The 57671-nt window shown below is 36.9% G+C and carries 62 protein-coding genes (2 of these 62 only partly in view); 45 read left to right on the top strand and 17 right to left on the bottom strand.

From position 1 onward, the window contains the following. Together ACJZU6_RS19315 and viaA are read left to right on the top strand one after the other, a co-directional pair. Positions 1 to 824, top strand: the final stretch of a protein-coding gene (locus ACJZU6_RS19315) for an ATPase RavA domain-containing protein (protein WP_327779643.1). The gene continues 832 nt to the left of window position 1, outside the view; the window shows 824 of its 1656 coding nt (coding positions 833-1656); its start codon lies off the left edge, out of view; its stop codon occupies positions 822 to 824. Between the two features lie 60 nt (positions 825 to 884). Next, positions 885 to 2342 carry an ATPase RavA stimulator ViaA gene (gene viaA, locus ACJZU6_RS19310; RefSeq protein ID WP_080155993.1) on the top strand — a complete coding sequence of 486 codons (1458 nt, stop codon included), beginning with the start codon at positions 885 to 887 and terminating at the stop codon, positions 2340 to 2342. A gap of 85 nt (positions 2343 to 2427) precedes the next feature. Here the strand turns inward: viaA and ACJZU6_RS19305 are convergent, their stop codons facing one another. After that, on the bottom strand, positions 2428 to 3561 hold the full coding sequence (locus tag ACJZU6_RS19305; RefSeq protein WP_408901128.1) for a transporter substrate-binding domain-containing protein: 1134 nt from the start codon (positions 3559 to 3561) through the stop codon (positions 2428 to 2430). Between the two features lie 260 nt (positions 3562 to 3821). On the opposite strand from ACJZU6_RS19305, the gene rlmF reads away from it, so the two are divergent. The 15 genes from rlmF to ACJZU6_RS19230 all read left to right on the top strand — a co-directional run bounded on the left by rlmF (position 3822) and on the right by ACJZU6_RS19230 (position 17232). Continuing rightward, positions 3822 to 4844 (top strand): 23S rRNA (adenine(1618)-N(6))-methyltransferase RlmF, encoded by a 1023-nt coding sequence (gene rlmF / locus ACJZU6_RS19300; protein WP_327779642.1) that lies wholly within the window; start codon positions 3822 to 3824, stop codon positions 4842 to 4844. A 258-nt stretch (positions 4845 to 5102) separates the two neighbouring features. Continuing rightward, the gene (locus ACJZU6_RS19295) at positions 5103 to 6197 is read left to right on the top strand and encodes a YdcF family protein (protein WP_107275566.1); all 1095 of its coding nucleotides are present in this window, start codon (positions 5103 to 5105) and stop codon (positions 6195 to 6197) included. 166 nt (positions 6198 to 6363) lie between these two features. Continuing rightward, entirely contained in the window at positions 6364 to 6909 is a 546-nt protein-coding gene (locus ACJZU6_RS19290; RefSeq protein ID WP_408901127.1) for a cytochrome b, read from the top strand. 51 nt (positions 6910 to 6960) lie between these two features. Beyond that, positions 6961 to 7548 carry a YceI family protein gene (locus tag ACJZU6_RS19285; protein ID WP_080155989.1) on the top strand — a complete coding sequence of 196 codons (588 nt, stop codon included), beginning with the start codon at positions 6961 to 6963 and terminating at the stop codon, positions 7546 to 7548. Positions 7549 to 7745: 197 nt separating this feature from the next. Continuing rightward, positions 7746 to 8693 carry a 2-thiouracil desulfurase family protein gene (locus ACJZU6_RS19280; protein WP_080155988.1) on the top strand — a complete coding sequence of 316 codons (948 nt, stop codon included), beginning with the start codon at positions 7746 to 7748 and terminating at the stop codon, positions 8691 to 8693. Between the two features lie 46 nt (positions 8694 to 8739). Further along, positions 8740 to 9540 carry a MerR family transcriptional regulator gene (locus tag ACJZU6_RS19275; RefSeq protein WP_408901126.1) on the top strand — a complete coding sequence of 267 codons (801 nt, stop codon included), beginning with the start codon at positions 8740 to 8742 and terminating at the stop codon, positions 9538 to 9540. A 25-nt stretch (positions 9541 to 9565) separates the two neighbouring features. After that, on the top strand, positions 9566 to 11062 hold the full coding sequence (phrB, locus tag ACJZU6_RS19270; RefSeq protein ID WP_408901125.1) for a deoxyribodipyrimidine photo-lyase: 1497 nt from the start codon (positions 9566 to 9568) through the stop codon (positions 11060 to 11062). A 25-nt stretch (positions 11063 to 11087) separates the two neighbouring features. Next, positions 11088 to 11525, top strand: coding sequence for a nuclear transport factor 2 family protein (locus ACJZU6_RS19265; RefSeq protein WP_080155985.1), 438 nt, complete (start codon positions 11088 to 11090; stop codon positions 11523 to 11525). Then, on the top strand, positions 11522 to 12268 hold the full coding sequence (locus tag ACJZU6_RS19260) for an SDR family NAD(P)-dependent oxidoreductase (RefSeq protein ID WP_080155984.1): 747 nt from the start codon (positions 11522 to 11524) through the stop codon (positions 12266 to 12268). Before ACJZU6_RS19265 ends, ACJZU6_RS19260 begins: the two co-directional genes overlap by 4 nt. Continuing rightward, a complete protein-coding gene (locus tag ACJZU6_RS19255) occupies positions 12265 to 13539 on the top strand; it encodes an NAD(P)/FAD-dependent oxidoreductase (protein WP_107275561.1) in 1275 nt (424 codons plus the stop codon). Before ACJZU6_RS19260 ends, ACJZU6_RS19255 begins: the two co-directional genes overlap by 4 nt. Beyond that, positions 13532 to 14362 (top strand): DUF1365 domain-containing protein, encoded by an 831-nt coding sequence (locus tag ACJZU6_RS19250; RefSeq protein ID WP_408901124.1) that lies wholly within the window; start codon positions 13532 to 13534, stop codon positions 14360 to 14362. Before ACJZU6_RS19255 ends, ACJZU6_RS19250 begins: the two co-directional genes overlap by 8 nt. Before the next feature lie 14 nt (positions 14363 to 14376). After that, positions 14377 to 15615 (top strand): class I SAM-dependent methyltransferase, encoded by a 1239-nt coding sequence (locus tag ACJZU6_RS19245; RefSeq protein WP_408901123.1) that lies wholly within the window; start codon positions 14377 to 14379, stop codon positions 15613 to 15615. After that, positions 15615 to 16130 carry a DUF2878 family protein gene (locus ACJZU6_RS19240; RefSeq protein WP_107275558.1) on the top strand — a complete coding sequence of 172 codons (516 nt, stop codon included), beginning with the start codon at positions 15615 to 15617 and terminating at the stop codon, positions 16128 to 16130. Before ACJZU6_RS19245 ends, ACJZU6_RS19240 begins: the two co-directional genes overlap by 1 nt. Further along, the gene (locus ACJZU6_RS19235; protein ID WP_408901122.1) at positions 16127 to 16624 is read left to right on the top strand and encodes a hypothetical protein; all 498 of its coding nucleotides are present in this window, start codon (positions 16127 to 16129) and stop codon (positions 16622 to 16624) included. The genes ACJZU6_RS19240 and ACJZU6_RS19235 overlap by 4 nt, the downstream gene beginning before the upstream one ends. Positions 16625 to 16677: 53 nt before the next feature. Beyond that, a complete protein-coding gene (locus tag ACJZU6_RS19230; protein ID WP_080155979.1) occupies positions 16678 to 17232 on the top strand; it encodes a DUF3833 domain-containing protein in 555 nt (184 codons plus the stop codon). Positions 17233 to 17309: 77 nt separating this feature from the next. Here the strand turns inward: ACJZU6_RS19230 and ACJZU6_RS19225 are convergent, their stop codons facing one another. Both ACJZU6_RS19225 and ACJZU6_RS19220 read right to left on the bottom strand, forming a co-directional pair. Further along, positions 17310 to 18308, bottom strand: a complete 999-nt coding sequence (locus ACJZU6_RS19225) for a diguanylate cyclase domain-containing protein (RefSeq protein ID WP_408901121.1) — start codon at positions 18306 to 18308, stop codon at positions 17310 to 17312. A 171-nt stretch (positions 18309 to 18479) separates the two neighbouring features. Further along, on the bottom strand, positions 18480 to 20153 hold the full coding sequence (locus tag ACJZU6_RS19220; RefSeq protein ID WP_408901120.1) for a DUF2813 domain-containing protein: 1674 nt from the start codon (positions 20151 to 20153) through the stop codon (positions 18480 to 18482). Between the two features lie 148 nt (positions 20154 to 20301). Between ACJZU6_RS19220 and ACJZU6_RS19215 the strand changes: the two genes are divergently transcribed. The 12 genes from ACJZU6_RS19215 (at position 20302) to ACJZU6_RS19160 (ending at position 32451) form a co-directional block, all read left to right on the top strand. Then, positions 20302 to 20697 (top strand): VOC family protein, encoded by a 396-nt coding sequence (locus tag ACJZU6_RS19215; RefSeq protein ID WP_408901119.1) that lies wholly within the window; start codon positions 20302 to 20304, stop codon positions 20695 to 20697. Positions 20698 to 20931: 234 nt separating this feature from the next. Next, on the top strand, positions 20932 to 22683 hold the full coding sequence (locus tag ACJZU6_RS19210; protein WP_408901118.1) for a bifunctional metallophosphatase/5'-nucleotidase: 1752 nt from the start codon (positions 20932 to 20934) through the stop codon (positions 22681 to 22683). Between the two features lie 230 nt (positions 22684 to 22913). Then, complete coding sequence (locus tag ACJZU6_RS19205) at positions 22914 to 23108, top strand: hypothetical protein (protein WP_080155974.1); 195 nt, start codon at positions 22914 to 22916, stop codon at positions 23106 to 23108. Positions 23109 to 23413: 305 nt separating this feature from the next. Continuing rightward, positions 23414 to 23689, top strand: coding sequence for an HlyU family transcriptional regulator (locus ACJZU6_RS19200; protein ID WP_408901117.1), 276 nt, complete (start codon positions 23414 to 23416; stop codon positions 23687 to 23689). A 374-nt stretch (positions 23690 to 24063) separates the two neighbouring features. Continuing rightward, positions 24064 to 25617, top strand: a complete 1554-nt coding sequence (locus ACJZU6_RS19195) for a Re/Si-specific NAD(P)(+) transhydrogenase subunit alpha (RefSeq protein ID WP_080155972.1) — start codon at positions 24064 to 24066, stop codon at positions 25615 to 25617. Positions 25618 to 25627: 10 nt separating this feature from the next. Continuing rightward, the gene (gene pntB, locus ACJZU6_RS19190; protein ID WP_408901116.1) at positions 25628 to 27004 is read left to right on the top strand and encodes a Re/Si-specific NAD(P)(+) transhydrogenase subunit beta; all 1377 of its coding nucleotides are present in this window, start codon (positions 25628 to 25630) and stop codon (positions 27002 to 27004) included. A 171-nt stretch (positions 27005 to 27175) separates the two neighbouring features. After that, positions 27176 to 28615 (top strand): sensor histidine kinase VxrA, encoded by a 1440-nt coding sequence (gene vxrA, locus ACJZU6_RS19185; protein ID WP_408901115.1) that lies wholly within the window; start codon positions 27176 to 27178, stop codon positions 28613 to 28615. Continuing rightward, the gene (locus ACJZU6_RS19180; RefSeq protein ID WP_080155969.1) at positions 28590 to 29249 is read left to right on the top strand and encodes a response regulator transcription factor; all 660 of its coding nucleotides are present in this window, start codon (positions 28590 to 28592) and stop codon (positions 29247 to 29249) included. Before vxrA ends, ACJZU6_RS19180 begins: the two co-directional genes overlap by 26 nt. 19 nt (positions 29250 to 29268) lie before the next feature. After that, on the top strand, positions 29269 to 30165 hold the full coding sequence (locus ACJZU6_RS19175; RefSeq protein WP_235865766.1) for a DUF2861 family protein: 897 nt from the start codon (positions 29269 to 29271) through the stop codon (positions 30163 to 30165). Positions 30166 to 30296: 131 nt separating this feature from the next. After that, entirely contained in the window at positions 30297 to 31496 is a 1200-nt protein-coding gene (locus ACJZU6_RS19170) for an NnrS family protein (RefSeq protein WP_327769275.1), read from the top strand. A gap of 84 nt (positions 31497 to 31580) precedes the next feature. Then, positions 31581 to 31766, top strand: coding sequence for a YoaH family protein (locus ACJZU6_RS19165; RefSeq protein WP_080155968.1), 186 nt, complete (start codon positions 31581 to 31583; stop codon positions 31764 to 31766). A gap of 157 nt (positions 31767 to 31923) precedes the next feature. Then, positions 31924 to 32451, top strand: a complete 528-nt coding sequence (locus ACJZU6_RS19160) for an HD domain-containing protein (RefSeq protein WP_107275551.1) — start codon at positions 31924 to 31926, stop codon at positions 32449 to 32451. A gap of 87 nt (positions 32452 to 32538) precedes the next feature. Here ACJZU6_RS19160 and nadE read toward each other — a convergent pair whose 3' ends face one another. After that, on the bottom strand, positions 32539 to 33375 hold the full coding sequence (nadE, locus tag ACJZU6_RS19155) for an ammonia-dependent NAD(+) synthetase (protein ID WP_408901114.1): 837 nt from the start codon (positions 33373 to 33375) through the stop codon (positions 32539 to 32541). A 249-nt stretch (positions 33376 to 33624) separates the two neighbouring features. Here nadE and ACJZU6_RS19150 point away from each other — a divergent pair, with 249 nt between their 5' ends. Next, complete coding sequence (locus ACJZU6_RS19150; RefSeq protein ID WP_080155965.1) at positions 33625 to 34152, top strand: nicotinate-nicotinamide nucleotide adenylyltransferase; 528 nt, start codon at positions 33625 to 33627, stop codon at positions 34150 to 34152. Between the two features lie 56 nt (positions 34153 to 34208). Continuing rightward, positions 34209 to 34721 carry a hypothetical protein gene (locus ACJZU6_RS19145; protein ID WP_408901113.1) on the top strand — a complete coding sequence of 171 codons (513 nt, stop codon included), beginning with the start codon at positions 34209 to 34211 and terminating at the stop codon, positions 34719 to 34721. Positions 34722 to 34817: 96 nt separating this feature from the next. On the opposite strand, the gene ACJZU6_RS19140 is transcribed toward ACJZU6_RS19145, so the two are convergent. Next, on the bottom strand, positions 34818 to 35501 hold the full coding sequence (locus ACJZU6_RS19140; RefSeq protein WP_080155963.1) for an AraC family ligand binding domain-containing protein: 684 nt from the start codon (positions 35499 to 35501) through the stop codon (positions 34818 to 34820). A gap of 260 nt (positions 35502 to 35761) precedes the next feature. Between ACJZU6_RS19140 and ACJZU6_RS19135 the strand changes: the two genes are divergently transcribed. After that, the gene (locus ACJZU6_RS19135; RefSeq protein ID WP_080155962.1) at positions 35762 to 36880 is read left to right on the top strand and encodes a 1-acyl-sn-glycerol-3-phosphate acyltransferase; all 1119 of its coding nucleotides are present in this window, start codon (positions 35762 to 35764) and stop codon (positions 36878 to 36880) included. An 88-nt stretch (positions 36881 to 36968) separates the two neighbouring features. On the opposite strand, the gene ACJZU6_RS19130 is transcribed toward ACJZU6_RS19135, so the two are convergent. Further along, entirely contained in the window at positions 36969 to 37889 is a 921-nt protein-coding gene (locus ACJZU6_RS19130; RefSeq protein ID WP_080155961.1) for a LysR family transcriptional regulator, read from the bottom strand. A 234-nt stretch (positions 37890 to 38123) separates the two neighbouring features. Between ACJZU6_RS19130 and chrA the strand changes: the two genes are divergently transcribed. After that, complete coding sequence (gene chrA / locus ACJZU6_RS19125; protein ID WP_408901112.1) at positions 38124 to 39272, top strand: chromate efflux transporter; 1149 nt, start codon at positions 38124 to 38126, stop codon at positions 39270 to 39272. Positions 39273 to 39438: 166 nt separating this feature from the next. Continuing rightward, complete coding sequence (locus tag ACJZU6_RS19120) at positions 39439 to 39735, top strand: hypothetical protein (RefSeq protein ID WP_080155959.1); 297 nt, start codon at positions 39439 to 39441, stop codon at positions 39733 to 39735. Positions 39736 to 39778: 43 nt separating this feature from the next. Here ACJZU6_RS19120 and ACJZU6_RS19115 read toward each other — a convergent pair whose 3' ends face one another. After that, the gene (locus tag ACJZU6_RS19115; RefSeq protein ID WP_080155958.1) at positions 39779 to 40324 is read right to left on the bottom strand and encodes a DUF1439 domain-containing protein; all 546 of its coding nucleotides are present in this window, start codon (positions 40322 to 40324) and stop codon (positions 39779 to 39781) included. A 67-nt stretch (positions 40325 to 40391) separates the two neighbouring features. Continuing rightward, complete coding sequence (gene rpoS / locus ACJZU6_RS19110) at positions 40392 to 41270, bottom strand: RNA polymerase sigma factor RpoS (protein ID WP_080155957.1); 879 nt, start codon at positions 41268 to 41270, stop codon at positions 40392 to 40394. 452 nt (positions 41271 to 41722) lie between these two features. On the opposite strand from rpoS, the gene ACJZU6_RS19105 reads away from it, so the two are divergent. Then, positions 41723 to 42967 carry an Nramp family divalent metal transporter gene (locus ACJZU6_RS19105; protein ID WP_408901111.1) on the top strand — a complete coding sequence of 415 codons (1245 nt, stop codon included), beginning with the start codon at positions 41723 to 41725 and terminating at the stop codon, positions 42965 to 42967. A gap of 439 nt (positions 42968 to 43406) precedes the next feature. On the opposite strand, the gene ACJZU6_RS19100 is transcribed toward ACJZU6_RS19105, so the two are convergent. The 3 genes from ACJZU6_RS19100 to ACJZU6_RS19090 form a co-directional block, all read right to left on the bottom strand. After that, the gene (locus tag ACJZU6_RS19100; protein ID WP_408901110.1) at positions 43407 to 44855 is read right to left on the bottom strand and encodes a tyrosine-type recombinase/integrase; all 1449 of its coding nucleotides are present in this window, start codon (positions 44853 to 44855) and stop codon (positions 43407 to 43409) included. Positions 44856 to 45233: 378 nt separating this feature from the next. Further along, positions 45234 to 45743, bottom strand: a complete 510-nt coding sequence (locus tag ACJZU6_RS19095; protein ID WP_080155955.1) for a carboxymuconolactone decarboxylase family protein — start codon at positions 45741 to 45743, stop codon at positions 45234 to 45236. Between the two features lie 32 nt (positions 45744 to 45775). Beyond that, positions 45776 to 46378 carry a glutathione S-transferase family protein gene (locus ACJZU6_RS19090; RefSeq protein WP_080155954.1) on the bottom strand — a complete coding sequence of 201 codons (603 nt, stop codon included), beginning with the start codon at positions 46376 to 46378 and terminating at the stop codon, positions 45776 to 45778. Positions 46379 to 46499: 121 nt separating this feature from the next. Here ACJZU6_RS19090 and ACJZU6_RS19085 point away from each other — a divergent pair, with 121 nt between their 5' ends. Next, a complete protein-coding gene (locus ACJZU6_RS19085; RefSeq protein WP_080155953.1) occupies positions 46500 to 47039 on the top strand; it encodes a TetR family transcriptional regulator in 540 nt (179 codons plus the stop codon). A 455-nt stretch (positions 47040 to 47494) separates the two neighbouring features. Here ACJZU6_RS19085 and ACJZU6_RS19080 read toward each other — a convergent pair whose 3' ends face one another. Then, the gene (locus ACJZU6_RS19080; RefSeq protein ID WP_297480567.1) at positions 47495 to 47872 is read right to left on the bottom strand and encodes a cupin domain-containing protein; all 378 of its coding nucleotides are present in this window, start codon (positions 47870 to 47872) and stop codon (positions 47495 to 47497) included. Positions 47873 to 47971: 99 nt separating this feature from the next. After that, positions 47972 to 48220, bottom strand: coding sequence for a DinI-like family protein (locus ACJZU6_RS19075; RefSeq protein WP_327772116.1), 249 nt, complete (start codon positions 48218 to 48220; stop codon positions 47972 to 47974). Between the two features lie 267 nt (positions 48221 to 48487). Here ACJZU6_RS19075 and ACJZU6_RS19070 point away from each other — a divergent pair, with 267 nt between their 5' ends. From ACJZU6_RS19070 to ACJZU6_RS19055, 4 genes are all read left to right on the top strand, one after another. After that, positions 48488 to 48967: a YbhB/YbcL family Raf kinase inhibitor-like protein gene (locus tag ACJZU6_RS19070; protein ID WP_408901109.1), complete on the top strand. Its 480-nt coding sequence runs from the start codon at positions 48488 to 48490 to the stop codon at positions 48965 to 48967. A 99-nt stretch (positions 48968 to 49066) separates the two neighbouring features. Next, positions 49067 to 49840, top strand: a complete 774-nt coding sequence (locus ACJZU6_RS19065; protein WP_408901108.1) for a helix-turn-helix transcriptional regulator — start codon at positions 49067 to 49069, stop codon at positions 49838 to 49840. Positions 49841 to 49963: 123 nt separating this feature from the next. Beyond that, the gene (locus ACJZU6_RS19060; RefSeq protein WP_080155948.1) at positions 49964 to 50851 is read left to right on the top strand and encodes a LysR family transcriptional regulator; all 888 of its coding nucleotides are present in this window, start codon (positions 49964 to 49966) and stop codon (positions 50849 to 50851) included. A 126-nt stretch (positions 50852 to 50977) separates the two neighbouring features. After that, entirely contained in the window at positions 50978 to 51250 is a 273-nt protein-coding gene (locus tag ACJZU6_RS19055) for a hypothetical protein (protein WP_080155947.1), read from the top strand. 65 nt (positions 51251 to 51315) lie between these two features. Here the strand turns inward: ACJZU6_RS19055 and ACJZU6_RS19050 are convergent, their stop codons facing one another. Further along, positions 51316 to 51768, bottom strand: coding sequence for a protease inhibitor I42 family protein (locus ACJZU6_RS19050; protein WP_408901107.1), 453 nt, complete (start codon positions 51766 to 51768; stop codon positions 51316 to 51318). Positions 51769 to 51956: 188 nt separating this feature from the next. On the opposite strand from ACJZU6_RS19050, the gene ACJZU6_RS19045 reads away from it, so the two are divergent. The 4 genes from ACJZU6_RS19045 (at position 51957) to ACJZU6_RS19030 (ending at position 53663) form a co-directional block, all read left to right on the top strand. Continuing rightward, positions 51957 to 52154, top strand: coding sequence for a YwbE family protein (locus ACJZU6_RS19045; RefSeq protein WP_080155945.1), 198 nt, complete (start codon positions 51957 to 51959; stop codon positions 52152 to 52154). 114 nt (positions 52155 to 52268) lie between these two features. Continuing rightward, positions 52269 to 53039, top strand: coding sequence for an endonuclease (locus tag ACJZU6_RS19040; RefSeq protein WP_408901106.1), 771 nt, complete (start codon positions 52269 to 52271; stop codon positions 53037 to 53039). Between the two features lie 121 nt (positions 53040 to 53160). Further along, entirely contained in the window at positions 53161 to 53307 is a 147-nt protein-coding gene (locus tag ACJZU6_RS19035) for a hypothetical protein (RefSeq protein ID WP_408901105.1), read from the top strand. Between the two features lie 185 nt (positions 53308 to 53492). Continuing rightward, complete coding sequence (locus ACJZU6_RS19030; RefSeq protein WP_158258910.1) at positions 53493 to 53663, top strand: hypothetical protein; 171 nt, start codon at positions 53493 to 53495, stop codon at positions 53661 to 53663. A gap of 226 nt (positions 53664 to 53889) precedes the next feature. Here ACJZU6_RS19030 and ACJZU6_RS19025 read toward each other — a convergent pair whose 3' ends face one another. Further along, positions 53890 to 54996 carry an alkene reductase gene (locus ACJZU6_RS19025; protein ID WP_408901521.1) on the bottom strand — a complete coding sequence of 369 codons (1107 nt, stop codon included), beginning with the start codon at positions 54994 to 54996 and terminating at the stop codon, positions 53890 to 53892. 135 nt (positions 54997 to 55131) lie between these two features. Between ACJZU6_RS19025 and ACJZU6_RS19020 the strand changes: the two genes are divergently transcribed. Further along, positions 55132 to 56052 (top strand): LysR family transcriptional regulator, encoded by a 921-nt coding sequence (locus tag ACJZU6_RS19020; RefSeq protein WP_408901104.1) that lies wholly within the window; start codon positions 55132 to 55134, stop codon positions 56050 to 56052. Positions 56053 to 56137: 85 nt separating this feature from the next. Here ACJZU6_RS19020 and ACJZU6_RS19015 read toward each other — a convergent pair whose 3' ends face one another. Next, a complete protein-coding gene (locus ACJZU6_RS19015; protein ID WP_408901103.1) occupies positions 56138 to 56758 on the bottom strand; it encodes a hypothetical protein in 621 nt (206 codons plus the stop codon). A 158-nt stretch (positions 56759 to 56916) separates the two neighbouring features. Continuing rightward, positions 56917 to 57671, bottom strand: partial view of an NERD domain-containing protein gene (locus ACJZU6_RS19010; protein ID WP_408901102.1) — the 3' portion only. Its footprint extends 40 nt past the window's final position; only the last 755 of its 795 coding nucleotides appear in the window; the start codon falls outside the window, past its right edge — the gene reads right to left on this strand; the stop codon is at positions 56917 to 56919.

The raw sequence follows: 57671 nt of genomic DNA, 5'->3' as shown, positions 1-57671 counted from the left end.
GTGCATTTTTTAACGGCCGTGACCATATCAATCCGTTAGATTTGTTGCTATTGCAAGATTGCTTATGGCATAGCCCTGAATCACGTAATGTGATTGTGAGTATTATGAAAGAATTTGCGACTAAACATGCTTTTAATCAACAAGATGCTATTGCTGATGCCAAAGAAGCTCATGTGATTATTGATAATATTAACCAAGATATCTGCACCCAATTAGTCGTTAGCTTTACGCGTGAAAGTACGATGCGTAAAGAATGGTTTAAATATAATTTTGCAACAGCAACGCGATTTAATATCAATAACAATCCTCGTATGATTAAGTTAGTAATGTTACAACCTAATACTTCGGTATCAGAGCAAGAATTGGGTGATAGTCGTTGGGTGTATGTTGATGGGGATGAGTTTGATAAAAAAATTCGCACAGGAAAATGTGATATTTATGGCTTTGTAAATAAAAATACCCATTTATGTCGACTACAGTTTGAGATAGACGCTGAAAATCAATTAGTCATTAAAGACATTGCTAATCGTCCGGTTCTTGTTGGTATTACTGGTAATAAAGGCTTAACAAGCTCACAACAGCAACAATGGCAACAATTGGTTGATCAAGCAATGGCTAAGATTACGGACTCTGAGCATAATGTGATTAAAGCGCGGACGTTGTTCCATGGTGCATTACCGCATAATTTTATCAGCGGCGATTTTCCAACATTAATAGAACAAAGCCTTAATGACTGTGTTGATAAAGTAGCTGAATTGAAATTAACGGCCGAAAAGAGTGCCTTTAGAATTACTCACATGGATGATTATTTTTCACAACAATGATTGTTAATTTAAAAACAACTTTTTATGAGTGATGAAAAATAAAGTAAAGGATAGATGCTTATGCCAGTATCTGAAGGGTTAAATTTTGCTTTGATGCTTGCAGAGTCAGGTATTATTGATACTGCTGTCCATGAAGTTATGGTTAGGCCACAACTTCTTATGGCAGCAGAAGCAAGCCCTGGTGTCAAAACGGCGATGAAAAATCAGATCATGAAGTGGCGTGGCCAAATGATTCGAAAAACTGCTAAAGGCACGGTTGTCGAACAATTCAGTGATGAGATTAATTTATACCAACAAGTCTGCACATGGAATAAAGAGTATTTTTTTGCCCACTCAGAGCAAATTGTTAAGCAATTAGAAGGGCAATCCGCTTTTTATTTCAAAGCGAAAAGCTTACTTGCAACAGAAAAAAGTAAACATAACCCCATGTTTCAACGTTTCTTTTGTGATAAATGGTATGACTATTTAGCTCATGCATTGCGAGAAGCGCAAGAGTCTGAAGTTGAAGAGCAAAAAGATCAGTTATTAAAAGATTTGTATCAACGTATTGAAACCATGAAAAAAATGGCGACAGTAACCGATGCTGGTGATGTCAGTAAAGCTGGACGTTTGTGGGATATGGCACAAGCGAAGCTGACTAAAACTGATGTTGATGTGATGAAGAAAATTGCTGCATTCTTAAAAAAGAATAATGGCCTTCAAGAAATAGCTGAAAAATTAGGTCGTATGGCCAGTGAAGTTGATGATCCTAATAAAGAACGGGTGAAATCAGAACAAATGAAGCTGGTGGAAGAAATAAGTGACAATGTCACCGATGATATTGTTGGCATCCATGAAAGTGATGATTTGACCAAGCTATTACCGAATGAAGCGATGTTTTTAGCTTACCCTGAGCTTGAAGTGATTTTTTATAAGCACTTAGCGGATAAACGGTTAATGAATTATCGCATGCAGGGGACTCAACGTAAGCTGCGAAAAGTAAAAGCTTTTAAACGACAAACCAAGCAGGTTGATCAACCTAAAGGTCCTTTTATTGTTTGCATTGATGCATCAGGTTCGATGTCGGGTTATCCAGAAAACTGCGCTAAAGCATTGGCTTATGGTTTGATGCAAATAGCCCTTGTTGAAGAGCGTGATTGCTTTGTCATTATGTTTTCAACACAACAGATCACTTACGAACTGACAAAACAAGATGGTTTACATGAAGTAGTTAACTTTTTATCGTATTCCTTTCATGGTGGTACAGATTTAGGACCAGTACTTGATCAATCAATTGATCTGATGGCGGCGGGTAAATATAAAAACGCTGATTTAGTCGTATTATCTGACTTTATTGCACCAAGCCAACCTGAAGTAATGCAATCGCGAGTTCAGAAGTTAAAGCAGCAGAAAAACCGTTTTCATGCTGTGAATTTATCGAAATATGGCAATCCTGAGTTATTAGAATTGTTTGATCATTGTTGGTCTTATCATCCATCAACATTAAGCCAACTTGGACGCTTATTTAAACGGCGTTAAGTGTGTCTCTAATTTGTTATAGATAAAACAAGGAGTACATTAGTACTCCTTTTTGTTGTTACTGTTTAAATAACTATATGTCGTATTATTTGATCTTAAAATATTCGATCAACGTTTTTTTCCATTGATTACTTTTTCTAAATTGTAGTAGCTCTCGATTAATTTCTTCATCATAAGGGCTATTTTCACCGAGTACGATTCCGTAATTTTGTTTCTCAAATTGGTATGGAAGTACTTGTAATTGTTCAAATACTCCTTTGCTTTGCGCTTTTTTAATTTGATATCTTAAAATAGCATCATCATAAACAATGGCATTCACTTCACCATTATTTAGCGCGCTTAACATGTCAGATACGGTTGGATAGGTTTTGTGAATAATACTATGGTTAGTTAAGAATTCTGATGAGGTAGATGATTCTTTTGCTCCTGTTAGAACATTATCTAAATCATTTGGGCCTTTAATATCATTATTGATTAAGCCTAACGTAAATGAACTTGCGAGCACGGCTGTAATACTAGCAATAAATAGGGTAGTAAAAACGGCAAGTAATACTGTGACCACACGTCCGGTTAATGTTTTAAATTCGTAATAATTAAACGGGCCCTTAGTGATAAATAATAACCCAAGTATAAATCCTTCGACTAACCGTGCTGAACGTGATTGCATTGAATAAAGTTTGTCATTTACACGGTGTTCAAGTAAATAATAAATACCACCTACGGTTGAAGCGGCAATCGCAACAATGGCTAATATCTGCAATAGTTTTTTATTAAAAATAATGCCAGTGAATGTTTCCCAGTGGCTTTTTTGTTTTACAGCTATGGCTAGATTAGTTTCATAAAAAGAGTGAGAGAAATCCAATAACTCTTCACGCTCTGGCGTAATAGAGATACAAGATAAACCGACATCGAGTTTGCCACTGGCAACGGCTTCTAATAATTCCTTGAGTGGTAGCTCTTTAACACGGTATTTTAAATTAAGATTGGTTGCTATATTGTCCCATAATAAAAACGTTAGCCCTTGATAATCATCAGGTTTATCAATCATAACAAAAGGTGGGCAAGAATAAGTACCCACGAGTAATGTTTTATCATTAATTGATTCTTCAGCTTGTATTTTTGGTGAAGATAATAGTGTCAAAATACCCATAGCTGATATGAATAATAAGGCGTGTAAATATGAGTAATATAGCTGAGATGATGGAGTCGTCATTGTCATAGCATCATTCCTAGCAAACAGGTGATTGTTAAGTATACGTATTTAATAATAGTTATAATCTTAGTTATTGTTAATTTGAATTAATGGGTTGTATTTGTTATCAATAGGTTAATGGTAATGTTAATCCTATTAATAACAAAAGGTGTTGTATATATGTTTGTGTTTTTTTTGTGCATTTGATCATTAATATACTAAGGCTATTGAGCTTTAACATGTACAATGCACCGCTTAATTATATTTGATTCCTGCGAGTAGCAAAGATGACCCAAAAGAAAGCCGCACAGCCTAAACAAGGCCTACATCCACGTAACCCACACCGTGCGCGTTATGACTTTGCGACATTAACTCAAGCAACGCCTGAGTTAGCACAATATGTTAGTGAAAATGCTTATGGCGATCTTTCCGTAAATTTCTCTGATCCTCTCGCAGTAAAAACATTGAATAAAGCGTTATTAAAGCATTTTTATCATGTTGACTACTGGGATATTCCTGCGGGCTTTTTGTGCCCACCGATCCCTGGTCGCGCTGATTATATTCATTACATTGCCGATTTATTGGCACAATCTAATGGTGGTGCCGTACCACAAGGTAAAGGTGTTCGCGGTTTAGATATCGGTATCGGCGCAAACTGTGTTTATCCTATTATTGGCCATCGTGTGTATGGTTGGCAGTTTGTTGGTTCTGAGATTGATAAGTTAGCCGTTAAGTCAGCTAAATTTATTGCGGCAAATAATAAGAGCTTAAAGGGCGCTATTCAGATCCGTCTTCAAGATAATGTTGATAATATCTTTACTGATATGATCAACGATGAAGAAGTATTTGATTTTACAATGTGTAATCCACCGTTCCACGGTTCAGAAGCGGAAGCGATGGCTGGATCTGAGCGCAAAGTACGTAACCTTGCGACTAACTCAAATAAAAAGCGTCAAGCCCATGGTCGTAGTAATAAGCTTTCGGCATTTAATGCCAAATCAGAATCTACAACGCCAGTGCTTAACTTTGGTGGTCAGAGAGCCGAGTTGTGGTGTACGGGTGGCGAAGTTGGCTTTATTAAAAAGATGATCAACCAAAGTGCGACTAAAGCGACACAATGTTTCTGGTTTACAACACTTGTTTCTAAGAAAGAAAACCTTGGTGTGCTTTATAAGCAACTTGAAAAAGTAAGCGCATTCCAAGTGAAAACCATTGAAATGTCACAAGGTCAGAAAATCTCGCGTGTTGTTGCATGGACGTTCTTAAATGAAGAACAACAAGCAGAGTGGCAAGCAGAACGCTGGGCATAACGTTTCCGTAATATATATTCGTATTGATAATAAGCGACCTGATGGTCGCTTTTTTTATGGCTGTTTAAGTTAAAGCTTAATATTGAATGTGATTAAATGACGTTGTTTAGTCTATATTTTAATTATATGGCGTAATGTTGATGTTGGTTCATACTTTGTAAAGATATATAAAATAGACAAAAGAAACACGATGTTATGCACAAAAAAGCAACCTTATAGAACATAAAATATGTTTTTTGTTTTACTGTTGGATTTATTATGAAACGCACATTCTTAACTCTTTCTTTGGTCGCTATCCTTTCTAGCTCTTTTTATTCAGCGCCAAGCATGGCTGCATTAGATGCGGTTCAACCACAGACTAATTTCACCGAAATGACCTCTCAACGTCAGGTGGTTGATCAATTACTGAATGATGCTTACCAAATATTTAAAAATCCAGCCCGTATTTCTCATGCTGGCTTTACGGCAAAAATGCCAAGCAATGTAGAGATGATCACGAACAATTTACTTGATGCTTATAAACTTGAACCTTATCGTGTTGATTTATTATTTTCTGCGGCTAATGCTCAGATTTATAACAGTAATGTTGACCGGGCTATTGAACTGTTTACTCAAATATTAGATGTAGCACCTGATGATGTTGATGCGCATTCATATCTTGTTATTTGGCAAAATTTTAAAGGTAATAAAAGCGAAGTAACCAAACATTTAAATGCGTTAGAACAGCTAAATAATGGGCGTGTTGCTGATTTGAAAAAAATCATGTCTACCATTGATAGAATCGTTGCGACGCCATTAAGTAATAAAATTAAAAAACCAGCGAAAGGCAATAATGCCATTATTACTTTGGGTTATGCTTTAAATCCTGATGGTAGTATGAATGAAATCTTAATTGATAGATTAAATGCAACGCTCGCGATGGCGAAAAGCGATCCTAATACTTACATCATAGTGACTGGTGGCGTACCTAAGAATCACAAGACTGAAGGTAAGTTGATGGCTGATTGGCTGGTAAAAAATGGGATAAAAAAATCTCGTATTATTGAAGATAATTACGCGAGAAGTACGGTGGAAAACGCACTATACAGCAGTTATGCCTTAGCTCGTCATGATATTGATCATGCAACAATTATTAGTTCTGCAAGTCATGTTCGTCGAGGACAAGCTTTATTTGAAGTGGCGAGCTGGCAAACGGGCCCTAAAGGGATTTTATTTGATACCTATGCTGCTAACGATCGTCCATTAGAAGAACTTAAAGTTCCAACTGATGGTGAGTTGTTAGGGATCTATCGTGATGCTTTACGTGTTTATGGAATGTGGAGTTATCGTTCATATCCTTTAGAGCAAAGATAATATTAGTGAGTTTCTATGTAGTAAATTAAAGCGATCTTGATGATCGCTTTTTTTTACTCAAATAAAAATAACGATAAAAAACGCATAGAATGGTTTAATTTGGTTATTATTTAAGCAAGGATTTGATCGCGTATTTAGAATTTTGATTTGGAAAGAGTAGATAGTCGTGAAAAGTGGACCGCATAAGAACTGGCATCCCGTTATTATATGGCTTCATTGGCTCGTTGCATTAACCGTAATGGGGTTATTTGCTCTTGGCTGGTGGATGGTTGAATTAAATTATTATCATGCTTGGTATAAAACAGCACCAGACACACATAAGAGTATTGGTTTGATCTTATTATTTTTTGTAGGGATTAGGCTGATATTTAGAATGTTAACGGCTTCACCTGTGGCTATTTCAACCCATGCAAAATGGGAGAAATGGCTTGCAAAATACACACACTGGGCACTGTATGGTGTGTTAATGATAGTGATGCTTAGTGGGTATCTGATTTCAACCGCAGATGGACGTGCTATTAGTGTTTTCGGTTTATTTGATATGCCTGCAACGTTAACAAATATTAAAAATCAAGAAGATATCGCTGGTACTATTCATTGGTATGGTGCTTGTACACTGATCGGTTTAACACTATTGCATGCTATTGGTGCGATAAAACATCACTTTTTAGATAAAGATGACACATTAAAGCGCATGCTAGGTAAAGCTTAACAATAATGGATTTATTTGATTAGACATATCACAACATGAATGGAGATTATGATGAAAAAATGCCTTTTAACCTCTTTGATTTCTGTAACATTATTGGCCGCGGCATGTGTATCTTCTGTCGCTTTAGCTGACGATTATAAAATAGATACTTCTGGCTCTCACGCTTCTATTCAATTTCGAATTCAGCATCTAGGATACAGCTGGTTAGTGGGGCGCTTTAATACATTTGATGGCCAGTTTAGTTATGATGAAAATCAACCTGAAGCATCAAAAGTGACAGTCAATATTGAAACAGCAAGTGTAGATTCAAACCATGCAGAGCGTGATAAGCATCTGCGTAGCAAAGATTTTTTAAATGTAGATAAGTTTCCTCAGGCGAATTTTGTCAGTCGCTCTTTTAAAGACCTCGGTAATGGTAAAGCTACTATGATAGGAGATTTAACCTTAAATGGAGTGACAAAACCTGTCACGATTGATGTTAAGAATATTGGTGCTGGTAATGATCCATGGGGCGGCTATCGCCGAGGTTTTGTTGGTACAACAATGATTGCGTTGAAAGATTATAATATTGAAACAGATTTAGGTCCCGCGTCTACGATAGTTGAATTAGAGTTAAATGTTGAGGGGATTCGTCTTTAGCCAATGAGTAAAAAACAATACATGATGAAACGGCCTGATGGTCGTTTTTTTATGGCTGTAATTTAGAGTTATTGTTTACTAATACTTTTGTCATTTAGTTGTACAACAAAAAAAGTTGTACAACCAATTTATTTTGGCTACATTAACTATACAACTTTTAACATTTGTACAACTTGTTGTACTGGTTTGGAGGCAATATGGGAATTCCTGTTGGTATTAGTGCTTGTGTATTGGGACAAAAAGTACGGTTCGATGGTGGGCATAAGCGTAACCGTTTTGCTGACGAAGAATTGAGTGAATATTTTGACTTTAAGCCAGTGTGTCCAGAGGTTGGTATTGGAATGACCGTTCCACGACCTACGATTCGTTTACAAGATAACGGTGATCGTATTGCTTTGGTTGGTACTAAAGATCATACCCTTGATTATACAGATGATATGGTTGCATTTGCAGATAATCAAATCCCCAGCTTTAACGATTTACGCGGTTATATTGTTTGTGCTAAATCACCAACCTGTGGTATGGAGCGAGTGAAATTATATCTAGATAATGGTAATTCAATCCCAGGGGGAGCCGTCGGTATTTTTACCCAGCGGTTGATGGATAAAATGCCGTGGTTACCGATTGAAGAAGATGGTCGCTTACAAGACCCTGTATTACGTGAAAATTTCATCTTCCGTATTTATGCGCTTGATGATTTATACCGTTCTATTGCAGGGGGAATAACACGCGATAATATTATTAAATTTCATTCTCGCTATAAATTGTGTTTGATGGCGCATGATCCACAATCTTATCGCGTATTAGGCCCTTTTGTTTCTGATATTCATAAGTGGGATGACTTGAATGCTTTCTTTGTTGAATACCGCCAACGCTTAATGGATGCATTAAAAAATAGAGCTAGCCGTAAAAATAACACCAATGTATTAATGCATATTCAGGGGTATTTTAAGCGTGATCTTGATAAACCTCAAAAAGCCGAATTGCGTGATGTCATTATGCGCTATAGAGAAGGGCTTTTACCATTAATTGCACCATTAACTCTGATTAACCACCACCTAACGGTTTATCCTGATAGTTATCTCGCTGATCAAGCATATTTAGATCTTTATCCTGAAAGTTTGAAGTTACGTTATGCATTGTAAAATCAGTAGGTATTAGTGATAGTTGTAATTATTTTTAAGAGGTTTTATGGGTGATCTTACTGAAGATACTAAATTATTTACAATCAGTGAGGTTTCTGATGTTACAGGGGTTAACGCTGTAACATTAAGAGCATGGCAACGTCGTTATGGTCTTTTGGTCCCTCAACGTACCTCTCAAGGTCACCGTTTATACACTGAAAGCGACATAAGTAAAATTAAATTGATCCTTAATTGGTTAGCTAAAGGGGTTTCTATTGGAAAAGTGAAACCCTTGTTAGCTGGCGATGCTGATCCAATATTAGAGCGACAGCAAGTATTAGACATTACGGACGATATTATTGCCGCAGTACAAGCATTAAATGGGTTTAAATTAGAACGTTTAATTAATGAAGCGTTAAAAATTTATCCCTATGAGGTGATTCAACAGCGCTTATTACCCGAGGTGAGTGCTGTTATTGAGCATCAAGATAATCCTTTATATTCAATACAAAAAAGTTTGTGGATATCTGTTTTAACTGTCTGTTTTATTAATATTATTACCAAAATAAACAATGAAAAGAAACTAACGTGCTTATTGATTAGTTTTGATAAATGCAACAGTTATAAGATTTGGCAACAAGGGCTAGCATGGTGCTATAAAGGTGACGGTGTCACTATTATGCCAAATTTATCAGGACGATTAACGGGTCTCTCTGCGTGTATACGTGAACGTAATATCGTTAATCTTGTGATCGTGGGCGAGACTAAACTTAGTCGACGTCAACTGGCTGATATTGACATGGTGCAACAAGAAACAGGCGTGAAGCTGTATTTTGTTGGCAGTATAAAAATAATTCACGGACTGTAATAGCACATGCCATAGGGATAATAGAATGAATACTGAGCCTCAATTATCAACAATAACGGGTCATGCATTAGTATGGCTGCGGGCTGATTTACGAGTTACGGATAACACCGCTTTAAATCGGGCCATAGCGTCTGGTTTACCTATTATTGCAGTTTATATTGCAACCCCAATGCAGTGGTATCAACATTATGTTTCAGGACGGCAAATTGATTTAATTGAGCGCAGATTGCAAGTTGTTAAGCAACAGTTTAATGATATCAATATTCCATTATTAATCCTTGAAGGGGATGATTTTTCTGCGGCAACTGACATTATTCTTAACTTGTGTCAGCAATACCAAATTAATGCAGTGTATTGTAATCGCCAGTATGGTTGGAATGAAAAACAACGAGATCGTGCGGTAGAGCATGCTTTATTAATGCAAAATAAACAGTGGTATTGCAGTGATGATTTTTGTGTCTTACCTCCAGGTAGCGTGGTTACGAAACAACAACAAATGTATAAGGTTTTTACACCATACCGAAATGCATGGTTAACGCAGTTTTTAATGCATAATTATCAGCCCGTTACTAATAGTGACACCGTAACCTCTAGTGCGCAATGTGCTGATCTTCTTGCGGGCAATATTGACGCTAACTGTAATCTTCAAACCTTTAATTACCTCAAACAAGACAGTGTCTTATGGCCGGTTGATGAAGGAACTATTCAACAACGATTACAGATGTTTTGTGAAACTAAAGCTGAATATTATCAGCAACAACGTGACTTTCCTGCCATTGATGGTACCAGTTGTTTATCTCCTTATTTGGCCATTGGTGCTTTGTCTGCCCGTCAGTGTTTAGCTGCTTTACTACAAACTTTACCGCAATGTGTTGAAATAAATAAAGATAATGGTGCTTTTGTCTGGTTAAGTGAAGTGGTGTGGCGTGAGTTTTACAATCACTTGCTTGATAGTGATGAACGTTTAAGTAAAAACCAACCTTTTCAGTTATATACAGATAATGTGCAATGGTTAGAAAATAGCGATCATGTTCATGCTTGGCAACAAGGACAAACCGGATTTCCGCTGGTGGATGCAGCAATGCGACAACTGGCAACAACAGGTTGGATGCATAATCGATTACGGATGATCACTGCAAGCTTTTTAACTAAAGATATGTTGTGTGATTGGCGCATTGGTGAACAGTGGTTTATGCAGCAGCTGATTGATGGTGAATTAGCCTCAAATAATGGCGGCTGGCAATGGGCTGCATCAACGGGAACTGATGCTCAACCGTATTTTCGAGTCTTTAATCCCACCACGCAAAGTGAACGGTTTGATCCCAAAGGGGAGTTTATTCGCCAATGGATCCCCGAACTTGAATCCGTTCCTGATAAATATATCCATGCACCATCATTATGGTCTGGTTTTGGTTGTGTGAATTATCCGTTGCCGATTGTTGATCATAAACAAATGCGGTTGTTAGCGATTGAGAGTTATAAGCAAGCTAAAACTGAGTATGACAACCAGCGTGAGGCATAAATAGAATAATAATAAGGACATTATTATGGTTACAACCAATAACACAGTAATTAATAGGTTTATTGAGGTTTATTGTCAGCTTAATAAAGACAATTTATTACTGCTCAATGATGTCTATCACTCAGAGATTGTATTTGAAGATCCTGCCCACCATGTTGTTGGTATTGACGCATTGCAGCATTATTTTACCACGCTTTACAGTAATATTAATTATTGTAATTTTACTATAAATCAAGCGGTTGTTGATGGCGATTGTGCGTTTTTACAATGGACAATGATTTTTTCTCATCCAAAGTTACAGCAAGGGAAGCAACGCACCTTAGACGGTTGTACTCAGCTAACCATTAAACAGCAACAGATCATTTATCATCGTGATTTTTTTGATTTAGGGGCGATGCTATATGAAGGGCTACCTGTTATTGGTTATGTCATTACGTCTATTAAAACGAGGTTAGGCCAATGAAACAGGTACTTATTACCGGTGCAAGCTCAGGCATTGGTCAGCAGTTAGCAACAGATTATGCGAATAGTGGTTGGCATGTTTATGCTTGTGGTCAAAATCAACGACGACTTGAACAATTAGTCACTAACCTTGATGCAACCTCGATAGGAAAAATAACCCCGTTAGTTTTTGATGTCACCAATCTTGAGCAAACAAGGCAAGTTTTAGCCGAAATTGAAACATTACCTGATTACATTATTTTAAATGCTGGCACTTGTGAATATATCGATAATGGTGTGATTGAGAGTGATGTATTTAAGCGTGTATTTGAGGTCAATTTTTTTGGCATTATTCACTGTTTAGATGCAATGCAATCTCGATTTACCGCTACAACACATTTGGTCTTTATTAGTTCATCTGCTGCTTATACCGCTTTACCCCGTGCTGAAGCTTATGGCGCTTCAAAAGCAGCTCTATCTTACTTAGCTAATGGATTAGCGATAGATTTAAAAGACAAGGTTAAGACGGTTACTTTGGTTAACCCAGGATTTGTTGCAACACCGCTTACCAATAAAAATGACTTTCCAATGCCGATGATTGTTAGCTGTGAATATGCATCCCTTAAGATACGTCAAGGTATTGAGAAGCAACAAGCAGAAATACATTTTCCGATAAAATTCACCTTATTACTGAAAGCGATTGCTTTATTTCCTGTTGCTTTACAGCGAATTATTATTCAACGGATGACAAGGAATGCGTCATGAAAATAGCAATTATAGGATCCGGGATTTCAGGGTTAACTTCAGCATGGTATTTACGCCATCAACATAGTATTACGTTATTTGAAGCCAATGATTATGCTGGTGGGCATACAGCAACAGTAGATGTTGAGGTTGCGAGTGGTCGATACGCCATTGATACGGGGTTTATTGTTTTTAACGATCGTACATACCCTAATTTTGAACAGTTATTAACAGAGCTTGATATTGAAAGACAAGCCAGTGAAATGAGTTTTAGTGTTCATAATGAAAATAATGGCTTGGAATATAATGGTCATGGGTTGAGTTCACTGTTTGCTCAGAAAAAGAATCTATTTAAACCACAGTTTTTTCACTTCTTATATGAAATCACTAAATTTAATCGCTTGGCAAAACAAACGGCTTATGAAGATATTGAGCAACAGCAAACGTTAGGTGATTTTTTACAACAGCATGGTTTGAGTGATTATTTTACGGAGAATTATATTTTACCGATGGGCGCTGCAATTTGGTCATCATCATTGGCCGATATGCGCAATATACCATTAGGTTTTTTTCTGCGTTTTTTCTTAAATCATGGCTTACTTGATATTGTTAATCGTCCACAGTGGTATGTCATTCCTGGTGGCTCACGTGAATATGTGCAACGAATATTGTTAGAAATTGGCCCCTGCGTTCGATTAAATTCTCCTGTACAGCAGGTGAGTCGTATTAATGAGCAAATTCACATCACCGTTAATAACAGTGTGGACGTTTTTGATCATGTTATTTTTGCATGCCATAGCGATCAAGCATTAGCGCTGTTAGCTGATAGTACTGTAAATGAACAACAGGTGTTATCAGCCATGGCATATCAAGATAATGATGTTGTCTTACACACTGATGCCAGCATTTTACCTGATGCGAAAGCTGCATGGGCCTCATGGAATTATCATTTACCATTAACGGATAATGGGTCACTCCACCAGCTTCCTGCCTTAACTTATAATATGAATATTCTACAAGGTATTGATGCTCCTGAAACATTTTGTGTCACGTTAAATCAAACGCAAGCTATCGATCCCAGTAAGATATTACGCCAATTTACTTATGCTCATCCGGTGTTTAATCTCAGTAGTATTAAAGCGCAACAACAACGGCATTTGATTAATGGTCTAGATAATACATGGTTCTGTGGTGCTTATTGGTATAACGGATTTCATGAAGATGGCGTTAAAAGTGCGTTAGATGTTATTGAGGCAATAACACATGCCGATGGTGTAAATGCGTATGAGTAAGGTTGTGCCTATTATCAATAGTGGCATTTATAGTGGCCATGTTAGGCATCGACGCTTTACACCCGTATTGCACCGTTTTCGCTATTCAATGTTTATGGTGTATCTCGACGTTGATGAAATTGATACATTATGTGACAGGGTAACGTGTTTTGGGCGGTCATGGTTTCATTTTGCTCGCTTTCGTCGTCAAGACTATATTGGTGGTGCTGAAAATATTAACTTGTCAGTTGAGAATAAAATTTTTGAACTGACGGGTGAGCGTATCAGTGGCAAGGTCAGCATGTTATGTCATCTACGTTATGGTGGATTGTATTTTAGTCCATTGAATATGTATTACGTTTTTGACCAACAAGGATGTTGGCAATATGTTCTCGCTGAAGTGAGTAATACACCTTGGAATCAACGTCATTATTATGCGATCCCCGCCAAGCAATATTGGCAACAAAAGCATTTTATTGATGACAAAGCGTTTCATGTCTCCCCGTTTAATCCTATGGATCAAGATTATGTTTGGCAGTTGTCCATCCCTGATAGCATTGTCAAGATTCATTTGGAGGTACATTCTAAAAAAGATAGCTTTCATCGAGAGTGTGAAAAAAGGTTTGATGAAAATAGCAATCATAACGTTGAGGTTCCAACAAAAGTCTTTGATGCCACATTAGCGATGCAAAAGCAGCCATTTACGACTGCAATTTTACTACGGCATTTGTTCGTTACACCAATGATGACGATTAAAGTAGTGGTAGGGATATATTGGCAAGCCTTTAAATTGTGGCGTAAAGGGGCACCAATTTATGATCATCCTCATCATGACAATGAATAGTAAGGGAATAAACTATGCTTAGAAGTGAGTTAGAGCCGGCAACATCAACAGGTTTATTTAATCATGATCGGTCACGTCGATTAATTTTTACGATATTACGTCAGCTATCAGATGTTGGGTTAACATTGTCAGAACAAGGCGGAGATACCCATTTCTTTGGCGATAAGCAAGCAAGTTTGCAAGCGAGTATTACAGTTATACATCCTCATTTCTATAAACGTTTATTAACTGATGGCAGTATTGGCGCTGGTGAGGCGTATATTGATGGTTGGTGGGATAGTCCTGATTTAACCAATGTGGTGCGTATTCTGGCTCGCAATATGACGACGCTAGATAAAATAGAAGCTAAAGTTGGTTGGATAACTCGGTTAATTAAACAATTTCACCATTTTTCACGCAGAAACAGTCAAGATAATGCGAAAGATAACATTTCGGCGCACTACGATTTAGGTAATGATTTATATCGACATTTTCTTGATGACAGAATGCTATATTCCGCGGGTGTGTATTTAACTGCATCAGATACGCTTGCTCAGGCTCAAATTAATAAAATGGCAAGATTATGTGATCAACTACGGCTGACAGAGCATGATCATCTCTTAGAGATAGGCACGGGTTGGGGGGGAATGGCAATTTATGCGGCGCAGCATTATGGTTGCGATGTCACTACTACGACCCTTTCTAAGGAACAATACCAATGGGCGCAAGAGAAAGTTAAACAAGCAGGTCTTGAGCATAAGATCACTTTATTATTGGAAGACTACCGTGATTTAACGGGTCAATATGACAAATTAGTGTCAATTGAAATGATTGAAGCCGTCGGTAAGCAGTACTTATCCACGTATATTAAGAAATGCCAATCATTACTTAAACCTAATGGTTTGTTTGCTATTCAAGCCATAACCATTGCTGATCAACGTTATAAAAGCTATAGCAAAGATGTTGATTTTATTCAAAAACATATCTTTCCCGGTGGGTTCCTGCCATCAATTAGTGTATTACAGTCACAATTAACATCACACAGTGATTTTATAACACGTGATATTAAAGATATTGGTTTAGATTACGCGAAAACATTAGCTGATTGGCATGTCATGTTTAATAAAAACAGTGAAGTCTTACACCACTACGGTTATGACGAACGGTTTATGCGTATGTGGCGCTACTATTTCTGTTATTGCGAAGGGGGATTTCTGGAACGCAGTATCAGTACCATTCAGTTAGTTGCTAGTCGTCCTCAGTGGCGTGAATAATGAAATATCTTGCGATAGGCCTTGGGTTTAATCTGTTTTGGTTACTCGCCGTATGGGGGCAATACCAGTATGTGACGCTATTGATGTCACTGCTTATTGGTTGTTGGTTATTCTATCGTCGCTGTTTTCCTTACGCGTTATTGGCAAGTGTTATTGGTATTGGTGGCGATTACATTCTGTTTCAATTAGGAGTGATGCAATTTCCTTTGCCTACTGATCCGTTGTTTGCACCTTTTGGCTATTTTATACCGTTATGGCTAATCTTATTATGGCTAGGGTTTACCTCAATGGTGTGGATTATGCGTGAGCAAGTTCAAAGGTTACCACTATGGGGCGTGATTATTGGCGGTAGTCTTGGTGGCGCTGTCAGTTATTGGACGGGATTAACATTAGGTGCGGTGATATGGCCTTATGGTGAACTTGTTACGTTTATAGGTATTGCACTTGTCTGGAGCATCTATAGTGGTTATTTACTGTGGTTATTACGGCGAATGAGCAAAAGAGGATCAGTATGAAAAGTTCTTTAATGGCATTACTGTTGATGACGACTTTTTTCTGCTCATCAGTGCAGGCTTCAGCATGGTATACATGGCCGACGGTGGGGGAATCAACACTCAAATGGGGCTGGTGGCAGATATATATCGCCCAACTTAAAACCCCATCGGGTAAATATGTTGCAAGTGATCCAAATTTGGCTCTGATTATTCGTTATTTACGCGATATTGATAAAGAAGATCTTCTTATTGCAACAGATAAGCAATGGCAACATTTAGGTATTTCGTCACAACAACGACAGCAATGGCTTCATCAGTTAGCGCAACAATGGCCGAACGTAAAACAGGGCGATAGGTTAGTGTTTGTAAAAAATGCGACCGAGGGCCGTTTTTATCAAGCAGGAAAACCGCTCGGTAAACCACTGTCTACAGCATTAAGTAACGCTTTTATTGGAATTTGGTTATCAACCGACACTGCATACCCTAAGTTACGCTTGCAGCTCATTGGTCAGTAAGCCTAGGTTATATACACTGATTATTGACTATAGCAAGTTAAGAGGAACAGATTATGGCTTCTCATTCTATTTATCAGACCTCATACATCACCTTACAGTGGTTACTTGGATGCGTATTAGCATTGTTACTCAACGGGTGTACTGCCTCGATTGAAGATTACGAACATGCTGAACCTAAGTTTAATTTATTTCAGTTCTTTGAAGGACGGAGTCAAGCCTGGGGAATGGTGCAAGATTATAAAGGGCAGCAAGTACGCCGATTTAGTGTTGAACTCAATGGTGTGATTACTGGCAATAAACTGGTGCTTACTGAGGATTTTGTTTTTGATGATAAAGAAACCCAACAACGGGTATGGACGATTACGAAACAAGCCAATGGTCAGTATATTGGTACTGCTGATGATGTTGTCGGTGAAGCCGTTGGTTATGAGAAAGGGAATGCTTTACATTGGCAATATGTATTAGCGATGGATATTGACGGCACGACATACCATATTAACTTTGAAGATTGGATGTTCTATCAAGATAATAATCAGTTATTTAATGTGGCTAAAATGAAAAAATGGGGGATCACTGTCGGTTCTGTGACATTGTTTTTTCAAAAATAATAAATCCCCCTTATTTTATAAAAACGAAAAAGAGAGACAATAAAATAATACGGCACTGGTGATATTTTTAAATATGACTAACATGACTGTGACAAATGTTTGTTGCTATACATAGACATATCTGCATTATGAATTAGACTGTCAATGTTAGTGTTATTTATATTTTTTGAATGAATACAATATGAACCAATAGATGCCGTAATAGAAACACCATCTATTTCTATTTGTTGTAATTCAGATAAAACCTCTCTTTTTTTTATGTTGGCATCGACCAGAGTGCTTACTTCACTGTAAACAATAAATTCATCGCCCCCTAAACGAGCCACACCGGTTGTATCATTACTGATTTTCCGTAGTTTAGAGGCATATTTCTTTAGAATGCGATCACCAAAATGATGTCCATATTTATCATTGATCATCTTGAATTTGTTGATATCAAGATAGAAAATAATAAGGTATTCATTTTTTCGTTTTATATTGATAATAGCTTGATTTATTTGATGATAGAACGCACGACGATTCCAAATATTAGTCAAGAAATCATATGAAGCTAGATAATCAAGCTCTTGTTCTTTCATGTTTTTCTCTATTGAGATAGAACAAACGGTTGCTGCCATATCAAGCAATTCACATTCATTATCTGTCATTGAAGAATGATGAGGACAATGAGAATATATAATACCTAAAATTTTATTTTGTGATGATAAAATAGGTTGGCCGTAACAAAAATTAAAGTTATTAATAGTCTTAAGGCTGTAATATTCACGGTATTCATTAGCGCTAGTTATGTTTTCGGATATAATAAGTTTATTTTTTGCACAGATGTGTTCAAAATGTATTTGAGCCGGATTAACCATAAAACGTTCATTACAGATTGAATGGCTGTCTTTATTTATAAATGGGGTGAATTTTTTTTCATTATCATCATAAAGAAAGATCGATGTTTGACGACTATTAAAGGTTTCTTCTGTTAGTTCAATGACTTGAGATAGCATGTCTGCCAGCGATTTATCTACCGGTAAACGTTTCAGTATTTTGTTAAATGAACGATATGCTGTAATTAATTCAGCTGACACATTATATTCCTAATGGTATAGATATAATTAATAATTAAAATCCCTTTATGAAACATACTATACTAATTATTATGAATAATAGGAATGCTATTTATTTATAATTATATTTATTTCGTGATCTATCATTAAATAACTTATATATATTCATTTAATATAAGTGTATTCATTCATTTAAACTATACCTCTTGCCATTATTATTACTCTTTTTAACACCCAACGAATTAATAATGGCATTTTGTCTGAATCTGACTCACGAGTATATTGTACGATAGCTAAAGCGACATCAGGCTTGGCATGTTTTTTTAAGGCGCGATAAATGATTTTTCGAATGGGTATTTGGTCATTATCTGAAATATTAGCAAGTTGGCGAAATAAGGGCTCGTAACCTTTTTTAAAGAGGAAATGTTCAATGTCTTTCGCGGGGAGCACGGTTAAACGCTCGCGTTCGCTGTCATTATTCAATAATGCTCTCACTTTATCGGCATACTTTCGTCCTGCAGGATCGCCATCAGCGACAAGATGCCATTCAATCCCTAATAAACGAGCAAGCTTAATCAGTGGTTTTAGCCCGCTTTGAGCAAACTCAATCACATGAATACCTTCAGCGACAAGGTTATGTCCAGTGAGGTGTGCCATTTCATTAAAGAGCCATACTTCCGTCTCTCCTTCAACAAGAAGCCAGACGCGTGCATAAAACGCACTCGGGCGATGCATACGGACATGAAAGGTGACTTTACGAATATCATCTTTATTAAGTTCACCATTATTTACGCCATGCACCACCGTTTTTTGTGGTGTTCGCTGTAGACGTTTAATGGCTGTTAGTGGAACGACACTCAATAGTTCAGGACTATTGGTTGTTAATACTTTTTGCATCGGCATATTTTGTATAAATGCCCACGCTTGATGGAGCATGATAGGGTGCAATCGTCCTTCAGGATCTTCTAAGATCATGATTGGGCGCGATATACGTTTTAGATCAACGGGACCGCGGGCACGAATATAAGCGTTAAGTAGGCCCATTAAAATTAATTTCGCTTGTTTGGTCATTCTAGGTTGTACAAGTTGATCAAACGGATTGAGACATTGATCGTCATATTGATTTTCTAATGGATAGTAAGTATGAGGCTCGGCTTTTGTACGGGTATGTGGTGCAAAGGCAAAGTAGTGATCAACTAATGAACGTAATGTGTTAATACTACTTTTTATTTCAGCCGCGCTCACATGCCCAGGCTGTGTCATTAAACGGCGGCATGTATTATCAAGCCGGCGCTGAATACGTTCGGATTCTCGATTTTTTGCTGGTGGTACAGTGGTAGCATTGTGTGTAGGAATTGTAGAGGTATTACCATATTCTAATTGGCGCGCGTCACGAATTCTTACGATTGGATGCAAGACCATTAATTGACGTAAAAACTTATCGGTATCTGGATGTTGAATAATATGACCATCAGTATGTAAAAAATGACGGTGAGTGATAATTTTATCGTTTTTGATGTGACTATCGATCTGAACATAAAGATGTTTTAAATGATGTTGTTCATTCCAGAAAGGATCAAAAGCACGATAACGTCGAGCACGGTATTCACCTTGATAATCTTCATGCCAACGAAGAACTATCTGTAGGGAAGATGTACGCTCATGGCCCATAGCATGATCAATATGGAAGTCAGAGAACTTCATTTCGTAAAATTCAGCACTTGGGCATAAGGCCAAGCTTAACGCATCCAGCAGTGATGATTTCCCCCATGCATTTTCTCCGATAAGAACGGTTAATTCATCAAATGACAGTGACAATCGTTTGATACCTCGAAAACCCGCGATTTCAATACGTTCTAAATGCATGATTTTTCCTTCTTCTTTCTTTACAACATAGCGCAGAGATTATTAGAAAGGGATCGTTTTGCTCACATTATTGATACAATGTTCAAATTAAAAAAGATACTATAGTCCGCATGAATTTTTAACGAAAACAATTATAAAGGACGATCAGATGGCTAAAATTATTCACTCTATGATTCGTGTTATTGATCTTGACGTATCACTAGAGTTCTATAAAAAAGCATTAAACTTAGATATTGCACAACGACTAGATTTTGATGGTTTTAGTTTGGTGTACTTACGCAATGATGAAAATGACATGGAACTTGAATTAACATGGAATGAGGGGACAACGGAACCTTATACACATGGTACAGGTTATGGTCACATTGCCGTTGCTGTGGATGATCTTGAAGCTGAGCATCAAAACTTGGTGGCATTAGCTTACAATCCTGCAGAAATTAAAGAATTTTTTCGAGATGGTGTTTTATTGGCTAAATTTTTCTTTGTTCAAGATCCTGACGGTTACAAAATTGAATTTCTACAACGCCATGGTCGCTACCTGTAATAATTAAGAATGTTATCTTCACTGAGTGAATAAAAATGAGCACTATTGTGTTAAGAGGCTATTCACTCAGTGTTTTTCCTGAAAAGATGGTATATTTTGATAAAGATCTCATATTTATGTCATTGTATGTAATTTGGTTTCTTATTTAGTGACGAACTTTATTTTTGTAATGCTGTGAGCGTTATAAATCAGTCGTTAGGTAATACCGATGGTTCTGGAGGAACTGAAATTATTATGACTGTTAATCACGCAGCAACAATCACTTTTGCTCATATTAATGATACACACTCTAATTTTGAGCCTTCTGCGATTTCCTTATCACTTTCACCTGATGTATTAAATTCAGAGACATCGGTTTATGCCAGTTGTGGCGGTTTTTCACGTCTTTGTTCTGTGGTGACTGAAATTAAGCGTGAAGCATTACTTCATCAACGTGAATTTATGTTCTTACATGCGGGTGATTGTTTTCAAGGCACATTGTATTTTTCGCTTTATAAAGGTATGGCTAATGCAGTTTTGCTCAATGCTATTGGTGTTGAGGCAATGGCATTAGGTAATCATGAACTTGATATGGGTAATGACATTGTTGCTGATTTTCTTGATCATACGGCGTTTCCATTATTAGCTGGCAATTGGGATTTATCGCAAGAAGATCAAACAAAGCGTAATCCTCTGCGTAATAAAGACAATGTTTATGCTTATGATAATGCGACACAATCAGCGCATTATTTGATAAAGAATGTGCATGGTGAGCCCGTGGCTATTTTTGGTTTAGCGATTGAAAATATGGCGGGAATAGCGAATCCTGATCCTGATACATCTTTTCGTAATGTAGCAACGGTGACTAAAAATACAATTGCATTGCTTAAAGAAAAAGGCATTAATAAAATTATTGTGTTAAGTCATTTAGGCTACGACCGTGATTTATCATTAGCCCAAGAGGTTGAGGGTATTGGTGCCATTATTGGCGGTCATTCTCATACGATGCAAGGCGATTTTACTAATGTTGGATATGGTAAAACAGATACTTATGCCTTCATGGTTAATAATACTTGCGTTGTTCAAGCTGGTTGTAATGCGTTAGCTCTTGGTCAATTAACCATCGCGTTTAGTGCTGATGGTCGTGTAGAAAGTGCGACCGGGTGTAATCAACTCCTACTTGGACGTAAATTTACGATTGATGCAGGGCGGACTCAACATTTAGATCATGATAACCATAATAAAGTTCGTGATTATTTATTAAATCAGCCCAATATTCGGTTTGTGGTAAAAGATCCACGCATAGAAGACATTCTAAATCAACATTACCGTCCAGCTGTGCGCGCATTGCAAACGGATAAAATCGCGTCTATTAATGAACCTCTTCGTCATATTAGAGTTCCGGATGCAAAAGGCCCGAGTGATATTGCGCCTTGGGTGGTAAAAAGTTTTGTTTGGCAAGCGAGAGAGCTTGGTCATCATGTTGATTTCGGTATTCATAATGCTGGTGGCGTAAGGTGTTCATTTAATCCAGGAGAGATAACGCCTGCTGATGTAGCGGGACGATTATTACCGTTTGCGATTGGGATTATGATGTATAGCGTACGTGGATTACGTATTCGTCAAGCGCTTGAAGGTGCGATTGATAATGCGACTAATAATGACATTGAAGGAACGGGTGACGGTAGTTTTCCTTATGTGGCAGATTTACGTTATGTGTATCGTTGTGGTGCGCCAAGCGGTCAACGGATTGAAAGCTTAGAATATTACACTAATGGGCAATGGTTGGCGGTTGATGATGATGCTGTTTATACCTCTGTGTCATCAGGGTATACCGCGGCAGGTAAAGAAGGATATGCTCCCTTGCTTGATTATGTAACAGAGCCTCAAGCCCTTAATGTCACAATGGCTGATGCATTTGAAGCCTTTGCAAAACAGCAGTGCACGTTTGATAAACCAAGTGAAAATTTAACGGTATTTATTCCATGTGATAACCGTGAGAATTGACCCTTATTAGTTATTATTTTATGAGTTAAAAAACCGCATTAATCACTGTTAATATGGCGTGTTTTAGCTTTTTTAGTGAGATATTCTGTGCTGGTGGTATCTATTTGTTTTTAGTATTTTAGATTAGATTATCTAATCCTAATTACTAAATAATGTCATTGTTAAAGCGCTTTAGCATTACGCTATTATGCTGCCAATCCCATTGATAACGGCTAATCCGAAGAGGCAGTATGGCACAGGTATTTGATTTCGATTCTATTCCAACAGCAGTAATGAATGATCAAAAAACGTATTCATTGACGTTGAAAGGCCTACTCGTCCACGCTCGTGATATTCTATTTAGCCGTTCAGTTTCAACGCCAACATTACGTAATGTTTCTGATTTACCATTACATATTCAAAAAGATATTGGTCTTTACCGTTAATTACTTTTTATGGTTAATGGTATAAGTAGGTAAGCAGTTTGATTGCTTTGCTTACGAATAGAGAAAATAAGAAACCAGCTAATGTGCTGGTTTTTTTGTGCCTGTAATAATGGTGTCATAATATCTTGATTTAGAAACTAAAGTTCGATAAAGATAAAAGCATATAGTATTGATTTTATGATATAAAAATAGTTTATATTGATAAGTAAAAATAGAAGTTAGTGTGTTTGAGGCTAGAGGTATCATGGATAAAACATAGCCTTAGATTAATAAAGCGACGATTGATAAATTAACATGAGGTAGTAATGGGATTATTTTCTTGGTTATTTGGTAAAAAGGCCACAACTGAAACAATAATTGAACCCATTGAATATAATGGTTATTTGATTTATCCCGAGCCTCAAAAGGAAGGTGGGCAGTTTCGTATTGCTGGGCGTATTTGTAAACAAATCAATGACACAATGCAGACACACTACTTTATACGTTCTGATATTTTACCGTCACGTGTTGATGCTGAAACATTTATGTTAAAAAAAGCACAAATGTTTATCGATCAAACGGGTGAGCGAATGTTTAAATAAATCCACATATACAACATATTTCATTGCAATCGTGCTTGTTGCTGGGTATCTTATTTTTAGCACTAAAAATAAGTAGCTAAGTGTTGCTATTTTGTTAAATATATTTTGTTTTTAATACGTTTAAAGCAAGATTAATAGATATATTTGCTGAGTTGTTTTTTTGACTTAGTTAATATGACTAACATTATGTAATACATATTTTTTAACCTCTTTGTCATGGATGAAAAGGTGCTTATATTTCATGAAAAAATGACAATAATGTTATTTGTTAATGAAATTTGTGGAATTTTTTGTTTTTAACTGTAAAAAGCTTGCTATTGCTTTTAAGGTTCGATACAAAATATTTATCTATAGCCAATGTTCAGGGAATAATAATGCAGATTGGTGTACCAAAAGAGGTCCTCGCGAATGAAACGCGAGTTGCTGCCACACCTAAAACGGTTGAGCAGTTATTAAAAATGGGGTTCAGCGTTGTTGTTGAACATGGAGCGGGTGCATTAGCGAGCTTTGATGATGCTGCTTTTGAAGCTGCTGGTGCTGAATTAGCAACAACTGAAGCCGTATGGCAAGCTGATCTTATTTTAAAAGTGAATGCTCCACAGGTGAATCCAGCTACAGGCATTGATGAGTTTGATTTAATAAAAGAGGGTGCGAGCCTAGTTAGCTTTATTTGGCCGGCGCAAAACGCTGAATTATTAGAAAAGCTAGCCACTAAAGACATTAATGTCATGGCGATGGATTCAGTGCCACGTATTTCACGTGCGCAAGCCTTAGATGCATTAAGCTCAATGGCGAATATTGCAGGTTATCGTGCTGTTGTTGAAGCCGCCCATGAATTTGGTCGTTTCTTTACAGGTCAAATTACTGCCGCAGGTAAAGTGCCACCTGCAAAAGTGTTAGTGGCGGGTGCTGGCGTCGCCGGTCTTGCTGCTATCGGTGCTGCAGGAAGTTTAGGTGCGATTGTTCGCTCGTTTGATGTTCGCCCTGAGGTGAAAGAGCAAGTTGAATCAATGGGCGCAGAATTCCTCGAAGTCGATTTTAAAGAAGATACTTCGACGGGTGATGGCTACGCTAAAGAAATGTCTGATGAATTCAACCAAGCGGCTGAGCGTTTATATGCAGAGCAAGCGAAAGATGTTGATATTATCATCACAACAGCACTGATTCCTGGTCGTCCTGCACCTAAATTGATCACTAAAGAAATGGTTGACTCGATGAAGTCGGGCAGTGTGATCGTTGATTTAGCGGCAGCAAATGGGGGCAACTGTGCTTACACTGAAGCCGATAAAGTTATTACGACTGCAAATGGCGTTAAAATTATTGGTTACACCGATATGGTTGGCCGTTTACCGACACAAGCGTCGCAACTATACGGCACTAACTTAGTTAATTTATTAAAACTACTGTGTAAAGAAAAAGACGGCACGATTGATATTAACTTTGATGATGAAGTCTTACGTGGTTTAACCGTTATTAAAGCGGGTGAAGTCACATGGCCTGCGCCACCAATTAAAGTTTCTGCAGTTGCGCAAAAACCGAAAACGGTAGAGAAAGTACAGCCTAAAAAAGCTGAGCCTATGTCACCGATAAAGAAATACGGCATGATGGCAGCAGGTATTGCATTATTTGCATGGGTTGGTCATTACTCGCCACCTGAGTTCCTTGCTCACTTCACTGTATTTGTATTGTCATGTGTGGTTGGTTATTACGTTGTATGGAACGTTAGCCACTCTTTACATACACCACTTATGTCAGTAACAAACGCAATTTCAGGCATCATTATTGTAGGTGCATTACTCCAAATAGGACAAGGCTCCGGAATCGTATCCGTGTTGGCTTTTGTTGCTGTTCTCATTGCTAGTATCAATATTTTTGGTGGCTTTACCGTCACTAAACGTATGCTAGAAATGTTCCGTAAAGATAAATAAGGAGTAATACATGTCTGCAGGAATCGTACAAGCGGCATACATTGTTGCTGCCGTATTGTTTATCATGTCACTTGCTGGACTGTCCAAGCAAGAAACCGCACGAAAAGGTAATTACTTCGGTATTGCGGGTATGGCGATTGCATTAGTAGCCACTATTTTTGGACCAGATTCGCAAGCGACAGTTTGGATCATTCTGGCAATGATTATTGGTGGTGCAATTGGTATTTTCTACGCTAAAAAAGTAGAAATGACCGAAATGCCAGAGCTCGTTGCAATGCTTCATAGCTTTGTTGGTATGGCAGCGGTACTGGTTGGTTTTAATACTTTTTTACACCATCAACCGCTAGAAGGCGCACTGCTTAATATTCACTTAGTGGAAGTATTCCTTGGTGTATTCATTGGTGCAGTTACCTTTACCGGTTCATTGGTCGCTTTTGCTAAGTTACGAGGCTTAGTGTCATCATCTGCACTTCAGTTGCCACATCGCCATAAACTTAACCTTGTAGCATTACTTGTTTCTGCTGCATTGCTAGTGTGGTTTGTGAAAGCTGAAGGCTCAATGGTGGCATTGATCCTAGTCACATTGATTGCATTTGCATTTGGTTACCACTTGGTTGCCTCTATCGGTGGTGCAGATATGCCAGTGGTAGTGTCAATGCTTAACTCATACTCAGGTTGGGCAGCAGCGGCAGCCGGTTTCATGCTTGCAAACGACCTTCTGATTGTAACGGGTGCATTAGTTGGTTCTTCGGGCGCCATCCTTTCTTACATTATGTGTAAAGCGATGAATCGCTCTTTTGTGAGTGTTATTGCCGGAGGATTTGGTTCTGATGGTGCAGCACCTGCGTCAGATGAAGAATATGGTGAACACCGTGAGACAACAGCAGAAGAAGTGGCTGAATTACTAAAAGATGCTAAGTCAGTTATTATCACTCCTGGATACGGTATGGCGGTTGCACAAGCTCAATACCCTGTACATGAGATCACTGATAAACTGCGTGCACAAGGTATAGACGTTCGATTTGGTATTCACCCTGTTGCAGGACGTTTGCCTGGTCACATGAACGTATTACTTGCGGAAGCAAAAGTACCATATGATATCGTATTAGAAATGGATGAAATCAATGACGATTTCCCTAAAACTGATGTGGTATTAGTTATTGGTGCTAACGACACCGTAAACCCTGCGGCAATGGAAGATCCAAATAGTCCAATTGCTGGTATGCCTGTTCTTGAAGTGTGGAATGCAAGTAATGTAATTGTATTTAAACGTTCAATGAATACGGGGTATGCGGGCGTTCAAAACCCATTGTTCTTTAAAGAAAATAGCCAAATGTTATTTGGTGATGCGAAAGCGTCATGTCTATCTATTCTTGAACATTTATAAAAATATCCGTACTATAATTAAAGCCACTCAGGGTTGAGTGGTTTTTTTTTTCAATAAATAAATAGAATGTATTTTAAATTTAAATGTTATAGGTAAAGGCTATTGTTTTAAGTAATTGCTGCTCTGACATTTTTTTGACAAAACACGGTTCTACAATGTTAAGCTACAAGCATGAAAACGTATGTGTTAGTCTTTTCTTTATTTTTTTCTTCTGCATCATTCGCGGAAGCCCAAACATTTCCAGAACGGTTAAATGCGGTTCGTTCTGATCTATTGAAACATAAGCCTTTAGCAACATACGATTTTCGTAAACTTCAGAGCTTATACCCAGGACCCTTATTAATACCTGAAACGTTATTACCGCAAACGAATGAATATCCACTGGATGCATTACGTCAGTTGTACCATAATTCATTAAATTGTAAGGGACCATGGCCGTTATCACCATTGGTTACTCAGCCAGTCGTATTTACTCGTGCTATCTGTTTTAAAACAAAATTACCGTCGAGTTGGTTTGTACGTTCAGGGTACATTCACCCCGGTGGTGGTAGTTATGCTTACCGTTATATTCAAAAACATCCGAATATGGCGATAAAATATAGTAAGTATTTGCATATAAAAGAACGCCCAATTGCAGCGGCAACAACGATTTTAGGCCGATTGCAGCGAATGAATAATGATGAGATCCATGCATTTATTTCTGGTGCGCAATTTTTTATATCAAATGGCGAACTTTGGGTTCGTAATGATAATGAATACCGTGTTTTTGGCCAAGTAACATGGACGAAAATGCTTAATCGCTATCAATTACATTTTAAACGCTTAGATGAAAATGACTTTTGTCTTGCGAAAAATGGTAATATTTGTTGGCGAGAAGATAATAAATCATATGTAACCTACTATTTATTAATAGGTTTACTTGTGATGAATGCTGGTTTGCTATTGAGTTGGGTGATTTATCGATTCCGCATCCGTCGTCGAACGATGGAAGAGCGTATGTTAGTATTACAAATATTAACCCATGAATTACGAACACCTATTGCAAGTTTAGCAATGACAGTTGAAGGTTTTAGACGTCATTTTGACGAATTGCCTGAAGGGTTATATGACGAATTCCGCCGTTTAACTGAAGATTCTCGTCGACTCCGTCAATTGGCAGAAGCGAGTAAAGATTACCTTCAAGCAAATCAACAACAGTTAAGTGTTCAAAACGTAGAGTCATTAAATGAATGGTTAGGTTATATTGCTGAAAAATATGGCGTTATACTAAAATTAGAAGAAGATAGAAGTGTCCTTGTTAATATTTATTGGCTAGGAACCTGTCTTGATAACCTACTATCCAATGCTCATAAATATGGCGTAGTGCCTGTTAGCTTATCGTCATCGTATAAAAATGGGACTTTGAAATTAGTTGTTCAAGATGAAGGGCAACTGAGTACAAAAGATTGGTCTCGTTTAAGAAAACCATTTGTTAGTTCTCAAGGCTTAGGTTTGGGTTTAACAATTGTTGAATCGATGATTCATAGAATGGGGGGGCGAATGAAACTTATTGGTCCACCTACAACGTTTATTTTGGAGATTCCGTGTGAATCAAACTCTGCTGCTGGTTGAAGATGACCGGAACCTTGCTGATGGTTTACTCGATTGCTTAAAGCAAGCTGGATACAATTGCTTATATGCTGATTGTGCCACTAAAGTTGATGCATTATGGCGTGATGCAGATCTTGTTGTACTTGATCGTCAATTACCAGAAGGTGATTCGCTTGATTACTTATCAGGTTGGTTAAAGAAGAAATATGTTCCTGTTATTTTATTAACAGCAATGGTTTCTATCAATGATAAAGTGATCGGGTTAGATTCAGGTGCAAAAGATTATTTAACCAAGCCTTTTGCTGAAGAAGAGCTTTTAGCACGAGTGCGTGTGCATCTACGTGGTGAAGATGGCGATATGGCAGCCATTAATATCATCTCTGTTGGTAATATTCGTATTAACCAAGAAAGTCGTGAAGTATTTCACGGTGATGAGAGTGTGACATTAACGCGTACCGAATTTGAACTATTAGTGTTCCTGGCTAAAAATGCAGGTCGTGTATTTACTCGTGATGAACTATTAGATCAAGTGTGGGGCTACAATCATTACCCAACAACCCGTACTGTTGATACTCATATTCTGCAATTGCGTCAAAAATTGCCTGATATCGAGATTGAAACATTACGTGGTGTTGGGTACCGAATGAAACCATAAGGTTTAGGTACCGCGTTCCATGAGAATAAATAAGCCAAAACGCTGGTTTATGGGATTATTGTTAGTGCACTCGACGTTGTTTTCATCGAGTGCATTTGCTGCATCTGATTGGTTCATTTCAAAAGATCTTTATACGATGGCGCATAAAGAATTACTTGAAGATGATACCGCGGCTGTTTTTCAAACCATCATTCAAGCATGGCAACAATCGCCTAATAGTGTTGAAGCCAATAATCTTGATCAATTACTTAATTTAGCCATTAGTGAAGACTGTGGCCATAGCCTCGAACGTAAAGTTTTACCAACATGGCTTCCTAAGTTATCGATTGAACGCCAAGCAGAACAAAATCTTAATCAGCAACTGCTGAAGATATCTGTTGTTGGTCTTACACGTAGTGATATCACCAATATTAGTCTGACTAAATGGCCCAATAAACCGTTATTACGAGGTGCACCATTTATTGATGATGGTGGCTATTTTTCTGTTGAGTCACAACGGCTAGATGAACCCGTATCTGCGGGGTTATATAAACTCTCAATTACAGCGGTGAATAAACCGGCTTGGGTTGGATGGATTGTTTTAACCACACCAGCAGATAAACAAGAGATCAGTTGGAAAGACAGTAAAACATGGCGTATTGATAATATTAATAAGAATAGTGGTAATTGTCCTGCACCGACATTAAGCACGAAACTGTATGATCTTAACGATACAACATGGCACGCTATCTGGAGTCAAGAATCAGATTCTGATTGGCCGACAACGTTACCGAAATTAAACTTTCCTGAAGGGCGTTATTGGCTCAGTGTTGGCGTTGTAAAAACACGCTGGCAAGGTGAAATTTCAATCCTCGACATTCAACGAATCACTCGCCCTGTTGACTATGTTGGCGATGATGATGAAGATAATGGATAATAAAATGGCTACTACAGTAATGTGGTAGCCATTTTTTTTACTTTAATTTCATATAAATAAAACTAATTCGAGAAAGTATAGAAATAGCACTATAAACATGTATAATTTATGCATGTTTATAGTGAGGTAGTATGATGCAAATTATCGATCGAGCAAAAGAAGAAAAAATCCCCCCTTTATTTAGGCTCGCATTTCGTCCATTTTTTATCGGTGCAGCTGTTTATGCCGTTATTTCAATCGCATTGTGGGGATTGTTATGGGCTGGTAATACGCATATTAGTCAATTTATGTATGGTAACCCGCTATGGTGGCATAGCCATGAAATGCTGTTTGGATTTGCAGGTGCGGTTATTGTTGGCTTCTTACTCACAGCAGTACAGACATGGACAGGGCAGACTGGTGTTAAAGGAACAAAGCTGGCCTGTTTATTTGGATTATGGCTTATTGCGCGTTTAGGGCTTATGTTTGCAACACCAAGCTATTTATGGATGGTTATTGATTGTGCTTGGATTATTGTAGCTACAATTTTTTTAGCAAAACCTATCTTCAAGGTTAAGCAATGGCGTAACGTGTTCTTTGTCCCTGTTCTTATTATGTTTACGTTACTCAACGTCAAATACCATTTAATGGTGCTCAAAGTTATTCCTTATGATTTAAAAGCAATCGCATTAACAACGTTAACTATTATTGCTGCGGTTGTTATTGTCGTTGGTGGTCGAGTGATTCCATTTTTCACTTCACGAGGAACACAAACGGAAACAATTACTCGTATATCAATGTTGGAATATGCAGCCTTAATACCTATTTGGATATTGTTAATATTCACACTTTTCCCGGTTACGGTTCCTTCATCTATATTAGCGGCAACTTATCTTATTGCAGCGGTAACTAATTTAGTTCGCATGTGCCGCTGGCGTAGTTATAAAACAATAACAGTACCATTATTATGGTCGCTACATGGGGCTTACTTATCAATGATCATTGGTTTAGCATGGCTTGGTGGAAGTTATATTAACCATAATATGAATCCAACAATAGGCATTCATATTATTGCTATTGGTGGCATTGGTGCGATGATACTAGCAATGATGGCACGTGTTTCATTAGGCCATACTGGTAGGAAGTTGCAGGTTGGTCGTTGGATGGTTATTGCCTTTATGAGTTTATTTGGTTCATTATTGGCGCGTACATTATTAGTGGTGATTATGCCGATAGCGACTATGGATGCGTATGTTATTTCAGCTGTTTTATGGGTGATTGCCTTTACTATTTTTACGATCGTTTATTATCCAGTATTAACCAAAACACGTGTTGATGGTCATCCAGGTTAATTTGTATTCAGTGAGGATAAACAGTGACATTGTTTCACTTTACTCCTAGAATACCTACCCGTTTACGAAGTTAAGAAGAATGATATGTATAATCACACGCCGACATTAACACACTCAGAGCAGCAAGTAGCCGCAGAGCGTATTCATGATCTTATGGCTACAGGTATCAGTAGCGGCGAAGCTATCATGATTGTTGCTAATGAGATTCGTGAAGCGGATATGAAGCGTCGTCAGGCTGCGGGCGAACTTCCTGCAGATGAAGAAGAATAACCCTGAGTTATCATTCGTAACTATCTAAAAAACAAAAAGAGTCGAAAGGCTCTTTTTTTATTTTTGAATTATTTTATTCCAAATAAATGACTAGTAACAAGGAATGTATTACTTCTACAATGAGTCAATATAATAAGAAAGTACCGAGGATAAAGTGATGGATAGTCGTTATTTAGCTGCACAAGAATTTGCAAAAAAACGCCATGGTGACCAAAAATATGGCGAACTCCCATACGCCGTTCATCTTAATACCGTAGCAGAACTTGCACAGCCATTTGGCGTTGATGCAATGATTGCAGCTCAATTACACGATGTAATCGAAGATACGGATACTAATTTTAATGAATTGGTTGATCGTTTTGGTTTTACTATTGCTGATGCAGTTAATTCTGTTACTGATGTGAAATTAGAAGATCGCGCGAAAAGAAAATTAGAAATTAACCAACGCTTATCCGCTTTAAATATTGAAGATGATGCTGCACGTTTAGCGCTAATAGTGAAAGTTTGTGATCGTTTGTCTAATGTGCGCTCAAGTAGAAAAAGTTCACCACGCCATTATAAAATGTATCAACACGAGCATTCTGCGTTTAAAGAAGCGGTATACCGCCCTAATCTTTGTGATGATTTATGGAGAGAGCTGGATGCACTCATTATCGATCAACCTCAACTTGAGCCATGTAAGTAAATTATTCGCTATTCAGCAATATAGAGGCCTAACATCTTGTTAGGCCTTTTGTTTTTGTCTCAACGAACTATCGCAGTGAGTACTGAATCAATCAATATCATAAATTGTCGGAATAGGCTGACGTTTGTGCTGCGTTGCACGATAAATGCTTATTAGGCGCTCACGAGCAAAATCATCAACAGGTTTACCTTCAAGGAAGTCATCAATTTGGTCATAAGTCACCAATAGCGCTTCTTCATCTGCTTTCTGTGGTGCTAGTTCTTCTAAATCAGCCGTTGGTACTTTTACTACAAGATGGGTTGGTGCACCTAACGTCGCGGCAATAGCACGAATCTGACGTTTATTTAAACCAAAAAGAGGGGCTAAATCACAAGCACCATCACCAAATTTAGTGTAGAAGCCTGTAATGTTTTCTGCTGAATGATCGGTACCAATCACAAGCCCACCAACTAAGCCTGCAATTTCATATTGAGCAATCATACGTGCACGCGCTTTAACATTGCCTTTTACAAAGTCAACTTTAGCCGCATCTGTTGGAATTAAAGTTGTGCCTTCTAATCCTAATAATGCGTTGGCATGCAGTGCATCAACACCTGCTTTGATATTTACGCTAACAGATTGACTAGGTTGAATAAATTTTAAAGCTTGTTGTGCTTCATCTTCATCTTGTTGCTCACCGTAAGGTAAACGAACCGCGATAAATTGATAATCATTACTCGATATTGTTGTATTTAAATCATTGATAGCAAGTTGTGCTAGACGGCCACAAGTTGTTGAATCAACACCTCCGCTAATACCGAGTACTAGAGATTTACAACCAGACTGTTTGAGTTTTTTCTGGATGAAAGCAACACGGCGTTGAATTTCAAACTCAACATCGATAGTAGGAAGTACGCGCATTTGTTCACGGATAAGTTGTTCCATGGGTAATGAATCCTTAAGGCTTTTGCCCAAATATTAATCACTTAAAACGGCATAATGGAAAAATGAGAACTCAGCCATTACACCTTTACCAAAATCATGCGATAACTCTAACTAAGGATCAATGCTCAAGCGTAAAATTATTTAAAATAATCCCGTTTTAGCGTTAAAACAGTACGATACTAAGGAACATTTCGCTATAGCGATAGTATTTGGCTGGTTTTGCAATATAAGAGGTTAGTTGATTGAAATATGAAACAGACACTAGCAGTTTTTGGAAGCGCATTTAATCCTCCGAGTATAGGTCACCGCTCGGTGCTAGAGCGACTAGGGCAGTTTGATAAGGTGTTATTACTTCCTAGTTATCAGCATGCTTGGGGAAAAGTAATGCTCGACTATAAGGCTCGATGTGATCTTGTGGGTGCATTCATCAGTGATATTGGACAAAGTAATCTAGAATTATCTACATTAGAGCAACAAATAGCGGTTGATGATAATGCAGTCACAACGTTTGCCGTACTTGAAGCTTTACAATTAAAGTACCCCGAGGCAAATATTACTTTTGTGATTGGCCCAGATAATTTTATGAGTTTTCATCGCTTTTATAAAGCAGAGCAAATTCTTAAACGCTGGCAAGTAATGGCATGTCCTGAAACGGTTCCGGTACGTAGTACCGTTATACGAGAGGCATTGGCACATAATCATGATATTACTCAGTACACGACGCCTACGGTGAAAATGATGCTGATGAATGATGAGCGGTTTAAATTTACTGATTAATGGATGGATAATTAATATTGCATATGAATAAAATTAAAGCATTGATACTTATTATTATGAGTAACTTAATTTATTCATCATCTGCATATGCTTTTCCATGTGACTTGACGCCAAATAACACCATAAAAATAGAAGATCAATTGTTTCAGTTTGATCATTCCGTATGTCGATTATCGAATAATGCAGATAGTATCCCTTTCTTGCAGGTTAAAGATGATCCTTATTCTAGATCACAACGGTTTAATGATTGGAAACAAGATCAGGTTGATAACACCAGTGAGTTTTGGAATCACTGGAGTGACGACTTTGCTGATCATCCTGTTTTTACTGAATATAATGATTCAATGTATTATGGCTTGGGATTTTGGTTACCAAGACAATATGACAACGAAAACGTTGAAGATATTGTTGATGCCGAACAGTGGGTACTTAACCATGGCGTTCAAATGAGCTTAGGTTTTGGTGATCCCAATGATGATAGTACACGTGTACGATTGGATTATCGCTGGCATACCAAGAGTAGTGTAGATGATGGCATCTCAGTACAGGTTCATGTGCCGCTTAATTAGACGCATGTTTACTTACGTTATAACCATTGATTAGCGTCATTCGACGTGATGAATAATGCCCATTACGATAATGGGCATTATTTTGTAGAGTCAGTTTTATTTTTGAAAGGGTTTACCTAAAATAGCCATTGCAAGAGCGTCCAGCAGGACTTCGGATGTATTTAACTGGGCTGCTATTTGCGGTAATTTTCTTCCTGAACGGATTAGCTTCACTGTCTCACGCATAGTGATACAAGCTTCAAATTCTTTTAAGGTCATCCCTAATACCGGCTCTATTGCTTGAACAGCCGATTTTTCAGTGACTTTATTGCCATTAAATAATAATGCCAATGCACTATGGTACTGTTTATTGATAGCTGGTGATAACGATTGTGTTGACGCTGATAGGGTGGATACTTGATCCGCTATCACTTTAAGTAAGCGTCCTTCTACACCATCCCAGTCGTGATTTTCTGCTGGCTGTTTTTCCAGTTCAATTAGCAGAGCATCAAGTAGTGGTGTAACCACAAAGAAGCCCGTTTCACGGCAGAGAGGCTGTCGCAGGCGAATTGAAAAAGCAACGTTGAAAAAATGCGTGCCAGGTAAAATAGTTACCGCATGTAAACAATCAAAGGGAACCCAAAAGCCATGTCCTTTGGATACGAGGTGTTCATGTTTACCCAACCGTATTAATATGCTGCCGCTAGTAACAACAATAAAATAGGCGTTGTTACTTTTACGACGAGAACCGACGAAAAGAAAAGGGTGTTCGTTTTTAGAAAACTCAATGGCTTGTTTCATAATGTCTCTCTAGCTCGATATCTTGCACATATTCGGCTGTTTTTATTACCTCGTCAACAACACATAGGCGACAATAGTTAAAATCAGTGTATGATTAGTCACTTTTGCATTAAATTGTAGTTTTAATAATTAATAGTGGTTGAATTTTCAACGACATCATGTGGTTAGACCTCCAACCATTTCCCTTATTGACGTAGGTTATTTGGTAAAACAACATTTATCAGTAGAATAGCCAAGTTTTTTCAAGATGAAGCATTATTGTGTGTATAGATAACGATATTTATAAAGAAATCCGCCCTTACAACGATAACGAAGTTAAAGGGGCTATCAAACGCCTTATTGATGATAGAGATTTTATCAATGCTATTTTAAAATACCGCTTTCCTCATGCATCCGGTATGTTTGGCTGGCTACTTATTCCGTTAATTAAACGTTTTCTTGTTAAAAAGTGGTCAAACGTTGCAAGTGTTAAAGATGTGCAAGACTATGTTGCTAAGTATATGCGTGCAACCATTGCTCATTCTTGTGACGGTGTAACGACAACAGGATTAAATAAATTAGATCCAAATAAAGCTTATTTATTTGTTTCTAACCACCGTGATATTGCGATGGATCCTGCGATGGTGAACTGGTGTTTATTCAATGAGAACTTCAATACTGTTCGCATTGCAATTGGCGATAACCTGCTTAAAAAGCCATGTGCGACTGAATTGATGCGTTTGAACAAGAGTTTTATTGTGAAACGTTCATCAAAGGGGCCGCGTGAATTAATGAAGTCATTAGGCCTACTTTCTAGTTATATTTCACATTCCTTAATGACGGGTAATAATATTTGGATTGCACAAAAGGAAGGTCGAGCAAAAGACGGCAATGATAAAACTGATCCAGCCATTCTAAAAATGTTTTTTATGGAAGGACGTAAGCAAAAATTACCTTTTGCTGAGTTTATGAGTGGTTTAAATATCGTTCCTGTCTCTATTTCATATGAAAATGATCCCTGTGATTTAGCTAAAGCCCAAGAGCTTTACCAAAAAGAAACCACTGGTACTTATGAAAAATCTGAATTTGAAGATATTGAAAGTATCGTACAAGGCATTGTTGGTCAGAAACGCCGTATTCATATCAGCTTTGGTGATGTAATCACTGATGCACCAGAAACACCGGATGAACTTGCAGCTATAATTGATAAGCAAATAACTGAAAATTATCATTTATTTCCATCGAATTATATCGCAGCAGAGATTGAATCTGATCAAGTAACGGCAGAAGAAGAGCAATTATTTGCCCAGAAACTGGCAGATCAACCTCAAGGTGTACAGGCTATATTACGTCGAATGTATGCTTTACCTGCGCAAAAGAAACAAACGGTAGCAGAATAACGTTCCTTTAAATATAAAAACGCGGCCATCACAGTCGCGTTTTTTGTTTCTCGATAACTGTAATAGCATCATCAAAACATAATAAGTTTTATATCACTCGTGGACTCTTGTACGGAGCTTGTGCCATTCGCTCTGCCATAAAATCGATAAAGCAACGTACTTTAGGTGCTAAATACTTTCTACGTGGATAAACAGCATAGATAGGTAAATCGACCGTTGTTTTCCATTCGGGAAGTAACTGAATTAATTTATGGTTATCCAGCTCATCAGTCATTAGATAAGTCGATAAATAGGCTATCCCTAAGCCACTCACCGCGGCGTCTAACACTGCGGGGGCATTATCTATACGGTAATTCCCTCGAACACGAATAGATTGCTGTACGCCATCACGAGAGAAAGCCCAGTTAACATATTTACGTTCACGGCTTTGATAAGTAATACAGTTATGGCGACGCAAATCACTGGGTGTTTCTGGTTGGCCATGTTGAGCAATATAATCGGGTGATGCGACTACAACAAACTCACATGTCGCTAATTTTCTGGCTACCATACCTTCAGGCGGATGCTCATGAATGGCTATCCAGCAATCAAAACCTTCTTCTAATAGATTAGGACGATGATCAAAAAGACTAATTTCTAACTCTAATTCAGGGTTACTTTTTTGAAATTCAGCTAAAGCGGAGGTAATGTGAATATTGCCAAAAGATTGGGCTATGCCAATTCGAAGCACGCCTTTAATCTCATTACGGTAGCCTGCGACCATTGCTTCAGCTTCATTAACAGTATCAACCAACTGCTGACCATAATCCGCATATTGTAAACCGATTTCAGTTAACGCAACCGTGCGCGTACTGCGTTGAACTAACTGACACCCTAAGCGTTCTTCTAAAAAGCGCACTTGTTTACTGACTTGAGATTTAGAGATGCCTAATCTATCTGCTGCTCGAGTGAAATTTTGTTCATGGCCGATAGCTGCCAAGATGACCATTTGTTGAAGATTTTCTAACATAAGCATCGACTCTTGAAGAGAAAAGCAAAGTAGGAGAACTGTATATGACTTTGCTTGTTATTACATAAGAAGAATATGATTTCTATCATAGAGGATTATGTGCATTATGAAAATGATATGACGCAATAAAGAAATTAAACATCGATTATATTAATGATATGTATCTGTACAAACGATTTTAGTAATAGAAGAACAATCGTTACAATCATGACTTCACTATAGGAGATGTGATTAATGGTAACGGTTTTTTGGCAGTTTTTAGTGTTAGGGCTATGTAGTTTCGGTGGCCCCGCAGCGCATATAGGCTATTTTCAGCAAGCGTTTGTCGTTAAGAAAAAATGGCTTACTGATGAAGATTTCACACAAGCTATTGCGTTATGTCAGTTTTTACCCGGCCCAGCGAGTAGCCAGCTTGGAATGTATATTGGATATAAAAAAGCAGGTTATATAGGATCGATTGCTGCTTTTATTGGTTTTACTTTACCATCGTTTGCATTATTAACTTTCCTTGCTGTTGCAAATAATAAATTTGGTAGCTCTGTTATTGTTGAGCATATTATTACCGCTGCAAAATTATTAGCAGTTGTGGTTGTTACTGATGCTTTATGGGGAATGATAAAAAAGAATTTAACTTCTATCCCAACTATTACAACAGCATTATTAACCATGACGTGGTTAATGTTCAGTGATGGTTTACTCGGTCAAATATTCCCTATTATTATTGCTAGTATAGTGGGTTATTTATGGTCATTTAAAACACAGCCAGTAGTTAATAAGCATTTAATTAAGCCCATTCGACCACATATTGGATTAGTTATAACTTTTTTAGGGTTATTAGCATTATTACCTTTTATTGCAGCAACAAACGATAGTATTAAATTATTTTCTATTTTCTATCAAGCGGGCAGTTTTGTTTTTGGTGGTGGGCATGTGGTGTTACCATTATTACAACCAATGCTTGATGGTATGGTCACAGATAATACCTTTTTAAGTGCTTATGCTTCAGCACAATTAGTACCTGGACCTATGTTTACGATGGCCAGTTACCTAGGTGCTTCAGCTATGCCAGCAATGCCTCTCTGGGGGAGTGTCATTGCAACTGTTGCGGTTTTTCTACCTGGTAGTTTATTGCTATTTGCTTTTCTTCCTGCTTGGAAAGCATTATTTAGTCATCCTCGTTTAATACAAGCAATTTTATTAATAAATGCCTGTGTGGTGGGTTTATTGGGAAGTGCACTTATTAATCCGGTAGTAACGAGTTCAGTTAAATCAATTACTGACGTTATCGCCGTTGTTATAGGGTATATTTTAATTAAAAAGTACCAATGCCCCGTGTGGCTATTAGCTATTTTATTATTAATATTTGTAATTATAGCTTATTGATAACGGAGCAGAGTGTAATAGCTCTGCTTTTTTTATAACACCTAACGCACTATAACTTTATACTTTGAATAAAATATACCATCATCTACAAACTTAAACTTACGTAAGCTTAAATTCAGATTAGCTTGTTAAAATAACCTGTTATTAATTAAACTGAATGTTTAAAATGGATAAAAACCAAAGAATACGTTTAAACATCACCAACTATGATGTACTACGCGCAGTAAAAGCAGAAATTAAACAAAGTGAAGCTCGTATTACTCGACGAATATACACCGTCGCTATTTTGTCAGTTGCTACAATTATATTTGTTCTTATGCTTATTATTACTAGTCAAACGCCGTCAATGAGGGATTATGCAGCAGAAGCAATGAAGCGTTCTTTTGAAGCAGAAAGGTCAGTAAAAATGATGGATGAGACCTTAAATCAGCATATTTTAAAACAATCAGAAAATAGTCAATAAAAAAGCTCTTATATTAAGAGCTTTTTATATGCACAGTTATTTATTACCAATCTAAAACTAATTTATGGTTTTCAATCACTAATTCAGGTTTGGTTTTTTTCAAAAGAGCTTGTTCTATTTCATTATCATTCAGTTTATACACCGGTTTTGTCGATAAAATTTGGCTTAAGAAAGAAACAATAGGCGTGATAACTGGTTTGGTTAACACATTGTTTAGCCTCTGCGGTGTAACATCTAATGATTCAATATTTAGATCTTTTAAGTAAATAGCACCTTGATCTTGGTTGTAATAGGGGATAGCACTAAAATTCGCTTTAATTGATATATTTTGAGTCGCTTGTCCCATTAACTCTAAATCAGCCGTTGCCGTCGCTGCGACATTGACTTTATTTTTAGCGACTCGTCCAATTCCTACTTTAATATTATCAAACTTGCCCGTTGCATAAGCTAACCCTTGAATACCAACTGAATGGTTAAATTGGGTTTCTTTATTTAAGTAAGATTGCATTTCATTTTCAGTTACACCGTAACTAGCACAACCTGAAAAGAATAAGACAGAACCTGCAACCAATAATGATTTTAAATGCATAACAAACCTTAACTAGAACAATAAAAGAGCGCCTGATGCGCTCTTTTAAATAATAGTAAACAATCTATCATGCTGTGTCAGCAAATAGTATTGAGATATCATAATTATCCCGTTGTAAATAATTACGGAGTTTTTTCAATGAAATAACTTGTAATTGACGAATACGCTCACGGGTTAATCCTACTTCATCAGCCACTTCTTGAAGTGTTTGTGAATCGTAACCCAGCAATCCAAAACGACGACAAATGATTTCCTTATCTCGAGGTGGTAAGGAATCAAGAATAGAGGTAGTTATATGCTTAATATCCATCTCATCTAAATGTGCATCAGGCTGTAATTCTTTATCATTAGCAAGAAAGACAGCTAGCGATTGTGAATTAGCATCATCGTTGATTGTTTGATCGTAAGATATAATCGGAGCATCGTAAGATAATAGGGTGGTAATATCATCAACATCACGGTTTAGCGTTTTCGCGACATCTTCATCTTTTGGCTCTTTATTTTGACTATGCAATAAACTTTTATGCGTCCGTAAAATAGTATTGATTTCTTTTGATACATGAACAGGTAAACGAATTGTTCGACTTTGATTATGGATTGCACGTTCTATCGTTTGTTTAATCCACCATGTCGCATACGTTGAAAATCTAAATCCTTTTTCTGGATCAAATTTATCTACCGCAGTGATAAGGCCAATATTACCTTCATCAATCAGATCACTAAATTGAATAGAGCTACCACGATAACGTTTAGCAATATTCACCACTAAACGTAAATTACTCTCAATCATTACCTTCTTAGCACTGTTATCTCCCGTTAGGGCTTTACGGCTATAAAGAATTTCTTCAATTTTAGAGAGAAGTGGTTTCATCGAGATATCACGAAGATATAATTGAATAACATCATTTTCAAAAGCATGTGTTTTACTATTTACTTCAGCTTCCATATTACATCCCTTTTTAAATATCCATTTCGCATCATAGTTGTAGCAATAGCGTATACTGTCATGTTTATTATCAATAAATAACCTTACAAAAATATGACTATTTAAAATAATAAAACAAACATATATTTGATAAGCGTTAACATTTTCTATTTATAATGCGTTAAGGATATATAAATCAACAAGACGACAATATCGATCTTTTTAAAAAGATAAAACACTCTAATACTTATTCTTGACAAATGATCACAATTTTTTGATGTTGATGACATTTTTAACATTAAAAATGATAAAATTTACAATCTCAAATTAAAATAGCAATCATACCAATAGGTATTAACTATTAATATCGCAAAAACCATAAGTGGAACATAAGCACTCATATTTATTAATTAAATGATATTGATTCTCATTTGCATCTTAAGTAAAGTAGGCTCAAGACAAAGGAGTCACTTATGAATAAAGCATCTATTGCACTTTATATGCAGCCAACCCCATTTAGCTTAAAGTTAAAAAAGAAATTACTTTTATTAGGCCCTGCATTTATTGCTGCTATTGGTTATATTGATCCAGGTAATTTTGCTACAAATATTGAGTCGGGTTCAGCCTTTGGTTATCAACTTTTATGGGTCGTTCTGTGGGCTAATTTAATGGCGATGTTGATTCAATATCTGTCAGCTAAATTAGGGATAGTCACAGGTAAAAATTTAGCCGAACATTTACGAGATCATCTTCCTAAATGGGCAATTGGTCCTTATTGGATTCAAGCCGAAATAATAGCGATGGCAACCGATCTTGCCGAGTTTATTGGTGCTGCTGTTGGTTTTCAATTATTATTTGGTATTAGCTTAATGGAAGGAGCTATTATCACAGCAATCGCAACAATGATGATATTAATGCTTAATAACAAAAGCCAAAAACCGCTCGAAGTCGTTATTGGTGCTTTATTATTATTAGTTGCTGTTATTTATATATTTGAATTATTTATTGCACCGCCAGCATCACATGCTTTAGTTACTGGATTAATTGTTCCAACATTAAATAGTCCTCACCAAATATATTTAGCCGCAGGTATTCTTGGTGCAACAGTAATGCCACATGTTATTTATTTACATTCAGCATTATTTAAAAATACGTACGGCGAAAAAGTTTCAACACGGTTACGCTCAACAAAATATGATGTATTAATTGCAATGGTTATTGCTGGGTTTGTTAATATCGCTATCGTAGCAATGGCCGCCGCAGTATTTCATTATTCTGGTAATAAAGATATTGCTGAGATAGAAACAGCATATAAAACATTAACACCGTTAGTGGGTAAATCAGCATCAGTTTTATTTGGTATTTCGTTAGTAGCATCAGGGCTTTCATCAACAGTCGTCGGCACAATGGCTGGTCAAGTTGTAATGCAAGGCTTTGTTAAATTTAGCATTCCAATGTGGGTGCGTCGTTCAATCACTATGATCCCATCATTTGTCGTTATCGCTCTAGCGGTTAATACTACTGAGATTTTAGTCATGAGCCAGGTGGTGCTTAGCTTTGGTATTGCACTTGCAATCATTCCATTATTATACTTTACTAACAGCAAAGTCATTATGGGTAAATACAAAAATAATAAAGTTGTCTCAACGTTAGGCTTAGTTATTGTCGCTATTGTATTAGCATTAAACTTATATTTAAGTTATACATTACTCGCTTAAAACTACAATCATAAGTCCTTTGTTAGCTCCCGTTAATATTATTAGCGGGAGTTTCGTTTATGACAATTCTTTTTCTTATATAATTCATTAAGTGCTTTATATTCTCGTTTTAAATCTTCATATTCTCTTTTTGATGCTGTCGATAACATCATTGGTAACCTTTTTTTAAAGCTATCTATTCGAGTCTCTAACCCTGTACAAGGTAATAGAGCATATTGTTGAGTATACTGTTGAAGTGTTAGAGCCGAGCTTGATGCCGTGAAAATAATGAACAACATCAATAATAATGTGCGTATAAATATCAACATAATTAATCCAATTTGTTATTTTTTACACGATAACATTTCTTTTAATATATAGCAGAATATGATGCTGTTATTATACTTAGGATCAATTTTTCACAATAAATATTGAAACAAAATTTCTATAGTGTGAGGTATTAACGACCTGGAGTTACACCTTGTAATTCATCATCAGTTCGACGGTCATAACGCTGGGTTGTTGTAATACTACTGTGTCCCATAAACTTACTAACTAATAATAAATCATACCCTGAGCGTAATAAATTCGTTGCGACTGAGTGACGAAAATCATGGGGGGATATTTGACGAGAAAACCCCAATAGATGAATATGTTTACAAAGATCATTTAAAGTTTGAGTTGTTAAACGTTGTGACGTTAATTGCTGGTACCGATTAACACCACAAAAGAAAGTAGATATTTGTTGTGAATGTTGAGAACGGATATTAAGCCATTTTTCAATAGCGGCATAAAGATCACTACTTTTTGAAAAAGGGACATAGCGTTCTTTATTACCTTTACCCATAACACGTATTTTGCATAAATAAAGGTCAATATCATTGATATCAAGCCCAATGACTTCTGCACGACGTAAACCTGATTCATACATTAACCAAAAAATGGCATTGTCTCTTAATGCTTTTATTTTATTCGATTGTGTTAAAGTTAGTGCCGATATTTGGTCAACATCTGAATAACTTAAATAACGTCCACTTGATTGCCGTGAGCCTCGCGGCAGCTTTATAGCCTTAATTCGTTGTAAGGTTTCAATCGAAATCGATTCCGATAACCAAGCATGGTAAGCAACACCACGTAACATTCTTAATAAATTATCAGCCGTAGCCGGTGCATAATCTTGTTTTCGGTCGCTACTTTTCATCGTTAAGCGTGAAGATAAAAAAGATTGCATGGAGGTTTGTAGAACTGGAGCATAAAGAATACTGTACCAATCCATTCTTTCTATACATGACCTTATACAAAAACAACTGAATGCTTCCAACATAATTTTCGCTTGAGACGTAAATTCAATCGCTAATGTTTTTTCAGTAATAAGAGCAGGAAGCCAACCTTGTTCTAAATTAATAGAAGGGTGGTTTTTAATTGAAAAATTACTGATAGCATATTGCCAGGTTTTGTATTGGGCTGTTGAAATCTGTTGCTGTTGATAAAAATAATCACCCACAGTGAAAAGTGCTTTTTTTAAGGGATTAATGTGTAAGTTTTTTAGTGATCGCTGTGGATCATAAAATAGCCCCTTCATCTGAGCTTTTATTTGTGCACGATGGATAAGAAAGGCGGCCATTGCTTTTTCAATAAGAGTAGGGCTCGTTAATAGTGTGATCCAATCCATTCGATCGAAGGTTGATCCCAACAGAAATCGACCAAATCTTTCTATTGTGTAACGAGCATTTGCTTGACCACCGGTCGTATCAGTCGCGGCCAATGAATTAATATACGCTAATGCTGGATTTGTTAAAAACTGATCCCGTTGACGGATCTGCTGACTGACTGCGGTTTGTTGTCGTAGTGTTCCCGGCCTAAGATTAAAGTCGTTATGTACTAGCGCGTTTGAAGGGTCGATCGTCATTGATTATAGTCTTTATTCTTGATCGGCTATAAGAGATATTATATAAGACTGATAAATTAAAACCATATAAATCTGTTACTTAGCGAAAAATAGCAAGATCATCAAAATCAATAAACACAGTTATTATTGATTAAAAAATAACCACAAAAAAGAGGCTGAATTTTTATTTCAACGGGTGATGTGTGGAAATGTTAAACTATTTTAAAGTGTTACGTTGTAACTTATAGGGTGTTTGTAGGGAATAATAGAAGAGTAAAGATCATAGATCAGATACGGTGTCATATTAAAAAGTAATACTAAACCGTATCTAAGGGGGATTATTTAATATCATGATAACGAAATTTATATGATATGAGTGTTGCATAACAAGACAGATAACTAGTGATTATTATTTAAAATATCATCGATAAATGTTCTTTTAGAGAGCGAACAGCACACTGCTGCAAGACGCATCGCAGCATCAATACTTTGCTCTGTTTCATTACGTTCTAGCAAACTATTCACGTGAGAAGCAAGACACATATGGCCACCATTCATTAGCGAAACAACGACACACGCATAATGATAAGCAGTTTCATTTTTTATATTCAATGCGTGTAATGGTTGAAAATGAAGGCTATTTAAAGACCCACCTTGTTTGATATCAACAAATTGTCTCGCAATAAAATAAGGGTTAGTAACACCCATTCGTGAAATAGCATATTCAATATCTTGTAACGTATCCACATCTGGACGTTTGATCTGTTTACTAATATTTTCAACAACATACTTACTTTGAGAATTTAAAGCAGCCGCCCAAGTTGCATACACTAAATTATCGTTTGTTAGATCTGTTTGCTTTGTTAACAGCGATGACAGAAGGGCTATTTGATCATCAATTACTGACATAAATAAATACTCATACTATGAATGTAAATAAATTAAAGAAACGTTGGTTGAATAAACCCAGCTAATGATTTGATGTTATTAAGCCAATTTTGAATATTTTTATAGTTATCTAAACTAAAAGAAGCTTCATCAATAAAGAGCAGTGTTGAAGCAACAGCAATATCTGCAATGGTTGGCGTATCGTTAACTAAAAATACGTTACCTTCTAATTGAGTGTTTAAGATCTGTAAAGCGCCATGCGTTATCATTTCACATTGTGGCAATAATTCTTCAGGTAACATTTTAAAAGCAGTAATTAATCGTGCTTTTTCAATTCCTTCATATAATTCATTACTGACTAAAGATAATAGCGAATCAATCTTAGCTGCGGTTGCAATATCGGATTCTGGATACCAATGCTCAGTTTGAGATTTTCTCGCTAAGTAACGCAAAATAGCCATTGAGTCAGTGACGATCAAGTGATCATCTGTCATGACCGGAACTTTACCTAGAGGGTTAATCGCTAAGAATTCAGGTGATTTTTGTTCGTTCTTACTCAAGTCAATAATTTGATCTTCAATATTAAAACCAAGTAGTGATGCAGCCAATCGCGTACGGTAGCTAGGTAAGGAATATGGAAAGCTATATATTTTCATTTTAATCTCTTTTTACACAAGTCTGTGTAAATTATTATAAGCTACTTTTTTTGAAATACAATTATTTTTACACAGACCTGTGTATAATCAAAAATAACGAATAAATAAGGCAATATAGCAAATGACCAAACGGCAGAAATTAATTACGGGTTTTCTAGAACTAGCACAAAAAGAGGGTATCACTCTGACGGGGGTTGATACGATTGCTGAACACACTAAAATATCTAAGAAAACAATTTATAATAACTTTGGCAATAAAGAGGGGCTGGTAATCGAGGCATTAACTTCGTTTAGCCATAATATTCAACAAAATTGGGCTGAAGAATGGAATGTTATTGAGGATAAGAAAGAATTAGTTTTGGCTCGGTTTAGTGAATTAGAAATGTTAATAACTAACCAACAATTCTATGGTTGTATCTTTATGGTTGCTTGTCGAGAATTTTCAGATGCACAGCATCCATTGCATCAGTTAGCAGTGAAGCATAAGCAGGCTTCTTACATTGAAACGCAAAAAAGATTGACTGCATTGGGCATTGAAAATTCTCAGTTAGCTTTTCATATTGAATTACTTTATGAAGGACTCATTGTTAAATTAATCGCACATAAAGACGTAACATTAATTTCAGATACAAAAGAAATTATACGTAATCTTATGAAATAAAACGAAGTACAATCAGCATTGTACTTAGACACCATAAAAGAATAACCACTCGAGATAATCAGAATATTGAGCGGTATTCTATCTGAGTGTAAATGCGTTGCTATTATTTTCTAAGGTACTCAGTACGATAGCCACAAATGCATAAAATGATACTTTTGCCTTCGAGATATTCTGATTGTCCACATTTTGGACAGACGAAATTTTTTATTAAAATATACATAAACACACCATATTATTTAACATATGTTCAATATATAGGATTAAATGATTGAGTCAGAATAGTTTTAATAACATGCGATAAAAACCACAAAATAAAAATAAGTGATGCATTTTTTTTCTAAATTATTGCTAATGCTTCCCAAAGCTAGTATTAATCAACACATTGTTTTATCTAAAAAAACTCTCACTTTAAAGAAAAAGAATGAGAGTTTTTTATACAACAATTTTGCTAATAATTACTTATCAACTTCAAAACCGAAGGTTTTATTCTGGATATATACCATGTCACAATCCGTCGTATATACCACACTATGGATACGGTTTGCTTTGATATAACCTGTTTGGCCTGCTTTTAAGATCATAGGTTCGCCATCATTTACTAATTCACCATCAACACGAAGATGGAATTGAATAGCGATTTCACCTGTTACAATAATAGACATATCATCATGTGGGTGATGATGCGCATCTTCTACAGTACCAGCTTCCCAACGTTCAAGTAATGCTGTTACACAATTGGTATTGCTTTCATCTGTGTCTCGAAAACTAAAGCCTGGAAATTCAGGATCAGCTGTAAAATCAGACCAGATGTCTTTTGAAATAAATGTATTCATAATAACGGTTACCAATTAATAACAATATACTTATTATAAACACTTATTAGTAACGTCATCAGTCTCAATTTAGCAAGCTCAATGTGCAATTATAACGGATCACATATCGTAATTTGGTTGTTCGAGCCAATCATCAGCTTCGTCGAACATCACTTCAAGTTCTAATTCGACTTGTTGTTTATCTTCTTTTAAACCACCCAATACGCTTATTTCATTACTTCCACCTAAACGTACACGCACTAATGCATCTGGCCATGAGACTGCCATACGTCGAGTAAACTCTGACTCAACCTGACTAAAAGTAGCTTCAGGTACGTTATTTTTGTTAAGCATTAATTCAATACGCATATAAGTCCGTCTATTATACTGGATAAAATAACACTGATTATAAATACAGTATCAATATCAGAACAATTCAATTTATTTATGGTCTTGATTGGTAGGGTTTATTAATCGTCGATGGCTCTTCCTCAATTATTTATAGATACAAAGAGCAATAAAAACAAAAAGAGTCACAAACAAGCTTAATTAGGTGTAAATTGACACTTAAAGGTGAAAAACATTCAATCAAAACTCGTATAGTAGTGCCATCGACAATAAATAGAGCATATAATCATGTCAACATTTACACTAACAAGTAACAGCATCGCTGAAGGCCAACATCATGAAAAGCGTTTTTCATTTAATAGCTTTGGTAATGATGGCGATAATATTTCACCGCAACTTGCTTGGGAAAATGCACCCCAAGGTACAAAAAGTTTTGCAGTAACATGTTTTGACCCAGATGCACCAACTGATTGTGGTTTCTGGCATTGGCAAGTAATTAACATTCCAGCATCAACACAGGAATTAGCTGAAGGGGTATCTTCACATCTTGCCGCTGGTTTAGAAATGCGTAATGACTATGGTTTTAATGGCTACGGCGGCGCATGTCCTCCTGAAGGTCATGGTGTTCATCGTTACGTCTTTACAGTATGGGCATTACCATGTGAGAAGCTAGAAGTACCTGATGATGCTTCATGTGCATTAGTCAGTTTCATGCTTAATGGTACAGCACTCGCTAAATCAACCATTACAGCGCATTACCAACGCTAATAATGTTGATTAAAAAGAAAAGCCTCAGTAATAGTAAAATGTTATGGGGCTTTCTTGATTGATAGCATTAATAACAGCAGATCGATAAAGGGGAATAGTTTGGCTTCAGTTGTTCAGTGCATCTATTATACAGGGCAAAAATCACAATCATTACGTAATGTACCCTTCATTTATCCATCGGTAGTTTGGGTGCAAACCGGTGTCAAAAAGCTGCAATGGCAAAATGATTGGATAAGCATAGATCGTAATAATTGGTTGCTAACGGCCGGTCATTCACAATATACATTTATTAATGAGCCCTCAAAAAACACTTTTTCATCATTACAATTGTGCTTTTTAACGCGACCTAGTACAGCTCTTATTCAACGTTCTCGCCAACATTCTCATCATAATACTGCGCCCAATTACTTGTTTGATGAAGAAGGTGAGTATCTGTTTATGAACTTGGTTAACATGCCAAAGACATTACCGTGTAACGTTCAGCAGTGTTTGGTTAATGCTTTCTTTGAATACTTAGCCAATATCGGCAAGCTTCATCAACTGTTTAGTTATCAAGATTTATCATGGCGCGACAAATTGGTAGAGTTATTTAGACAGCAACCAAGCGAGCATCATAGTATTGAATCAGCCTGTCAGCATTTAGGATTAAGTAAGTCGACATTAATTCGACGTTTACGTGAAGAATCCACCCAGTTTCGAGAAGTTTTAGCTGAATTAAGAATGGGCTACGCATTAACTTTATTACAACAGCAACATTATACGCAGCTTGATTTAGCACAACTTTGTGGTTATCAATCAGAAACTCGTTTCGCACAGCGGTTTAAAAAGCAATTTGGTTTATCTCTAAAAGAATATCAACAAACAATGACTTAAATTTAAATAGACAGTTGTAATAAACGATAAAAATGAGTGACTGCATAAGATAATTGATAAGAATACAGTTATCATTTATTCTTTTTATCATAATTTATTGTAATGATCTTATGCGAGCGCCAGATGATAAATCCGCAATGGTTAACAACCTTTAAAACACTAGTCGAAACCGGACATTTTACTCAAACCGCTGATCTTTTACATATGACACAACCAGGTGTTAGCCAACACATCAAAAAATTAGAACACGCTTGTGGTTATGAACTTATAACACGCTATAACAAACAATTTGAAATCACCGAACAAGGATTGCGAGTTTATCAATTTGCCGAGCAGCAAACACACCAATATCAAACGTTAATGAATGACTTACAAACAGACAGTCCTTATGAAGGCACCTGCAAGCTTGCTTGTTCAGGCTCATTTGCATTATCGTTATATCCCCAGTTATTACACTTACAGCAGCAACATTCTAAATTGCATTTTCATCTAGAAGCCGCCCCTAATCATAAAATCTTAGATAACATTGAAAGTAATACGATAGATATGGGCATTGTTACTCAACAACCAGTAAACGATCTCTTTAAAACCACCTTAATCGGACAAGAAGCCTTATGTTTAGTCTTACCGCTACATTACAAAGATCATAATCTTACAGATGAAACCCTAACAACCTGCGGCCTTATTGATCATCCTGATGCACAATATTATTTATCTAAATACTTTCTACATTGTGGTCATAAACATTTAGCCGCAGTTAAAATCGAACAATTACCAATCACGAGCTACATCAATCAACTAAATCAGATTCTAGTTGCTGTTGCGGAAGGTATTGGCTTTACCGTATTACCACAAAGTGCCATTGACCATTTTACGAATAAGCATAAATTGTATGTTGTATCCCCCCCAAAGTTAGTCACTGAACAACTTTTCATTATTCAAAAACAGCACCGCCAATTACCTATTCGTTATCAAACCGTGACCTCATTATTAACATCATTATGTCAATAAATAATTAAATTGGTGATTAAACAAGCAATAACGGGTATGTTTAATTACATAATTTGATCTTCTCTATAAAATAAATATTAAATGGAAGATAAATAATTACCCGTATTTTACAAAAAGGGATCGCCCATGAAAAAATCAACGAAATCTGCATTGGTGGTACTTGGCGGAATCGTAATCTGTAGCCTAGTGTTTACAATGATCAAAAGTGAGCAGACCAAAAATAACGGCACGACAGCGCAACAGACAACACCTGCAACGCTAATAAAAAACAAACCGTATAAATGCAGTGATTTTGATCCTAAAACTGGAGGATTAAAAGGTTGGACAGCGGATATGGGAATAGGGCCTGTAATACCCGAACAGTTACTTCCAAAAGATTGTCCCGCGCTTAAACAGTAGTCTTATATACCAAAGCCCTCAATCAAAAGGGCTTTGTTTTTACATTAGCATAAATAACACGTCTATTACTGATGGACAGCAATCGTAATAGTTTTAGTTTCCCAATCTTCTTTTTCCCAAGAGCGACCATAATTTAATTTTAATTCACCGACTCCCTTTGTTACCGCTTTAAAAGTGTAAGTTCTTAAACCACTACAACCAGTCATGCCTTTCTGACACTGCTCTGAGTTGTGATAATCAATACTCAATAGCATCAATGCATTTGGCATAGAACGTAATGCCCATGAAAAACCCGTAGAAGGACTTGCTGGTAGGCTTAACTGAAAAGTTTGATTAAGCTTAATTTTTACCGCTTGTTTATTATCGGTTGGCAAGCAAGTATGTTGTGGTGTTTTACTATAGTCGCCCGTTACAATGCTTGTAAAACCCGCATCACAGGTTGGTTGTGATGTTTGTTCTGCCGCAACCACATTGAAACTCATCAATCCTAAAGCTGCGACTAATCCAATATGTTTCATATCCTTTGACCTTTATTTATCTGGCTTATTTATCTTTTAATACTAGCAATAAACCCTTACTCAAGGCTGTATCAATAAGCTACTTCCGTTAATTGTGTATATTAAATAATCATCTTTTAATATTAAGTTGCGTTTTACTGTAAAAACTCAATAATACAATTTCAAAAATTAAAAACAAAAGAGTCAATATGTCAGGCACTAACCGTTCAAATATCCACGTTGGATTAGATGTACAAATTGTATTAAAGCAAGATCAACGTAGTGGAAAACTAACATCAGGTACGGTAGAGAAAATTCTCACTAATTCTCCCACACACCCACATGGCATTAAAGTACGCCTAACCTCAGGCGATGTAGGGCGTGTAAAAGTGATCGTTTCCGAATAAGCCCCATTTAACTATTACTAATTTTCAAATAACTAGGCCAAAACTATAACGCTTTGGTATTTCACTGCGTCAGTCTATTGACGAATTAAACGCGCCTAATAAAAAGAGAACACCGTGAATCGAACTAATATTATTCTACTCAGTGTGGCACTATTGCCGACGCTTGCATTTGCACAATCGCCACAAGGTAACACAACTAACCAATCATTCAGCAAAGCAAAAAAAATCATGCAACAGCAGATTTATACTAACCCTGTTGATATGAAAACTATTTACTGTGGTGCTGATTTTAATAATAAAAAATACGTTACCTTACCATCTGGCTTCACGACAGACGTGTATAAAAAGCGCGTTAAACGTTGGGAGGCAGAGCATGTAGTGCCTGCGGAGAACTTTGGTCGCTCATTTTCAGAATGGCGTGAAGGCGCAAAAGTGTGTGTTGATAGCAAAGGTAAATCATTTAAAGGCCGTAAGTGTGCTGAAAAAGCAAATGCTGAATACCGCTTAATGCAATCAGACCTTTATAACCTATATCCAGCGGTGGGTGCGGTTAACGCAGCTCGTCAAAACTACAACTATGTCATGTTGCCAAAAACAGTCAGCAAAGACTACCGTTCATTTGGTAGCTGCGACATGATCATTGATAAAAAAGACCATGATGCACAGCCACCAGAACGCGCTCGTGGTGTTATCGCACGGACTTACATGTATTTTGAAGCGGTATACCCAAGCTACAAAATGAGCCGTCAACAACGTCAGCTTATGAGTGCATGGGACAAGCAATACCCAGTATCAAAATGGGAATGCCAACGCGCCGCTAAAATCCAAAAGATTCAAGGTAATGTTGATCCTATCTTAGCTTCACGCTGCAAAAATATCGGTTAATATTACTGTTACAAACCGTATCTAAATCCACATTTAACGATGTGGATTTTTTTATATTTGATTTATGACAACTCAACAATAGCAATTACAATGGAGCAATAAATTCATCGTAATAACAGGGGTGATAGAAATTGTACAACTCAAACTGGGCACACAAGTAGATACCCACGTTTTCCATGATTTATTAACGACAGGCAGCACTCGTAATGCCAATGTTATGATCTTGGTGGAATTATCGACCACTGATAGCATTGATAACAAGCGTTAGTTATCAAAAACAAACTAAACTATATTAATATTTCATTATTTGTAGTCTTATATGCTACGCTATAAATGTAACGAGCTAGAAATACAATAGCATTGAGCATTTACTTAGTTAAACTATTGTATTGATATATAATTTAACCGTAGTAATACAACAAATAACATCATTTATCGGAGTACCATTTATTAATGAGCAGCAATCGTAGAACCCAGAATCAATTAGCTACACTTACAAAAAAGCTTTCTAAGTTACAAGCCATGTCTAAATCTACTAGAGATGGTGCAAGTAAAGCACGTTACACTGCCGAAATTGAAAAAATTGAAATAGAGCTTAGTAAGCTTAAAGAAACTGAAGAATAGAATCTTTCTATTCATGACGTTTGGCCTACTACTATTTCGACAATAGTAGTAGGTTAGTCAACCATTCCATTACCACTATTGTTTCTCTCGCATACACTCACACTAAGCATTTTTCTACATATTCACATCGCCTTAACCACTTATCTAATTTAACTTATTTATCCGTTGTAGCGGATATATTGTTTTTATCCCCTATAGCGGATAATTCATGGATAATATCTAAGAGTTAATTGTTGGTTTGATTAAACAATACAGGATAATCAGTATAACCGTGTTCATTCCCACCAAATAGCGTAGTGCCATCCAATTCGGCTAACGATTGTTGGTGTTGTAACCGCGAAACAAAATCAGGATTAGCAATAAATGGACGCCCGAACGCAACCAAATCAGCGTAGCCTTTATTAAGCACTTCATCAGCCCGCGCTTGAGTATAACTGCCCGCGACAATGATCGTATTAGTGAAATACTCACGCAACTCAATTCTAAACTGCTCAGGGATCACTGGCGCATCATCCCAATCCGCTTCCGACAAATGCAAATAGCCAATATCACGGGCTTGAAGCTGTTTTGTCGCCTCTAAAATGGTCGGCACAATATCAGGGCAATTCATGTCTTTAAAGGTAATGAAGGGCGCCAGTCGAACACCCACTTTATGCGCACCAATCACATGACTTACCGCATCAACGACTTCTAATAAGAAACGAATACGGTTCTCTCTAGTGACACCGTAACTATCTGTACGATGATTAGAATTAGTACGTAAGAACTGATCGATAAGATAACCGTTACCACCGTGAATTTCGACACCATCAAAGCCAGCATCAATCGCACGTTTCGCAGCATGAGCAAAATCAGCTACCACTCGTTCAATATCTACTTGGGTCATAGCTCTTGGTTCAACACAATCGACCATGTTGCCATTACCTTGTTCATCAGCGATCCACACTTTGGTTTCTACTGGTTTAAGTGCTGATGGCGCAATAGGTTTATCACCATTTTGAAAGGTAGGATGAGACACACGGCCCACATGCCATAACTGACAAAACATTGCCGCACCTTGCGCTTTTGCCGCTTGAGTCACTGTTTTCCAGCCAGCGACTTGCTCATTAGTATAAACACCCGGAGTGAACGAATAGCCTTGTGAATCATCTGAGATCTGGGTTGCTTCCGAGATAATTAATCCCGCACTGGCACGTTGTTGGTAATAGTTCGCCATTATCGCGTTTGGAATATTACCCGGTTGGCTACTACGCGCTCGTGTCATCGGTGCCATCACAATACGGTTTTGTAAATTCAGTGACTTAAGCTGTGTTGATTCAAAAAGCTTGCTCATCATCGACATCTTCATTTCCTTTCTGTCTAATCTTGTTTGGATGATGTCAGTATATTGATTTGATAGAATTTGATAATTGGGTAAAATTTAAAATGATTATTCGGATGAGCTGAACAATAAACACAAGGTAAGGGCATGGATAAATTTTCTGATATGACGTTATTTATCAGCATCGTCAAAAACCAAGGCTTAGCGGCAGCAGGAAGAGAGCTAGGATTATCACCAGCAACCGTCACTGCAAGGCTACAAGCATTAGAAGATCGCTATGGGGTTAAGTTGCTCAATCGCAGTACAAGGCATCTCTCTTTAACAGAATCTGGCGCAATGTATCATCAGGCCAGCTTAGAGATTATCGACAGCGTTAAAGAGACAGAAAACTTACTCCAAACCGGTAGCCAAGAAGTGCGCGGAACGATAAAGATCGCTGCGCCCCGAGACATAGGCAAGCAATACATATCACCAATAATTTCAGCGTTTTGCGAATTGTATCCAGACGTTGTGCCATACTTATATTTAGACGATAAACTCACCAACTTAGCGGAATCAGGCATAGATATTGTTATCCGTTATGGCGAACTGGCAGACAGCAACCTAATCTCGCGCAAACTGGTATCCAGCAGACGCGTATTGTGTGCAACACCTCAATATTTAGCCAATAAAGGCACACCGATCACACCGCAAGATCTCGCTGATCATCATTGTTTAGCCATGATACGCAGTAATGAAGAACTGAAAACATGGCATTTTAGCGACGACACCCAACACAACGTTATAACCGTATTACCCAAACGATTCTCAGATGATGGCGAAGTGATTCGTCAATGGGCATTAGATAGCGCAGGTATAGCGTTAAAGTCAATTTTAGATATTGAGCAAGACATTAAACAACAGCGACTGGTCACCGTGCTTGATGGATATATGAAGAACTTTAATGCATCGACATCATCTGCCAGTGCAGACTTAAATGTGATTTACCAAAGCCGCCAATACCAACCCAAACGGCTGCGATTGTTTATTGATTTCTTGATAGCACGATTTGCGGAAAGGTTAGGGTAGTTATTAAGGCAAGCAGAGTAATGAATGAGAATTTACAGTAGAAAAAAGTAAGAAGGTCGACTGATAATATCGACCTTATCAAACATTATTTAGTTAAATTTTGGTAATCATTTAGAGCATCATTGATAAAACGTATAGAGAAAAAAGGTCTAGATTCTTTAAGCATAATTAAACCTAAAAAAATCGATATTACACTCAACATTGTTGTTGAGATTGGAACCCCAAAAGATAACGAAAAAATTAATACAGTTATGCCCATAAGTAATATTATACACCCCAAAACAAGGTTATATAAAAGAGAGAAGTTCTCAAAACGAGATAGTTTTATTCTATATGATTCATTATCTATATCTTGTAAAGAAGGGGACGATTTAGACATTATTACCAAATGTTCAAATGAAACACTTTTCTCTATTCTACTATTTAATATAAATAGAGCATTTAACATTGGAACACTCAGTTTTACACCGTGAATTAATCTGAAATGCTCAACATTTAGCTCAGATTTTAAATGTGCTTTCATTTTTGATGAAACTTCATCATCAGACAGAGCAGCCTTAATCGTCAATATTCTGTGTTTTTTAAAATCCGAGTATGATTCAAATATTCTTTTACTATTCATTAAGATAGTTATAAATATTAATATCGAAATAGTGCCATATTGATGTTTTTCGAACAACTCAACCCATTCAACAACTGACAGCATGGTAATGAAAGCCTTAATACATTTATGAATAAAATCATTATAAATACAACACTATGCATAACAAAGCTTAATGTAATTCTTTCTCGATAAGTAATGCCTATTCTTAACGAGATGACAAAATTTCTAACTAGACAGTACGTTATTACATCTTTACGAATCTAAAATATTAACCTATCCCGCGAGTTAGATTGTTCAACCGCTCGACACTTAGGAAACGTAGAACAGCCCCAAAACTGTTTACCTTTATTCTCACCACGCTTTGTTTCACGCATTAACATTGCAGAACCACAACGAGGGCATAGTTTTATAGACTCTTTATCAGTAACTATCTTTCGCACATGCTGACGATGCTTTAAATTGGTCGTTATTCCACGTTTTAACTTAATCTGATTCAAAGATTCTATTAACCGCAAATATTCATCATCAGAAAATACTACCTCATCAAACTGTTTAATATAGCGTATACAGCCACGAGCATAAGTCACGTTAGGTGGCATCTCAGTTTTAAAAGTGCTATCACCAATAAAAACAATCACGGAATGCAATTGTTCACCGCTACAACCTAGCAGTGACTCAAGAGTTTTAACGTGTTTATAATTTTGATGGAGCGGATTTTGAAACTTAGAGGAATGTCGATAAATTTTTTGTGTCCATTGTTTTTGCCGAGCAGAACCAAAAATCCAACCTTTCATATTTTTTGTTTCAACGACAAAAATACCAAACTTAGACATAACAACATGGTCAATTTGAGTCGTACCATCATCGGTCTGTAAGGTAACATCTTTGATGAGTGTATAATCCGATTTTGGAAGCTTGAGTAAAAGGCGGTTTACAATAAACTCACCAAAAATACCTTTAAACCAACAGCTTTTGAAGATATTAACCAAGATAACTAATGGTATTAGATACCAAA

Origin of the sequence: Photobacterium piscicola (assembly GCF_046058925.1) — a bacterium.
Classification (GTDB): Bacteria; Pseudomonadota; Gammaproteobacteria; order Enterobacterales; family Vibrionaceae; genus Photobacterium; species Photobacterium piscicola.
The sequence above is the reverse complement of the archived record's forward strand: the minus strand, read 5'-3'. Positions and strand labels throughout refer to the sequence as shown.

Bases quoted from the DNA above. Each gene is read 5' to 3' on its own strand.
- pntB (WP_408901116.1), top strand. From the start codon at position 25,628: ATGTCTGCAGGAATCGTACAAGCGGCATACATTGTTGCTGCCGTATTG.
- ACJZU6_RS19165 (WP_080155968.1), top strand. From the start codon at position 31,581: ATGTATAATCACACGCCGACATTAACACACTCAGAGCAGCAAGTAGCC.
- ACJZU6_RS19025 (WP_408901521.1), bottom strand. From the start codon at position 54,996: ATGAGCAAGCTTTTTGAATCAACACAGCTTAAGTCACTGAATTTACAA.
- ACJZU6_RS19100 (WP_408901110.1), bottom strand. From the start codon at position 44,855: ATGACGATCGACCCTTCAAACGCGCTAGTACATAACGACTTTAATCTT.
- ACJZU6_RS19285 (WP_080155989.1), top strand. From the start codon at position 6,961: ATGAAAAAATGCCTTTTAACCTCTTTGATTTCTGTAACATTATTGGCC.
- ACJZU6_RS19245 (WP_408901123.1), top strand. From the start codon at position 14,377: ATGCTTAGAAGTGAGTTAGAGCCGGCAACATCAACAGGTTTATTTAAT.
- ACJZU6_RS19280 (WP_080155988.1), top strand. From the start codon at position 7,746: ATGGGAATTCCTGTTGGTATTAGTGCTTGTGTATTGGGACAAAAAGTA.
- ACJZU6_RS19215 (WP_408901119.1), top strand. From the start codon at position 20,302: ATGGCTAAAATTATTCACTCTATGATTCGTGTTATTGATCTTGACGTA.
- ACJZU6_RS19250 (WP_408901124.1), top strand. From the start codon at position 13,532: ATGAGTAAGGTTGTGCCTATTATCAATAGTGGCATTTATAGTGGCCAT.
- ACJZU6_RS19230 (WP_080155979.1), top strand. From the start codon at position 16,678: ATGGCTTCTCATTCTATTTATCAGACCTCATACATCACCTTACAGTGG.
- ACJZU6_RS19150 (WP_080155965.1), top strand. From the start codon at position 33,625: ATGAAACAGACACTAGCAGTTTTTGGAAGCGCATTTAATCCTCCGAGT.
- ACJZU6_RS19205 (WP_080155974.1), top strand. From the start codon at position 22,914: ATGGCACAGGTATTTGATTTCGATTCTATTCCAACAGCAGTAATGAAT.
- ACJZU6_RS19260 (WP_080155984.1), top strand. From the start codon at position 11,522: ATGAAACAGGTACTTATTACCGGTGCAAGCTCAGGCATTGGTCAGCAG.
- ACJZU6_RS19200 (WP_408901117.1), top strand. From the start codon at position 23,414: ATGGGATTATTTTCTTGGTTATTTGGTAAAAAGGCCACAACTGAAACA.
- ACJZU6_RS19120 (WP_080155959.1), top strand. From the start codon at position 39,439: ATGGATAAAAACCAAAGAATACGTTTAAACATCACCAACTATGATGTA.
- ACJZU6_RS19295 (WP_107275566.1), top strand. From the start codon at position 5,103: ATGAAACGCACATTCTTAACTCTTTCTTTGGTCGCTATCCTTTCTAGC.
- ACJZU6_RS19240 (WP_107275558.1), top strand. From the start codon at position 15,615: ATGAAATATCTTGCGATAGGCCTTGGGTTTAATCTGTTTTGGTTACTC.
- ACJZU6_RS19020 (WP_408901104.1), top strand. From the start codon at position 55,132: ATGGATAAATTTTCTGATATGACGTTATTTATCAGCATCGTCAAAAAC.
- ACJZU6_RS19255 (WP_107275561.1), top strand. From the start codon at position 12,265: ATGAAAATAGCAATTATAGGATCCGGGATTTCAGGGTTAACTTCAGCA.
- chrA (WP_408901112.1), top strand. From the start codon at position 38,124: ATGGTAACGGTTTTTTGGCAGTTTTTAGTGTTAGGGCTATGTAGTTTC.
- ACJZU6_RS19145 (WP_408901113.1), top strand. From the start codon at position 34,209: ATGAGTAACTTAATTTATTCATCATCTGCATATGCTTTTCCATGTGAC.
- ACJZU6_RS19060 (WP_080155948.1), top strand. From the start codon at position 49,964: ATGATAAATCCGCAATGGTTAACAACCTTTAAAACACTAGTCGAAACC.
- nadE (WP_408901114.1), bottom strand. From the start codon at position 33,375: ATGGAACAACTTATCCGTGAACAAATGCGCGTACTTCCTACTATCGAT.
- ACJZU6_RS19075 (WP_327772116.1), bottom strand. From the start codon at position 48,220: ATGCGTATTGAATTAATGCTTAACAAAAATAACGTACCTGAAGCTACT.
- ACJZU6_RS19070 (WP_408901109.1), top strand. From the start codon at position 48,488: ATGTCAACATTTACACTAACAAGTAACAGCATCGCTGAAGGCCAACAT.
- ACJZU6_RS19095 (WP_080155955.1), bottom strand. From the start codon at position 45,743: ATGTCAGTAATTGATGATCAAATAGCCCTTCTGTCATCGCTGTTAACA.
- ACJZU6_RS19050 (WP_408901107.1), bottom strand. From the start codon at position 51,768: ATGAAACATATTGGATTAGTCGCAGCTTTAGGATTGATGAGTTTCAAT.
- ACJZU6_RS19105 (WP_408901111.1), top strand. From the start codon at position 41,723: ATGAATAAAGCATCTATTGCACTTTATATGCAGCCAACCCCATTTAGC.
- ACJZU6_RS19305 (WP_408901128.1), bottom strand. From the start codon at position 3,561: ATGACAATGACGACTCCATCATCTCAGCTATATTACTCATATTTACAC.
- ACJZU6_RS19265 (WP_080155985.1), top strand. From the start codon at position 11,088: ATGGTTACAACCAATAACACAGTAATTAATAGGTTTATTGAGGTTTAT.
- ACJZU6_RS19195 (WP_080155972.1), top strand. From the start codon at position 24,064: ATGCAGATTGGTGTACCAAAAGAGGTCCTCGCGAATGAAACGCGAGTT.
- ACJZU6_RS19235 (WP_408901122.1), top strand. From the start codon at position 16,127: ATGAAAAGTTCTTTAATGGCATTACTGTTGATGACGACTTTTTTCTGC.
- ACJZU6_RS19140 (WP_080155963.1), bottom strand. From the start codon at position 35,501: ATGAAACAAGCCATTGAGTTTTCTAAAAACGAACACCCTTTTCTTTTC.
- ACJZU6_RS19130 (WP_080155961.1), bottom strand. From the start codon at position 37,889: ATGTTAGAAAATCTTCAACAAATGGTCATCTTGGCAGCTATCGGCCAT.
- rpoS (WP_080155957.1), bottom strand. From the start codon at position 41,270: ATGGAAGCTGAAGTAAATAGTAAAACACATGCTTTTGAAAATGATGTT.
- ACJZU6_RS19055 (WP_080155947.1), top strand. From the start codon at position 50,978: ATGAAAAAATCAACGAAATCTGCATTGGTGGTACTTGGCGGAATCGTA.
- ACJZU6_RS19080 (WP_297480567.1), bottom strand. From the start codon at position 47,872: ATGAATACATTTATTTCAAAAGACATCTGGTCTGATTTTACAGCTGAT.
- viaA (WP_080155993.1), top strand. From the start codon at position 885: ATGCCAGTATCTGAAGGGTTAAATTTTGCTTTGATGCTTGCAGAGTCA.
- ACJZU6_RS19115 (WP_080155958.1), bottom strand. From the start codon at position 40,324: ATGCATTTAAAATCATTATTGGTTGCAGGTTCTGTCTTATTCTTTTCA.
- ACJZU6_RS19085 (WP_080155953.1), top strand. From the start codon at position 46,500: ATGACCAAACGGCAGAAATTAATTACGGGTTTTCTAGAACTAGCACAA.
- ACJZU6_RS19175 (WP_235865766.1), top strand. From the start codon at position 29,269: ATGAGAATAAATAAGCCAAAACGCTGGTTTATGGGATTATTGTTAGTG.
- ACJZU6_RS19220 (WP_408901120.1), bottom strand. From the start codon at position 20,153: ATGCATTTAGAACGTATTGAAATCGCGGGTTTTCGAGGTATCAAACGA.
- ACJZU6_RS19030 (WP_158258910.1), top strand. From the start codon at position 53,493: ATGAGCAGCAATCGTAGAACCCAGAATCAATTAGCTACACTTACAAAA.
- ACJZU6_RS19160 (WP_107275551.1), top strand. From the start codon at position 31,924: ATGGATAGTCGTTATTTAGCTGCACAAGAATTTGCAAAAAAACGCCAT.
- ACJZU6_RS19275 (WP_408901126.1), top strand. From the start codon at position 8,740: ATGGGTGATCTTACTGAAGATACTAAATTATTTACAATCAGTGAGGTT.
- ACJZU6_RS19015 (WP_408901103.1), bottom strand. From the start codon at position 56,758: ATGCTGTCAGTTGTTGAATGGGTTGAGTTGTTCGAAAAACATCAATAT.
- vxrA (WP_408901115.1), top strand. From the start codon at position 27,176: ATGAAAACGTATGTGTTAGTCTTTTCTTTATTTTTTTCTTCTGCATCA.
- rlmF (WP_327779642.1), top strand. From the start codon at position 3,822: ATGACCCAAAAGAAAGCCGCACAGCCTAAACAAGGCCTACATCCACGT.
- ACJZU6_RS19045 (WP_080155945.1), top strand. From the start codon at position 51,957: ATGTCAGGCACTAACCGTTCAAATATCCACGTTGGATTAGATGTACAA.
- ACJZU6_RS19090 (WP_080155954.1), bottom strand. From the start codon at position 46,378: ATGAAAATATATAGCTTTCCATATTCCTTACCTAGCTACCGTACGCGA.
- phrB (WP_408901125.1), top strand. From the start codon at position 9,566: ATGAATACTGAGCCTCAATTATCAACAATAACGGGTCATGCATTAGTA.
- ACJZU6_RS19210 (WP_408901118.1), top strand. From the start codon at position 20,932: ATGACTGTTAATCACGCAGCAACAATCACTTTTGCTCATATTAATGAT.
- ACJZU6_RS19170 (WP_327769275.1), top strand. From the start codon at position 30,297: ATGATGCAAATTATCGATCGAGCAAAAGAAGAAAAAATCCCCCCTTTA.